This window comes from Paraburkholderia fungorum (assembly GCF_046027605.1).
Lineage (GTDB): Bacteria > Pseudomonadota > Gammaproteobacteria > Burkholderiales > Burkholderiaceae > Paraburkholderia > Paraburkholderia fungorum_F.
In genome coordinates this window covers 229,661-286,923 of the sequence record NZ_JAQQEF010000006.1, presented here as the reverse complement: position 1 = coordinate 286,923, position 57,263 = coordinate 229,661, and the positions used below count along the sequence as shown (strand labels likewise).

Here is a 57,263-nt window from a genome sequence, read left to right as displayed (position 1 = left end):
CAAAGACGGCTACATCTCCGTCAACGATTCGCAGCCGGTCATGCTAATGCATCCGATCAAGCAGGATATGGTCGGCAAGAACCTGGCGCAGTTCACCGACCCGGCCGGCAACCATCTGTTCGTCGACATAGTCAACGCAGGCAATCACGACGGCGGCGGCTTCGTCGACTATCTGTGGGCCAAGCCGGACAGCGACACACCCGTCGCAAAAACGAGCTTCGCGGTCCACTTCGCGCCGTGGGACTGGTATATCGTCACCGGCATGTACATGGACGACGTGCAGCACGCGTTCTACGCCAATCTGCTGCGCTGGCTCGTCATCACCGTGACGCTCGGCACAATCGCCACTATCGTCATGCTGCTGGTATTGCGCAGCATCCGTCGCACGCTCGGCGGCGATCTCGAAGTCGCGGTCGAAGCAGCCCAACTGATGGCGCGCGGCAACCTCGCCACGCGCGTGCCGGTGCAAGCTAACGACACCGGCAGTCTGCTGCACGCGCTCCACACCATGCAGGCCGGTCTGGTCGATACGGTTTCGCGCGTGCGTCTCGGCACCGAAAACATCAATATCGGTGCAACCGAAATCGCCGCCGGCAACACGGATCTCTCACAGCGCACCGAAGAACAGGCCGCGGCGCTCGTCGAAACGGCATCGAGCATGGATCAGATGACGGTCAACGTGAAGCAGAACGCGGACAGCGCACTGCAAGCGGCACAACTCGCCGGTCAGGCCGCGGATGTGGCCACCCGCGGCAGCCGCGTCGTCGACGACGTGGTCCGCACGATGGGCGAAATCACCAGCAGCTCGCGGCAGATCGGCGACATCATCGGCGTGATCGACGGCATCGCGTTCCAGACCAACATCCTCGCGCTCAACGCCGCCGTCGAAGCGGCGCGCGCGGGCGAACAGGGACGCGGCTTCGCGGTGGTCGCCTCGGAAGTGCGCAGCCTCGCGCAGCGCTCCGCCACGGCCGCGAAGGAAATCAAGGCGTTGATCGAGACCTCGACCCATACCGTCGACGCCGGCGCGTCGCTGGTCGCCAATGCCGGCTCGACCATGGGCGAGATCGTGCAGTCGGTACGTCGCGTCAACGAAATTCTCGAGGAGATCAGCCACGCGTCGCGCGAACAGAGCGCGGGCATCGAACAGGTCAATCGCGCAGTCGGCGAAATGGATCAGGTCACGCAGCAGAATGCCGCGCTCGTCGAACAAGCCGCCGCCGCGGCCCATTCGCTGAAGGACCAGGTGGGCGTGCTGCGCGAGGCGATCTCGAGCTTCGCTCTGCCGGCCTGAGGCCGCTAGCGGCAAAAAAAGAAGGCGCTCTACAGGCAGAGAGCGCCTCTTTAACACGCCGCGTCGGAGTCGACGCATTAATCGAACGAAACAGCCGCACGGATTTTTCAAGTCCGCGCGGCTTTTTTGTGATCAGCGAACGCTTACCACGCGCAATCCCGCAACCAGATTAAGCCGAATTTGGCATCGCCGAATTCGGCTTAAGGCATTTTCATCAGCACGCGCCGCTTCCGATAATGGCCGCTTTCAAACGCGTGCCTCGCGGCAAGCGCGAGGCAAAGCCCTTCCTTTCGCGAGCGCCGCCATCGAGAACCCGCTGCCATGTTGCTCCACCTCATCTACCTGCTTGCGATCGTCGCCGAAGCCATGTCCGGCGCGCTGATGGGCATGCGCCGCGGCATGGACCGCTTCGGCCTGTGCCTCGTCGGCACCGTCACCGCGCTCGGCGGCGGCACGGTGCGCGACGTATTGCTGGGCCACTATCCCCTTGCATGGATCTCGCATCCAGATTGCGTTCTGATTACAATCGGGGCGGCGTCGATTGCCGCGGCCAGCGCGAAATGGCTGCGCAACTGGCAACGGATGTTCGTCACGGTCGACGCACTCGGCCTGATCGCGTTCACGATCATCGGTTGCGATGTCGCCGCGACGCTCGACGTGAGTCCGATGATTGTCGTGCTGGCCGGCGCAATCACCGGCGTGTGCGGCGGCATGCTGCGCGACCTGCTGTGCAACCAGATGCCGCTCGTGCTGCGTGAGGAGCTGTACGCGAGCATCGCGCTCGGCGCGGGCGCGCTGTACGTCGCGCTGCAAGCCTGGGACGTGGCGCCGGGGCCGGCCTCCATCGTGGTATTGGCCGGCGGCTTCGCGATACGCATGCTGGCCGTGCGGTTTGGTTGGCAATTCAAGGTGTTCACCGCCGCCGATTCGGGCGGCGCAAACTAATCCCGCCGCACGCCACGCGCGTGTGGCCTTCACTCGAGGAGCACGCTCGACAGTCACGCGCAACCAGCCGCCGGCATCGCCGGTTCGAGCTCGCCACGCAACGCTGTTCGCTCATCGCACTCATGATCCAAAAGAAGAAGTCGCAGTCGCACGATCCGTACGCGCCCGTCGCGAAGAACCAGCTGCTGGCCGCGCGCCTGCCCATGTGGCGCTCGAAACTCGTCGTCCTGCTGGTGTTCGGCGCGTTCGCGTCGCTGGCGGGGCGCGCGTTCTGGGTGCAGGTGGTCAATCAGGACTTCTACGTCGATCAGGGGCAAAAACGCTATCAGCGCACCATCGAACTCGATGCGACGCGCGGGCGCATCGTCGATCGCAATGGTTCGATGCTCGCCGTCAGCCTTGCCACCTATGAGATCTGGGCCTCGCCCAGGCTGCTCGACGAAGCCGCGTTCGCGCCGCTTGCCAGGCTGCTCGACCTGCCGCGGGCGGAACTGCGCCGGCGTCTGAACGGCGACAAGACCTTCGTGCTGCTCAAGCGCCAGGTGGATGCCGACACCGCCGCTCACCTCAACAAACTGGGCCTCGCCGGCATCACGCAGATCGCGGATTCGAAGCGCTTTTACCCGGAGGGCGAATCGGCGGCGCACGTGGTCGGCTTCACGGATATCGAGGACAACGGCCAGGAAGGCGTTGAGCTCGCCGCCAACGAGCAGCTGCTCGGCGTGCCGGGCCAGCGCGAAGTGATCCGCGACCGGCTGGGCCGGGTCGTGTCCGAGACCCGGCCGCTCGTGCCCGCGCAAAACGGCGACACGATCCACCTGACGATCGACCGGCGCATTCAGCAGCTCGCCTACGCACAACTGAAGGACGCGATTGCCAAACATCACGCCGAAGCAGGCAGCGTGGTCGTGCTCGATGCGCGCAACGGCGAGATTCTCGCGCTCGCCAACTATCCGAGCTTCGATCCCAACGACCGCGCCCGTCTCACCGGACGGCAGCTGCGCAATCGCGCGGTGGTCGATACCTTCGAGCCGGGCTCGACGATCAAGCCGGTCGTCGTCGCCCTCTCGATCGACGAAGGCAAGGTCCGGCCGCAAAGCGTCATCGATACCGCGCCGGGCTGGTACAAGATCGGCCCGGCCGTGATTCACGACACATCGAATCATGGCGCAATGACCGTCGCCGAAGCCGTGCAGAAGTCGAGCAATATCGCGCTCGCCAAACTCGCACTGAACCTGCCCGCCGAAACGATCTGGAACAAGTATCAGGAATATGGACTTGGGTTGAGGCCCGAGCTGACCTTTCCGGGTGTCGCGTCGGGCAAGGTGCGCCCATACAAACGCTGGCGCCCGATCGAACAGGCGACCATGGCGTATGGCTATGGCCTGTCCACTTCGTTGCTGCAGATCGCGCAGGTCTACACCGCCTATGCGGGAGACGGCACCTTGCATCAGGTCAGTCTGCTGCGAAAAAACACAAACGCGGACGGTAGCTCGGACACAGGCGCGGCTACGAACGGGGCCACAAGCGCGTCCACAAGCGCGGCCAAAGCCGCGGACATTGGCACTGCGGCGCAGGCCGGCGACAAGGGTCGCGCGGTCACCACACCCGCCACCGCGCGCGCGATCCGCTCGATGCTCGAAATGGCCACCGGACCTGGCGGCACGGGACGCGCCGCAGCGGTGGAAGGCTACCGGATCGGCGGCAAAACCGGCACGGCGCGCAAACAGGTCGGCGCGACTTACGCGAAAAACCGTTACCGCGCGCTGTTTGTCGGCATGGCGCCGATGAGCGATCCGCGGCTGATCGTCGCAGTGATGATCGACGACCCCGCCGGCAAGGCATTCTATGGCGGGACGGTGGCCGGACCCGTGTTTAGCGGGGTCACCGGCGGTGCTTTGCAACTGCTGGGCGTACCGCCGGATGCGTGAAATGAAAAGTCCGTAGCGACGCTCAGCACGCCGCATTATCGCGGTCCTTAATCACATCACGCCGCGATGCGATTGCGGCCACCGTGTTTGGCCCGATACATCGCCCGATTGGCTTCGTCCATCACCGTGCGGCCTTGCGCGACCGCGTCGGCCGGCGCGCGGCCACGCCACTCGACACGGTCAATGCGATGCGTCCACCGTGATCATCCTGCAAGAGAATCAGGCGAAAGAATCAAGCGCGGGGATTTTGAGCGCGATCTTAAGTTTGGCTTAATTCTTACCTGTAACTATGACGCACAACATCCCCTGTTGAGCCGCCAGAACATCGGCGGCGCTTTTTTATCGAAGGGGTGTCGCCGACGCGCCGATAGATGGTTAGCATGCCTGCGAAGAAGGAGTCAAACGATGGTGGAAGACACGGTATTCGAGCATTTGCGCACGATGCCCGGTAACGAATGGGTGCGCCAGATCCACTCGTGCAAGGTCTCGGATCCTTTGCAGCCTCCATGGGGACGCTCGTACAGACTCGTCGAATGGACCATGAAGCACACCCCTGAACCGAGCCGTCGCGTGGTACCCGCGGAAAGCACACCACTCGAAATCGCCCAGGCAGTCGTGTCCCACATTCCGGGGCGCCGCTTCTGCCAGCACGGCGACGACTAATCGCACAGCCGGCAACCTGTCCTCAACTTTTCGCGCGCGTCGCCACTTCTTCCTCAAACAGGGCGATTTCTTCCGCAGCGGCTTTGGCGACGCTCGGGCGCCGCATCAATCGCTTGTAGTACTCAGCAACTGCGGGCCATTGCGACAGATCGATGCCGCCATACGACGCCCAGTTCAGCACGGTGACCAGATAAGCGTCGCCCACGCTGAACGCGTCGAGCAGATACTCGCTTTGCGCCAGATGCTCTTGCAGAACGCCCAGCCGCAACGAGGCCTTGTCGCGCGCGTAGCGCTTCACGTCTTCAGGCGCCAGCGCATCGAGTAGCGGCACGAACACCGTCTTGTGCAACTCCGTGCTGATAAAACCCAACCATTGTTGCAGCCGCGCGCGCTGCGCCGTGCCCGCGGCGGGCGCGAGCCGTGCGGCCGGATAACGATCGGCCACATAAGGCAGGATCGCGGTGTTTTCGCTCAGCAGCCAACCTTCGTCCGTACGCAACACCGGCACCTGCCCGAGCGGACTGATGGGATAAAAGTCCGAGCCGTCCGACAACTGTTTTGACTTCGTGTCGACCTGAATGAACCCAGCTTGCGCTCCCGCTTCGTACAACGCGATTCGGGTGGCCAGCGAGCACGCGAGCGGCGAGAAGTACAGATCCATGAGGCATCCCCTATCGTTGATGTTTTTGTACTATATTGCATAGAAATCTCTTCCGCCATATTTTTATGCAGACCAGTACAAAAAAAGAAACCCGCCCACGTGGCCGCCCGCGTGCCTATGATTCCGACCAGGCGCTCGCCGATGCAAGAGACGTGTTCTGGCGTAGCGGCTATGCGGGCACCTCGCTGGATCAGTTGAGCGCCGCGACCGGCATGAACCGCCCGAGCCTGTACGGCGCATTCGGCGACAAACATGCGTTGTATCTGGCCACGCTCGAACGTTATATCGAGGCGGGCCGGCTCGCGATGGTTCATGCGCTCGGTGAGGACCTGCCGTTGCCGCAGGCACTGCTGCGCGTTTATGACGGCGCACTCGCGTGGTACCTGCCTGCCGACGGCGATCCGCTCGGCTGCTTCATGATCGGCACCGCCGTGGTCGAAGCGGTGGAAGACGCCGAGGTCCGCGCGGCGCTTGCCGAGGGACTGCGCACCTACGACAAGACCTTCGAGAAACGCTTCAAGCTGGCGCAGGCCGCCGGCGAACTGGCGGCCGATGCGCAACCGCCCCTCCTCGCGAGGATCGCGTCGGCGATTTTGCACAGCCTCGCGTTGCGCGCCCGTGCGGGCGATTCGCGTGCGTCGTTACGGGCGACAGCGGTCGCGGGGGTGGCATTGATATGCGGCAGTGCGAGCGCGTCACCCGGACCGGCAACGGGCAAAGCCACAGCGAAAGCACGTGGGCGCTAGCCAGGCGGTTCCGCAAAAAGACGGGATATACTGTACGCATATACAGTACTTTTCGTCTGAGCAATGCGTCTTCCTCCCTTCGAACCTCCCACGCTTGCCGAACTGCGCGCCTGGTGGCGCACGCGCGACGAACAGGCCATCCAGCGGCTCATTCTCGAGATCCAGCGCCAGCGGCTCACGTTGCTGGAGCTGCGCAACCTGATTGACAGCGGCGTCCAGCAAGCGCGCGCCGCCGATCGCACGCTGGTCGAGCGGGGCGAGCCCTTGATGACGTTACGCATACGGATCGCGCAGGAAGTGCTGCGGGTCGGCGACATCGACGATACGCGGCAGATGAGCCGGGCCGAACAGGAACGGCTCGCCGTGCGTACCGAGGGCCAGATGGAATACGCGCGCGAAGGCCGCCTGAGACGGCAGCGCCGGAATATCTAGCTCTCAGGCGCGAGCGTGACAGCGTACTTCCGCGCGCCGAACCAGAAAAAGCGCGCAGCGGCCTTCGGACTCGTCAGCGCGTTTGCGTGGCGACGCGCAGGCCGAGCGAAATGAACAGCACGCCGATGATCTTGTTTTGCCAGCGGCTAAGCCATGTCAGGCGTTTGACGAGTTTGCCCAGCGGACGAATGGTCAGCACGATTAGCGTTGTATAAAGCGCGCTCATGCCGACGAAGATAAGTCCCAGCGTCGTGAACTGCAGGAAGGTGGAGCCGTGTTCAGGACGAACGAACTGCGGCAGGAACGCGAGGAAAAACAGCGCGGTCTTGGGGTTCAGCACTTCGGCGGGAATCGCCTGAAAGAAGGCTTTGGAAGCGGATACCGGCGCCACCGCCGGCAAATGCGCGCTCGCCTGCTTCTCGCGCAAGGCGCGAACGCCCAGATAGACGAGATAGGCGGCACCGACGAATTTCACGGCATTGAAAGCAAGCGCCGACGTCATCAGCAGCGCCGACAGCCCGACCGCCGCACCCAGGGTGTGAATGAAATCGCCAACCGCGATGCCGAGACCGGTGAGTATGCCCGCCTTGCGTCCCCCATGCACCGTACGCGTCAAAACCAGCAGCACGGCCGGACCGGGAATCAGAAAGAGCCCTAATACAACGGCGACGAACGTTCCTAGCGTGGAAAAATCAAGCATGTTGTCTCCTTGGTGGCGCGCCCGGTGCGGCCGGGAGCGCGTTCAACGCACGATTGTAGACGAATGCTGATCACCGATTCACGATCCGTTACCATGGCGGGCACCGGGCCGCATGAGATCCACGCATGAGATCCACGCATGTGATCCGCATGTGGCCATGCATGAGGCCCGCATTTTTTCATCCAATGAAGTCTTTGCCTTGCCCACTTATACCTTGCCCGCGCCGCTCTCCGCCGAACTGGAGATTCGTAAGAGCCGTTTCATCGCGCATGCGATTCCCGTCGCCGACCGCGACGCCGCGATGGTCGAGTTGCGGCGTCTGCGCGACGCGCATCCGGGCGCGACGCACGTGTGCTGGGCGCTGCTGGCGGGCGGCCAGTCAGGCATGTCGGACGACGGCGAGCCGTCCGGAACCGCCGGCCGGCCCATTCTCGAAGTGCTGCGGCATCACGATCTGGACGGCGTGCTGGCGGCCGTCGTGCGCTATTACGGCGGCGTGAAGCTGGGCGCCGGCGGACTGGTGCGCGCCTATACCGACGCGATTGCTTCGGCGCTATTGGACGCACCGCGCGTGGAGAGGATTGCTCAGGTGACGCTGATCGTCGAAGTGAGCTATGCCGATGAAGCGAAGGTGCGCAGATGGATCGAGGCCGAAGCTTACGGACTCGTGGACAGCGTCTACGGGATGCTGGTGAGGATGACCGTCCGGCTGCCGGTCAACGCGGTGGACGATGCCCGGCTGGCCCTCGTGGATATGACGCAAGGGAAAGCCGGGTTTTTCTGATCGTTATCATGAGCGTGGCGGTTTCAAACGTTCGAGCAGCGCGGCCCTGATCCAGTTAAGAGGATCACGGGAACGGCGCGCTGTTACCATGCTGCTCTGTACCGGGATGATTCAACCTAAAAGGCAACTCCTCTGACCTCGACTGCCGCTTTTTCCAGCACAGCGTCCGAGTCGCCGCAACAGAGTCAGACTCTGCGGCAATCGCTCGGCCCTCCGCGCCCGGCCCTGAGATCCGCTGTGCTCAAGGGTTGCGGCGTCGTCGCACTGCCGTTGATGCTGTCCGCCTGCTCCTGGTCATGGTTCGGCCTGAATAGTCCACCGCGCCCACCGCGCGCGGCCACGCATGCAACCGGCTGGCTCAGCGTCGCTCCCGCCCGCGATTTTGCCTACATGCCGGCTCGCAACGGCCAGGTGTCGCCGAACCGGATCGAAAACACGGCGATGACCGGCATCGTGTTAAAAAACGATATCAACGAAAACGTGCGCAACAGCGTTGCCAGCAGCTTGCAGGTTGCCGGCTTTCATCTCACCGAGGGTAGAAAGGTTCTGAGCGGCAGCATCGAAAAGTTCACCGTAGACGATGAGCGCTCTCCCGCCTTCTGGACACTGAAAATGCGTTACGTCGTGACTGACGCCACGACCCAGAAAGTCGTGTTCTCCACCATCAAGACGGTCCGTCAGAAGTCGCCTAAATTCACCAGCAACATCATCGCCATTGAAGACACGGTCAAGCTGAGCGTCGATGCGTTGATCAACGACCCAGGCTTCGTCAAATCGGTGAATTGAAACGGACGGACTGAATCGGTGCGTTCGCCGATTCGCTACAATTGGCACCTATCGGGAAACGCGGAATCAGGTCGTCACTGGTGCTCACTTCACCATTTCGCGCGCCCGATTCATTGCACTCACGCATTGCACTCACGCATTGCACTCACGTTTACTTCTCCGTGCGAGCTGTCATGTCCCTCACCGCCTGGCTGTTTTTCCTGCCCACCTGCTTCGCGATCAACCTCGCGCCCGGCCCGAACAATCTTCTATCGATCAACGTCGCCGCGCGTCACGGCTTCATGACGGCGTTCGTCGGTGGCACCGGCCGGCTGGTCGCGTTCGCGTTGATGCTGGTACTGGCCGCGACCGGACTCGCCGTCGTGCTGCACGCATCCGAGTGGTTCTTTCTGGCGATCAAACTGGCCGGCGCCGGCTATCTGATCTGGCTTGCGATCCAGTTGTGGCGCAGTGACGCTCCGGCCATCGATACGACCCGGCAGGACGACGGGTCGCTCTGGCGAATCGCGCGGCAAGAATGCCTCGTGGCTGCTGGCAACCCGAAAGCGATTCTGGTTTTCACCGCATTTTTGCCGCAGTTCGTCGATATCGCCAAACCGATGCTGCCGCAATTCGCGGTGCTCGGCGCGAGCTTTCTGGTACTCGAATGGGTGGCGATCGCGCTTTATTCGTGGGCGGGCATGCATCTTGGCAAGTGGCTGGTTCGCGCCAGGGTTCGCCGCTGGTTCAACCGGTGCTGCGGGGCATTTTTGGCTGTAATCGGCGCGAGCTTTCTGCTGGTTCGGCGAACGTAAACGTCATTGCCGGAAACGCAATACCAGGCTTACCGAACCATCCCGCTGCCGACGCTTCAGCCACACACAGCCTTCTCTCTCGAGACGATTTAAACCGGCACGGCAACGGGTCCGTCCGCGTATATATAAACGATAGCTAATGCAATAGCGCAGAAACTTTAACTAGCAGTAATCGTCCTGCGCCCGTATGCTCAAAGAGTGACCCGCCGCCGCGGCAAGGCTAATATGCGGCATCGGGCAAGCGACTTCTCATAGTCACAGGGGCGGCATCATGAAGATCTGTATCTTCGGAGCAGGAGCGATTGGCGGTTTGATGGGCGTGCAATTGGCGCGTGCCGGCGCCGACGTGAGTTTCATCGCGCGCGGCGCGCATCTCGCGGCGATGCGCGAACACGGCGCGCGCCTGATCATGGACGGCGAGACGTTCAGCGCGCCGGTACGCTGCACGTCCGACCCAGCCGAACTCGGCGTGCAGGATGTCGTGATCGTCACGCTAAAGGCGCACTCCTTGCCCGGCGTGGTCGACGCCATGCAGCCGCTCCTCGGCAAGCACACGTCGATCGTCACTGGCGTCAATGGGATTCCCTATTGGTACTTTTACCAGCACGGCGGAAAGTTCGCCGGTACGCGCCTCGCCAGCATCGACCCGGACGGCAGCCAATGGACCAAGCTCGGTCCCGAACGCGCGATCGGCTGTGTGCTTTTTCCCGCCGCGGAGATTGTCGAACCGGGTGTGATCAAGCACGTGTACGGCAAGAAATTCCCGATCGGCGAGCCGAATGGCGAACGCACGCCGCGCATTCAGCAATTGCACGAGATCATGCAGGCGGCCGGTTTCGATGCACCGATCCGCGACAATATCCGCGACGAAATCTGGCTCAAGCTGTGGGGCAACCTGTGCTTCAATCCGATCAGCGCATTGACGCACGCCACGCTCGACATCCTCACCAGCGACCCCGGCACACGTGCGGTATCGCGCACCATGATGCTGGAAGCCAAGCGCATTGCTGACCAGTTCGGCGTGCATTTTCGTGTCGATGTGGAAAAACGTATCGACGGCGCGGGCGCGGTCGGCGCACATAAGACCTCGACGCTGGTCGATCTGGAGAACCGCCGTCCTATGGAGATCGATCCGCTCCTGACGGTGGTGCAGGAAATGGGCCGTCTCGTTGCCGAGCCCACGCCGACTATCGACGTCGTGCTCGCCCTGATCAAACTGCGTGAGCGGATGGCCTTGCAAGGCGATTGAACGCTCATTCACGCAGCGATCAACGCTTTATAAGCTTCAGAAAAGGATCGAACGCCACGCGCGTTCGATCCTTTTTTTACATCGCTACTGATCGATCGCCAGCCACACCGACTTCGGTTCGGTGAAGTTTTCAATCGCCACGTCACCATGCTCGCGGCCAAAGCCGGAATCGCCGGAACCGCCCCAAGGCAAACGCACGTCGGTGTAGCCGTAGGTATTGATCCATACGGTGCCCGCTCTCAGGTCACGCGCAACCCGATGCACGCGGCCAATATCCGCGCTCCATACGCCGGCCGCGAGGCTATACAACGTGCCATTGGCGATACGGATCGCATCGGCTTCGTCGTTGAAACGAATCACAGTCGCCACCGGCCCGAAGATCTCCTCCTGCGAAATGCGCATTTCATGCTCGACGTTGGCGAATACCGTCGGCTCGACGAAAAAGCCGCGCTCGCCCACGCGCGCGCCGCCGGTCACAAGCGACGCGCCTTCGGCACGCCCTGTCTCGACATAACCAAGCACAGTCTTCATCTGCGCCGCGGAGATGAGCGGCCCCATCGACGTTTCGCGCGCCGCCGGATCGCCAACCTTGATCGCCTTCGCTCGCGCCGCGAGACGCTCGACCACTTCGTCGTAGACGTCGCGATGAGCAAGAATGCGCGAGCCCGCCGAACAGACCTGGCCGGAGTTGAAGAAAATGCCCGACGCCGCGGCGCGCACCGCATTGTCGAGGTTTGCATCCGGGAAGATCAGATTGGCCGACTTGCCGCCGAGCTCAAGCGTGACGCGCTTGAAGTTGCTGGCCGCGCCCTGCAGAATGCCACGTCCCACGGAAGGCGAGCCCGTGAAAGTCACTTTGTCGATGCCCGGATGCGCCACCAGCGCATCGCCTACCACCCGCCCCTTGCCGGTGACGATATTCAGGACTCCCGGCGGCACGCCCGCTTCGAGCGCGAGTTCGCCGATGCGCAACGCGGACAGCGGCGTGATCTCCGCGGGCTTGACGATCACGGTGCAACCACAGGCCAGCGCGGGCGCGATTTTCCACATGCCGATCATCAGCGGGAAATTCCACGGCACGATTGCGGCGACCACGCCGACCGGCTCACGCAGCGTGTACGTCAACGCATCGGGGCGCACCGGCACCACCTGCCCGTTGATCTTGTCACACCAGCCTGCGTAGTATTCGAGCGTATCGATCGCTGCCGGAATATCCTGGCGCATCACCGCCGAGATCGGCTTGCCGGCATCGAGGCTTTCGAGCGCGGCGAGCTCTTCCAGATTCGCGCGCATCAGACCGGCGAGACGCGCCAGGATGCGGCCCCGCTCGGCCGCCCGTATCGCGTTCCACACTTTCAATGCGGCCCGCGCCGCGTGGACGGCGGTATCGACATCGGCGGCGCTGCCTTGTGCGACCAGCGCAATCGGCTCTTCGCTCGCCGGGTTGATGTCGACGGAATATTCGCCGGTGCCGGGCGGCAAACGCTTGCCGTCAATCAGCAGATCATGGCGTCTGAGGTCGGTTTCAGTTTCCATCATGAAGCTCCTTGTGTGGAATGTTGGATGAACCGACTGGCAGCGGATTGGCCGAGGCCAGTGGCTAGAGAGGAGCCTTAGGGTTCGTGCAGGACCGCTCCGCCGGGCGCCGCTGCCTGAGACGTGAAGGTATGCGAAGGGAACGATGCCGTGCCTGCTGCAGCCGCAGCCGAAGGCGTACCGGCAAGCGAGGCGAGCTGCGCCCATGCCGCCGCGGCGTTGGGTCTGAGGGAACGATTGCGACGATGCACGAGCAGTGTCGTCAGATACATTTCGGGAACCAGCGGCCGGCTCACGAGTGACGCGCCTGGTGCGGGCCAATGTGCATCGACAGGTAAAACGCCGACACCGAGGCCCAATTCGACCATGCGCAGGACCGCTGCAATATGTCCCAGTTCCTGCACCGGCCGCCGTTTCAGGCCATGTGCGTTGAACGCGAGTTCGAGCGCGGCGCGCACGCCGGCGTCGGCATTCAACGTGACGAGCGCCCAGTCCTGCAACGCAGGCCATGCAACGCTCGCTTGCCGCGCCAGCGGATGCGCGGGCGGCATCACGACATGCAGCGGCGTCGTGAAAACCACTTGCGCATGCAACTGATCTCCGCCAAGGGGCTCGGCCACCGAGACCACGCCGAAGTCCACTTCCCCCTGCTCGACACTCGCGATCACACCGCTTTGCGGTTGATCCTTGACGGACACGATCAGCTCGGGAAATGCCGACGCACAATGAGCAAGCCCCTGCGCCACCCAGCTCGACGAGAGCACAGGATTGCTTGCCAGCACAACTACACCGGTGTGTCCGTCATAAGCGGCGCGTTCTTCGCGCAGCGTCAGCTCGATTTCATCGAGCAGGCGGCCGATTCTGCGCTCCAGACTCGCGCCCGCATTCGTCAGTTCTACCTGACGCGTCGTACGGTCGAACAGTTTCAATTCGACCGCGTCTTCAAGTTCGCGCACACAGCGGCTCACCGCCGACTGCGTCAAATCGAACTCGCGCGCCGCGCGCGTAAAACTCCTTTCACGCGCGACGGCGACAAACACCTTGAGCTGCTGCAACGAAACATTCATAACGTCACTGCCGGGCGTAGACCGGTCACCCTATTCCCCTGTCTGCTCAGGCCAGTGGCTCATCCGCGAGGACTTGCTGCCGGCAACCGCCAGCACGCCCTGGGGCTCGTTGTGCGATTCGATCCAGCGTGAACGCATTGGCGCAAGAATGAACTTCGCGGAGATGCCCGCGGCGATCGTGACCACGGCGGAGACGACAAACACCAGGCTCCAGCCGCCTGTGGCCGACAGCACCGAAGCGATCGGCACGATCAGTGAGGCCGTGCCCTTCGCGGTATAGAGCGTACCCGCATTGGCCGCCGCATATTTGCTGCCGAAGGTGTCGGCGCAAATCGCGGGGAAGATCGAGAAGATTTCCCCCCAGAACAGGAAGATCAACGCGGCGAACGTCATGAACGCATACGGGTTGCTGCCGTACTGCATGAGGCCGAGCAACGCAAGGCCCTCGCCGATGAAGATCACGAACATCGTGTTTTCACGGCCGAGTTTGTCGGAGATGAAACCGCACAGCGGACGAGTAAAACCGTTGCAGATGTTGTCGATGGAAAGCGTGGCGGTGAGCAGCGGCAAGGTCATGCCAAACATCGTCATGGGGATGCGCGCGAGGCCCCAGTCTTTCGCGATCGGGCCGATTTGCGCGGTCGCCATCAAGCCGCCCGCGGCCACCGCGACGAACGACACATACATCACCCAGAACACCGGCGTCTTGATCATCTGGCCTGGCGTGTAATCGACCTTGGTCACCGCGAACTTCTTCCTGGGTGCAGCTTGCAGACGCAGGTTCGGCTTCTTCAACAATAACGCGAGCAAAAGTATGGATACGCCCTGCAGAATGCCGAAGAAAAAGAAGGTGTGCTCGTAGCCCGAGCGCGTGATCATGTTGGCAATCGGAATGACGGTCACGGCCGCGCCGGCGCCAAAACCCGCCGCGGTCAACCCGGCTGCGAGACCGCGGCGATCCGGAAACCACTTCAACGCATTGCCCACACAGGTCCCGTACACGCCGCCCGCGCCGATCCCGGCAATCACCGCCGACACATACAACATCGGCAAGGTGGTCGCATATGAATTCATGACCCACGCGATACCGGCGCATACCGCGCCGCCGGCGACCACCGGGCGCGGCCCGAACTTGTCGACCAGCCAGCCCTCCACCGGCACGAGCCATGTTTCAGTGAGGATGAAGATAGCGAAGGCGAGTTGAATGGATGCTTCGCCCCAGTGATGCCGCGCATTCATCGGTGTGACGAACAACGTCCATGCGTATTGCAGATTGGCCACCAACGCCATGCACATCATGCCGATGACGAGCTGCCACCAACGGTTCGCCCAGAATACGCGAGCAGTGGTCTGCTGAGTAATATCGTCCATGCGCCTTGTCTCCGCTATTTATTCAGTACGACAGACTGTCTCGCCGTACTGTGTGCGTTTCATCTTTTCGTTATGACCCGAACAGCCTTGCCATCCGGGAATATTTAATATTTTCGTCTTCCTTCAATTCTCATTATTTAAAAGCCGTTTTGCCAGAGCGATTGCTTTAACAGGTCAGTTCTTTATTCCGATCAATCAGGCAATGGCAGTGCATGAACTTTCGCTGCCGCCCCCGCCACGCCTCAATCCAAGCGTTAACCCGAGTACTGCGCCGAGTACTGCTCCGACAATTCCGCTTGTTAGCTTCTTTACAGACCCATGCTAGGGTCATTGCTGAATTACTAATAATTAAAGTTTGTTATTATGTTGATTCACGTTTGTTTATACATCGGTCATGACGATGCGCAATGCGACTCTGCGGCAACTAAAGGTCTTTGAAACGGTAGCGCGCCACCTGAGCTTCTCGCGTGCCGCGGAAGAATTGCATCTGACGCAGCCCGCCGTCTCCACCCAGGTCCGGCAACTCGAGGAACACGCAGGGCTGCCGCTGTTCGAGCAACTCGGCAAAAAAATCTATCTGACACCGGCCGGCACCGAGATGCTGCACTACAGTCGCGCGATCATTCAGCAGTTCCACGAAGTCGACGAGGCGATGAGTCAACTCAAGGGCGTCTCCGGCGGCAAGCTGAATGTCGCGGTGATCAGTGCCGGCGACTACTTCTTTCCGCGCGTGCTGGCCGAGTTCACGCGGCGCTACTCGGGCGTCGTGCTCAATCTCTCCGTGCACAATCGCGAGGAGCTGTTGCATCAGCTCGCAACCAATCAGACCGATCTCGCGGTAATGGTGCGCCCGCCGCACGAAACCGACGCCACCAACGAACCATTCGCGCCGCACCCTTATGTGATCGTGGCGGCGCCCACGCACCCGCTCGCGAACAAACGCAACATCAAGATGAGCCAGTTGGCGAGCGAGGCCTTTATCGTCCGCGAGCGCGGCTCGGACACATGGAATTCGATGGAAGAAGGCTTCGCCGGCCGTCTCGCCAATCTCAAGATCGCGATGGAGATCAAGAGCACCGAGACGATCAAGCAGGCCGTCATTGCCGGCATGGGCATTGCGTTCCTGTCCGCGCATACGATCAGTCTCGAGTTGCAGCTTGGCCATCTGGTCGTGCTCGACGTCGAGAGCTTTCCCGTCATGCTCAACTGGTACGTCGTGCATCGGAAGAACAAACGCCTGCCGCCGGTTGCCGTCGCCTTCAAACGTTTCCTGATGGAGGAAGGCGCGAGTCTCATCGAGAAAATCACGCGCGTCAGGGAATTGAGCGTCTATAAGCAGTAGGCTATGCAAAGCCAATAAAACTTTAATTATTGCAAATTGATCAGCATCCCTATGCTGCAAGTGAGCTCTCGCTTGGGTTCTTCCCGCTTGAGTTCTTCCACTTGTCAGCCCAGGAGGGCGATCATGAACCACGCTTCGGTTGAGTCCCATGCCAGCACGCGTACAACGAGCGTCAGCCTGGCTAGTCCTGATGACGCCCATCTGAGTGCATTCAACGCAGCCTTTAGCGATCTTGGCCTGCGGTTCCGCTGGGACCAGGCCACACTCGACGTGTTGAAGGAATTCACCAGTGAAGCGGCGCGCATCACTGCCTACATCGAGCGGTTTCACGCCCATCTTCACAGTGCATACGACGCCGAGTTTCTTGCCCAGATGATCCTGAGCAAGAAGGCCCGCTACTACAACGAATTCGCGGCGACCGGCGATTGAGCGTTGCGGCGGGACGACCCCGCCATGCGCTCCGTTTGCCGCTCGACGCGTTGGTGTATTCATTCTTGACGGTACATCGCACGGTGACTGATGCGTTGGCGGACAGACCCGCGCTTTTGCGCGCGCATGTTCCCGGTGCGCATGTTCCCCGTGTTATGCCAGCTGTGGCGATGCCGGTATGCGGCCGCGCGCACTCTTTCTGGCGTTATCTCGCGCAGTGCCCAAGCTTGCTCTTCGCCACCGTGCCATTCGATGCGCGCCAATAATCCATGCCGCTCGAGCGCCAATCCCTCGCAATGTCCGGCGAACGCATGAGTGCGTGAACCGCGATCTTTCGAGTACTCGCGGCTGAGCATCAGATGCGTGCCCAGGGCGGCGGCCAGCACACTCATTGCAAGCAGCGCCGCGAGCCCGAACGGCTGCGCCTGTTCAGTGACAAAGCCGTAGCCCAGCCATCCACACAGCAGCAGCGCTGACACATTGACAATGCCATGGCCCGGAAGCGCCGCCGCGCTCAGGTCCAACGTACCGCGCATCTTGCAGAATGCGATAGCTGACGTGGCGAAGACCAGCGCACCGATGAAGACCGCGGCGTACAGCTCGATACGTTCGAGATTCGCCTGCGACGCCGCCGACAGATAGCGCGCAAATCCGCCCAACATGACAGCGAGCCCTGCGGCGCTGCCGAGTAACGCGACGAGCCGCGGCCGTCGCGTCATAGCGCGACCTCGCGCACAGCAGCCAAGGTATTGCTCAAGGTACCGATTCCGTCGATCGAGACCGTCACCGTCGCGCCGTCCTTGATCGAGCCGACACCCACCGACGTGCCGCACGCGATCACATCGCCGGGCTCGAGCGTCAGGTCCTGCGAAATCAGACGCACTTGCTCGGCCGGAGAAAACACCATGTCGTCGAGCGGATAGTTCTGCCGCTCCACACCGTCGACCATCGTGACGAGTCGCGCTGAGCGCCAGTCGAAACCGGACACGATCGAGGGGCCGATACAGCAGAACGTATCAAAACCTTTTGCCCGGCACCATTGCGGGAAGTGCGGATTCTCGTTCAGCAGATCGGCGGCGGTCACGTCGTTGATGAGCGTATAGCCGAAGATCGATTCAGCAGCCTCCTCAGCACTCGCATCGCGGCAGCGCCGCCCGATCACAATGCCGAGTTCGCCTTCGTAGACAATCTTGCCCGCGTAGCTGGGCGGCCGCCGGATCGGTTCACCCGAGCCGATCACCGATCCCGCCGGCTTCAGCAGAAATAGCGGATGTGACGGCACGGGCTTGTCGAGCTTCGCGGCGAGCGCGTGATAGTTATTCCACAGCGCGACGACCTTGCCGGGCGCACAAGGCGCGAGCGGCGTGAGTGCGCGAGTCGACAATACAGCGCCGGTCGGCACCGGTTGATCGAGACTTTCGTACTCGTGCAGATAACCGCCTTCCACCCGGCCGAACACGACGCCACCGCCGCTCGACATGAAACGCATCCACGTATCCATTCGTCACTCCTTGAGCAAACCGGCGCAATACTCCTCGCTCTTCCAGATCGCGTACTGCGAGGAAGACCGCGCCGTCATCACCAATGCATTGGATCAGCCCCGCGCCAGGCGCGTGCCGACACGTCTACGCGTTCAAATCGCGCCGGCAGTGCGCAAGGCGCTGATCTGCTCGGGCGAATAGCCGAGTTCCGCCATGACCTCGTCGGTGTGCTCACCCAGCAGCGGCGAGCGTTTGACTTCGGTCGGGCTGTCCGACAGTTTGATAGGATTACCAACGGTCAGATACTTGCCGCGGGTCGGATGATCCACTTCGACAATCGTGCCGGTTTTGCGCAGCGACGGCTCTTCGGCGATTTCCTTCATCGACAGAATCGGCCCGCAAGGAATGTCGTATTTATTGAGGATCTGCATGGCCTCGAACTTGGTCTTGGTCATGGTCCAGCGCTCGATCTCGGCGAAGATGTCCTTCAGATGCGGCAGGCGCGCGGCAGGCGTCGCGTAGTCCGGATGGGTGGCCCACTCTTCTTTCCCGATCACGTTGCAGATCTTCGCCCACACCGGCGCCTGCGTGATGAAGTAGATATAGGCATTCGGATCGGTCTCCCAGCCCTTGCACTTCAGAATCCAGCCTGGCTGGCCACCGCCCGAAGCATTGCCCGCGCGCGGCACCGCTTCACCGAACGTCCCGTTCGGATATTGCGGATACTCTTTCATCGTGCCGGTGCGTTCGAGCCGCTGCTGGTCACGCAACTTTACGCGGCACAGGTTGAGCACGCCGTCCTGCATCGCGGCGAGCACCTTCTGGCCACGGCCGGTTTGCGTGCGCTGATACAGCGCCGTGACAATCCCGAGCGCCAGATGCAGGCCCGTGCCGCTGTCGCCGATCTGCGCGCCGCTCACTACCGGCGGACCATCGTCGAAACCGGTGGTCGACGCCGCGCCGCCCGCGCATTGCGCGACGTTCTCATAGACCTTGCAGTCCTCGTAGGGGCCAGGGCCGAAACCCTTCACCGAGGCGACGATCATGCGCGGATTCAATTCCTGAATCCGCTCCCATGTGAAGCCCATCCGGTCCAGCGCGCCGGGCGCGAAATTCTCCACCAGTACGTCGCACTGCTGGATCAGCGTCTCGAGAACCTGCTTGCCTTCCGGGTTCTTCGTATCGATCGTGATCGAACGCTTGTTGTGATTGAGCATGGTGAAGTACAAACTGTCTACGTCGGGGATGTCGCGCAGTTGCTCACGCGTGATGTCGCCGGCACCGGCCCGCTCCACCTTGATCACGTCCGCACCAAACCACGCGAGCAATTGCGTGCAGGTCGGGCCCGATTGCACATGGGTGAAATCGAGAATGCGCACACCGTCGAGTGCTTTGCTCATGTCCAAGTCTCCTGATCAGTCAGTATTGTGTGCAACGGTTATCGACCGGTGCGCCCGCTTCGATAACGCCCGCTCGCGCGGATGGATGGTGTCCGAACTCGTTTGATATATCACATACCATATTTTAGAGATCGTCAAGCGAGGCTTAACCCTGCCACCCGTCCACGCCCTGGATTGAACACGTAAAAAAGCCTGCAGTGACAACGTCACTGCAGGCTTTTTTCGATCCGTAGCGTGGCGCCAACCCGGCGCTCAGGTCCTCAATCCAGAAAATCGCAATTCGCTTCGACAAACGCCGCCAGGTCAAGCGAATGCTGGCGTGTAAGCCGCTCGGCAAGCTCGGTATCGCGCTGCTCCAACGCCTCGATGATGCGCAGGTGATCGACGATCGAACGCGACGCGCGGTCGCTTTGCGAAATGGTCATGCGGCGAATCGCCCGCACGTGGATAAAGATGTTTTTGATCGTGTCGAGAATGATCTGCGACTTCGACAACTCGACGATCGCCTGGTGAAACGCGATGTTGGCGTCCGAATACTCGGCGATATGCTCGGCCGGCGTGGCGTCGCGAAAATGGTCGAACATGTGGCGCAAGCCGGCGATTTCCCCGTCCGTGGCATGCAGCGTGGCAAGACGCGCCGCCATGCTTTCGAGCGCGGCCCACATCTGGATCATTTCGACGATCTCGCGCTTGCTCTTACGGACGATATAGATACCGCGCCGCGGCACCATGCGCAGAAAACCCTCCTGTTCGAGGAGCGTCATTGCCTCGCGAACCGGCGTGCGGCTCACGCCCAGCGATTCGCTCAGCACGCGTTCGTCGAGACGGATTTCCTCGCGCGTCTGGTAAATATCCGCGTCGGCAATGGCCTGGCGGAGCATGACATACGCCTGGTCGCGCAAGCTCGCGCTCGCGCCGATGGGTTGCAGCGACAACGTTAAAGGTGTGGCCACTGCTTCAGTTTGAAGTTCTGACGACATTCATCGCCTCTTGTTGAACACGCGCACGGTAGGGCGCCGCCGCAGTCACGCCGCCAGCTTCGCCCAGACCGACGAATCGGCCATGTTGCGCAGCGAGCTGTGCAATCGGCTGCGAAATCCAGCCGGTCAGGATGACTGTGGCGGCAGAGCCTAAACCCACGACAGCAACGGCAAGCAGCGAGAGAGGAACAAATTCCATTTTGCAACTCCGGATGATCGAGTAAGGGAAGACCCCAATCATATGCTGCAACGCCACAGAAATCAATATTCCGTATGTAGTATATCAGTCAAACCTGTTTTCAGGATGATCAACCGAAGGTAGCACGCGCAGGCTGCGGGCGGTTTTTCTGCTGCTCCACACGTGCAGCGCTCCGTGTAAACGCGCAAAACGCGCGCTAAGCGCGCAGTTGCGTTCGATGATCGCGCAATTTCGCCCTAATGCGGATTGTGGGAACCGCTACGCATCATTAACCTTCGGGGAATCCTGTCCTGAACCAGCCGCGGCCGCTAGCCGCCTCTGCCGTGCGCGTCCGGACAGCCCTAGCGAATACGAAGGAGACACCGTCATGAGTACCACCATCCCGAGCGCCATTGCCGACAACCGCACGGCGCGCAGCCGGGCACGCAAAGCGGCGCTTGGCAGCTTTGTCGGCGCCGTGGTCGACTGGTACGACTTCTTGCTGTACGGCATCGTCGCCGCGCTCGTCTTCAACGCCGAGTTCTTCCCGAAGGTCAGTCCGGCGATGGGCACGCTCGCCGCCTTCGCAACCTTCGGCGTCGGTTTTCTGTTCCGGCCGCTCGGCGGCTTCGTATTCGGCCACTACGGCGACCGGCTAGGACGCAAACGCATGCTCGTCCTCACGGTGATGATGATGGGCCTCTCCACCGCCGCGATCGGCCTGCTGCCGGCCTTCTCCAGCATCGGCTGGTGGGCGCCCGTGCTGCTCGTGACGTTGCGCGCGATCCAGGGCTTCGCGGTGGGCGGCGAATGGGGCGGCGCGGCCTTGATGGCGGTCGAAAGCGCGCCGGAGAAGAAGAAGGCGTTCTATAGCAGCGGCGTGCAGGTCGGCTATGGCGTGGGTCTCGTGCTCTCGACCGGGTTGGTCGCGATCATCAGCCGTTCGATGGACAACGCGTCGTTCCTGAGCTGGGGTTGGCGCCTGCCCTTCCTGTTCAGTGTGGTGCTGGTGCTGATCGCGCTGTGGATCCGCTCGAGCATGGAAGAATCGAAGGAGTTCGTCGAGAAAGTCGGCGAACACGGTGAACGCAGCGTGCGGCTGCCGATCGTCGAGGCATTGCTGAAGCATCCCAAGGCGTTCCTCCTGATCATCGCGCTGCGGCTGGCCGAGTTGTTCACGATGTATATCGTGACCGCGTTCGCCCTGAACTACTCGACCGCGAATCTGCACATGCCGCGCGAGTTCTTTCTGACGATCGGTCTGCTGGTCGGTGCGGTGAGCTGCGTGACGATTCCCTGCTTTGCGGCACTCGCTGACCGATTCGGCCGCCGGCGCGTGTATATCGTCGGCGCGCTGGTCGGCATGTTTAGCGCGGTGCCGTTCTTTCTTGCGCTCGAAGCACGCTCGACCGTGTGGATCGTGATCTTCGCGGTCATGCTCGCCAATGTGGCCCACGACATGGTGGTGAGCGTGCAGCAGCCGATGTTCACCGAACTGTTCGGCACCGAGTACCGCTACAGCGGCGCGGGCGTCGGTTATCAGGTGGCGAGCGTGGTCGGCGGCGGCTTCACACCGTTTATCGCGGTGGCGCTGGTCAGTTTTGCCGGCGGCTCGTGGCATCCGGTGGCGGCTTATCTGGCGATCGGCTGTCTGATCTCGGTGGTGGTCGCGGCGAAGATGAAGACCGGACGAACCGTTGCCTGATAGGGCGAATCGTCATTGCGGGTGGGTCGGCGTGGCGAATCGCTACTGCCGGCATTCCCCTCAGCTTCTCCCATGGTTTCGCATTCCCAACCTTCGGGGCACGCCTTCTTACCGAGGCGGGTCCTTTCTTGCGTCTGACTCCGGTAGTTCATTCCCGACAGCCACGCTGCATCGCCGCAATTCGGCAAATTACGGTCGTATTTCACCAGGCTAATACCTTATGTATTTGCATCTCATATTGCAAAGGCCAAGTTCGCACCCTATCGTTTGTCGCAGCGAGTTTTATATCGAATTCGCACACGCCATATGAAACATGAATGCATATATCAACGGCACACGCAGCGACATTCTTTACGCCGCGACATTAAAGCCTTGTGCATAAGGCGCCGATAACAAAAGCATTCGTCACGGAGACCGACCATGAGCAGTATCACCGAGCCGAACGAAAATTCAGGCTCTGCCCCATTCTTTTCCAAACAGGCCACCTTTGCGAAGCCGGGTTTTTCCCGCTGGATGGTCCCGCCCGCAGCCCTGGCCGTTCACCTCTGTATCGGCCAGGCGTACGCCTTCTCCGTGTTCAACGGTCCGCTGACCAAAGTCATCGGCATTACGCAATCCGCCGCTGACGACTGGTCGTTGACCTCACTCGGCTGGATCTTTTCGCTGGCGATCGTGTTCCTCGGTTTGTCGGCGGCATTTGCCGGCAAGTGGCTCGAGCATGTCGGCCCGCGCCGCACGATGTTCACTGCGGCATGCTGCTTCGGCGGCGGCTTCCTGGTCTCAGCGCTCGGCGTGTACCTGCATCAGATCGCGCTGCTCTATCTCGGCTATGGCGTCATCGGCGGGATCGGACTCGGCCTGGGGTATGTGTCGCCGGTGTCGACCTTGATCCGCTGGTTCCCGGACCGCCGCGGCATGGCAACCGGCATGGCGATCATGGGCTTCGGCGGCGGCGCGATGATTGCCGCGCCTTTGTCGGTGGCGCTGATGAACCACTTCCGCAGCGCGACCAGCATCGGCGTGGCCGAGACCTTCATCGTGCTCGGCATTGCGTACTTCATCTCGATGTCGATCGGCGCACTCGCGATCCGCGTGCCGCCGGCAGACTGGAAGCCGGCCGGCTGGACGCCGCCCGCGACCAACCAGAAGAAAATGATTTCGCGCAACCACGTGCATATCGACCAGGCGTTGAAGACACCGCAGTTCTATCTGATCTGGCTGGTGCTGTTCCTGAACGTGACGGCCGGCATCGGCATTCTCGGCCAGGCTTCGGTGATGATTCAGGAGAGCTTCAAGGACACCGTGACGGCTGCCGCGGCGGCCGGTTTCGTCGGTCTGCTGTCGCTGTTCAACATGGGTGGCCGTTTTGTGTGGGCCTCGGCTTCGGACTGGGTCGGCCGCAAGAACACCTACTTCATCTTCTTCGCGCTCGGCGCCGTGCTGTACTACCTCGTGCCCGGCTTCGCCGCATCCGGCCAGATCGCCCTGTTCGTGCTCGCGTACTGCGTGATCCTGTCGATGTACGGCGGCGGCTTCGCGACGGTGCCCGCGTATCTCGCGGACATGTTCGGTACAGCGTTCGTCGGCGGCATTCACGGCCGCTTGCTGACTGCCTGGGCCGCCGCGGGTGTCGCGGGTCCCGTGCTGGTGAATTACATCCGTGCCTATCAAGTGGCGCACGGCGTTGCCAAGGCAGATGCCTACACGATGACGATCCACATCATGGTGGTGCTGCTGGTGATCGGCTTTGTCTGCAACCTGCTCGTCAAGCGTGTCGACGACAAGCACCACATGAACGACGCACAACTCGCCAAAGGCGCCTAAGGAGACCCGTATGCCGACGATTCAAGCCGTTCATCCGACCAACAAGGTCAAACTCGCCGTCTTCTGGCTGTATGTGACGCTGCCGCTGGCATGGGGTGTAGTCAATACGCTCTCGCAGGCGATGAAGCTGTTCAAATAAGCGTTGCACCGCACCCCGCACGATCGAACGTGCGGGGTGTGAGAAAAGCTTGGCGACGCGCGCACAAACCGCGCGCGTTCTCTCACCCTTCTTTGCCGGCTACCACTGGTACGCCGCACCGGCGCCGACTGTCGTCGTGGCAGAACTGATGCCCGCGCCGAGCTTCACCTTGAGGCTCTGTGTAACGCGCGCCGACAAGCCCACCGCCACCGCCTGATAGCCCTTATAGCCGGCTGTTCCGACACCGATCGCGAGGTTCTTGCCGGTATCGACCTCCGGAACCATGGTCAGCGCGATAGCTGACGCCGTGCCCGAATAGGCGTTGCGCGCCATCTCGCTCATGCCGCCCTGGAACTGCTGCATGTTGACGGCGTCGCTGGGCGCCTGTCCCGCTGCGACGTTAGTGATGCGGCGTTCGTTGCCCGCCGAACCGACCGATACCGTGTTCGACAGATCGGCAACCGAGCCCTCGCCGATCGCCACCGAGTTCGGCGCACTCGCCTTGGCGCCGCCGCCGATCGCCACCGACCCGTTGCCGATTGCCTGCGCCGCGTTGCCCGTGCTGTTGACGGCGACGAAGGCGTTGCCGGTGACTGCGTTGTTCTGGACCACCTGATTGATATTGACAAGCTGCTGACCGAGGCTGCCGAGCTGCTGATTGGTGTTCCAGAGTTGCGCGCCGGTGACGGCGTCGGTGCTGGTGGCCGATAGGTCACCGTCCTGCAGGTTGGTGAGCGTGACCTTCGGCGCATTGGCTGCCGTGCCGCCGAGCGTGACCTTGTCGTGCGCGGAATTGTCGTACTGGACCGCATTCGCCACCGAACCGCTGATGTTGTTGATCGTGGTTTGCAGTCCGGCAATATCGCTGCTGTTCTGCGTCACGCGGCCATCAAGATTGGTGATTGCGCTGCCGACGTTGTTCACGACCGTGCCGCCCACGCTGTACGACGGCGCGCTCACCGAGCCGTCCGGATTGACCGTCGAGCCGCCGCCGAGCGCCACCGCCGTGCTCGCCGCGTGCGTATAGAGTTGCGCACCGTTGATCGCATCGGTGCTCGCGGCGTTGACCGCGCCGGACGCGACGCCGGTCACCACCCGATTGCCCGCCAGACCCGCCATGTTGATGAGAGCCCCGTCCGTCGTCGCGCCGACGTTGATGATGCGTGACACAGGATCTTGCGTGACGATGCCGATGCCGCCGGTCTCCATGTTCTGCTGCAAGGTGGTAAGCCCACTGTCGAGCGAACCGAGCGCATCGCCGACCGTAGTTTGCGTGCCGCCTTGCACGTGATACGTGGGACCGCTGACCGAACCGTCGGCGTTGATCTGCGCGCCGCCGCCGAGCGCGGCCACCATCGGCTTGAGCTGGCCGACGTTGGCTGCGGACGTATCCGCGGTGCCCGCCGCTACACCCATCAGCTCGCGTGCGCCTGCGGTGCCGGTGAAATCGACGCTGGTGCCGTCGGTGTCTTTCGCTACAGTGAGATTGCGCGAGGTCTGATCCTGCTGGACGAGGCCGAGCTCGCCGTTCGTGATCTGATTGGTGATATTGCTTACGTCTCCTTCTATCGTCGTGGTGCGCGCGTCGAGGTTGGTGATGGTGGTGGTGTTGTCGGTAACACGCTGATCGAGGTTGGTGATGCTGGTGGTGTTGGCGGCAATGTCGCTGGTGTTCTGCGTCACGGTCGCGTTCGTTGCGAACAGTTGCGAACCGTTCACGGCGTCCAGGCTGTCGGCGGAGAGTGCGCCGGCGCGCACGTTGGTGATCCTCACCGGCGTGCCGGTGTTGCCCAATGTCACCGTGTCATGCGAAGTGGAGTCGTACTGAACCGAGTCGGCGCTCGCGGCCTCGCCGGTGACGGCCAGAGCGGACAACGCCGCGCCGACGTCGTTATAGGTCCCGCCGCCGATCTTGTACGTTGGCTTCGTGACCGTACCGTCCGCGGCAACGGCCGCTCCGCCACCCACCGTAGCCAGCGCACCTTTCAGCTGCGAGATATTGACGACATCATTGTTCTGGGTACCGGCCGCGACATTGATGATCTGGCGCTGCGCGGTGGTGCTCCCGACGGAAACCACATCAGCGCGGTCGGCTGCGGAATCGGCGCCCAGCGCCACGGAACCAGCGGCGCTGGCGCTCGCGCCGGAGCCGAACGCAATCGCCTTTGTGGCGGCCGTTGCAATAAACGCATTGCTACCCGCGGCAATGGAATCTTCCGCGTTCGTCTGAACGTTTGTGCCGAGGGCCAACGCGTTGGCATTCTGTACCTTCGCGAGATAGCCGATCGCCACGCCGTTTTCCGCAAAGGAACTGGTCGTGGCGCCGGCGCCCACGACCGTTGAATTCAACGCGAGCGCTCCTGCCCCTGAGCCCACTGCGGTGGCACCATTCAGCGCCGCCCCCGAACTCGCACCAACCGCCAGTGAGCCATCACCTAAGGCAGTCGCTCCCACACCGACCGCCATGGCGTTCTCTCCATATAGCGCTGTGGTTGTCAAAGCCGGTGTAATCACGGGACTGACAGCGATATACTGGGTGACCGGTACGTCGTCTGCTGCAGTCACGGCGTTCGCTCCCAGCATTCTGGAACTGTTCGCCGTAGTCGCAGATAACTGGGAGACTTTCACCAGGAGACCAGCAGCCGTCCCCGTAGGAGCGTTCATCATCGCATTGAGGGGCTGCGTAGACGCGCTGCCATTCAGATCCGATGATCTCTCCACCGCAGCACAATCCGCACTGCTCTCCCCGCACTCCGCCGCACTCGCCGGCAGCACAAACGCCAATCCGCCGAGCAACCCCGCCCCCGCTGCCAGCAGCACGCCACTGGCCGATGCACTTTTGGCGCCACGGCGCTTCGCCACCTCCGATGCCGCGACGTACGTGCGGGTCGTTCTATTCCAAACAGTCTTGTAAGTCTTATTCAACATTCCTCCCAATCTTTTATCGAACCGATTTACCAAGATTTTTCTTACGACATCCTAAATATCTAGCTCAAACGCAGAGAAACTTAAGAACGCAGCGCTTTCGGTCAACCGACAAACGCGACGCCGCCAGTGTGCCGCCAACCGACGAGAGGGCTGCCATACATATGTAACTCAGGCCGACAAACTTAAGGATGCATCGCGCCTTCACCTGGTCGACAGACGCGACGTCCATAGTTTGCCGCTCGCTCACTGGATGGCGAAATACGAAAACTCCTAAAAGTTATTTTTTAGCTTGAATAAGTACAAACGACATACTCCGTTTAGGACGCAAAGTGCCAAACGTCTTAAATCAACCGAGATATTTTTAGGCGATATTAGGAAGCACTCTTAATGCTTCTTAAACCAGGAGAGTCGACATTGAGCGAACAACGTGACACCGCCCGTCGAAGGGGAGATCGAGCGGGAAAGATCAGCGGGCGGCTTGATGCCGCTCGCCGGAATAGACAGGACTAACTGTCGAGGCGCACCGGAAACGTAATCTCGAAGATCGTCCCCTCGCCCTCCTGCGAGTCGAAGCGGATCTCTCCGCCCAACACCCGGCACAGTTCCTTGACGATGGCCAGACCGAGACCCGCGCCGGGAATGTCGTCCGCGGTGGCGCGCTCGAATTCCTTGAACACACGCTCACGATCCGACGCGCGAATCCCCACGCCCGTATCCGACACCCGCAAACGCCAGTGGTCGTGCTCCGCGGCGGAGATGGCCAGTTCGACCTGGCCCGCCCTGGTATATTTCGCGGCGTTGGTCAGCAGGTTGAGCGCGACCTGCTTGAGCTTCAGCCGGTTGGAAACCACGGTGTCCGGTTCGCCGCCGAAGGTGGTCTCGAGGCGCAAGCCCTTTGCTTCGATCGCCGGTCCGCACGAGGCCACCAGTTCATCGAATAGTTCGCGCAACACAACGCGCTCGGTCGTCACCGGGTTGGTATCGCCAAGCACCACCGAGTATTCGACCAGCTCGTCGACCAGCGTTTTCATGTCAGCCGCCTGGCGGTTCGCCAGTGCGAGCGCGGTGTCGATCTTCGCCGGCGCGCGACCGATCAGTTGCAGCGCCATCGAAAACACATTGAGGAAGTTGCGCAGATCGTGCACGACACTGCGCGTGATCTGCATACGCGATTCGTACAGATCGCCGACCAGCTTTTGTTTGAGCGTCAGTTCGTGATTGGCGCGCTCGATGTGCCCGGTGTAATCGTCGATCTTCCTGTCACGCTCGTTGACAACCTCCCGGATCGACGTCAGCGTGACAAAACTCACGGCTTCATCGATGAAATGCCGGGCCCGCTCCTCATGACGCCGCGTGAACGACGGCCGCGCCTCGCTGAACTCGACGATCGCGCCGGTCAGCATCTGCCGGAACAGATCGAGTTCGCGCACCAGTTCGTCGATCTGGTAACCCTGCTTCCAGCGAAGTTTGCCGTGCAGGCGCGCGTCGCGCTTGATCGCGGGCTCCAGTTCGTCGAGATCCTGGTGCTCCAGCACGCTGCAGATTTCGTCGAGAATGTTCGGGATGTGATCGGCGAGTTGTTCGTAGGTCAGCCGGCCGGATTCGGTCAACTCGACGTCGTTGAACACCGCCTTCATCCAGCGCTCGGTCAAATCGACCTGTTGCTGGCGCAAATGCGCGGCAAAAGCAGCCAACGGAAGTACGCGCGAATCCGTCATGTAGGGAACCTGGCGCCGTCTGGCGGCGAAGTAAATGTTTCGTGCCCTACCGAACGCGACTGGAGTAGACCGCGAATCGCGCCCAGGAGGCAGATCGTGGGACTTGGGCAAGCCGCCACGGCGCCTCCAGTATGCTCGATTTGAGCAACAAAAATTAACCAGGGTTTGAGCCGCTTCAGATCTTCTCGAACAGCACCTCTTGTGCGCCTTCCCACAGCACCTTGGTGCCGAGTTCGCGCAGCTTTTCGCGACCTTCGACGATGGTCAGAAAGTGATTGCCGGCCAACTGGCCCAGCTTGCTCGCGAAGCAGCACGAACCGTAGGCGAGGATGATCTCCGTTTCGCTGTAACCGCCCGGATAGAACAGGATGTCGCCAACCGACGGGTGGCTCGTATGATTTTCGAAGCCGACCGCGGCGCCGTCGTTTTCCAGTTTGAAGTCGCCAAGCGGCACCCAGCAGCCCTCGCCGCTCCAACGCACGTGGATGATCTTTTGACGGTACGGCAACAGCTTCAGGAAGGCGGCCACTGTTTGCGGCGCGTCGGGATGGGTTTCGGCGGTAAAAACGTGGCCGCAGGAGGTGATTCGAAGTCGGGTCATCGCTAGATATCCGGTGTGACGGGTTGAGTGGAATGGTCGGTCGGACGCCGGCTGGGGCCAAGCCGTAGGCGAAACATTCTGTCGGCCGGTGCAATGCTTCGACAGATACAATTGCCGCGCATCTGGTCAGGCCAGTTAAACCAGTGGCAGTAGGGAGCGCGCGTTGCACAGACTGCCGCCTGCCTCATGCGATCTGCTGTCAAATACCGCAACCCAGCAGGCGCAACGGGTACACGCATTCATACTGCACCATATATTGAACACGACGGTCAGAAAAGCGGTCGGAACAGCAGCAGGCCTGTGCATGCCAGGTCCATCACAAACTGCGCCACGAAAGTTCGTAGTTTGCAAGCCGCGCAATGCACAGCAAACTGCGAAAAGTGCATGATCCCGTTTCGGCGATTCATTAAGCTTTGCGCTCGATAACCCACCGCGGCCGGCCTCAATATTTCTGTGCCACGCGGCTGCCAGGCATCCCCGCGCTGCACAGCATGGATGTCGGCGAATGATCGCGTGCCCGCATGTGGCCCACTGCCCACCAAGCCACTTGGACCTTGCAAGCCGGTAGCCCGTATGCCGGTAGCCCGTATGCCGGCAGCCCGTACGCCGGCAGCCCGTACGCCGGCAAACCGGCCGCCCGACCCAGCCGCGCAACCCGGCTCTCAGCCGCGCAGCCGGTAGGCAAGCGGCGTCACGCCGTAGTCCCGCTTGAACTGCACGGAGAAATGACTGGCAGTCTCGAACCCAACTTCAATGGCGATTTGCAACACGGGCTGATCGGTGGCCCGCAGCAGCCTCGCGGCTTCCTCGAGCCGCAAGCGCGTGACGAACTGATGAGGCGTTTCACCGGTCTCGCGGCGGAACACCCGAGCAAAATGAAAACTGCTTAACCCGGCCAGCGCGGCCAGTTCGCCGATGGCGAGATCGGGGGCAAGATTGGCGCGAATGTAATCGGTTACACGGCGGATGCGACGTGGCACCAGGCGCTCGGGTTGTGGCGGCAGGCCGGCCTCAGCGTGACGGCCGCGCGAATAATGTTGCAACAGATGAGCGGCGAGCGCGTGAACCAGCGCGTCGACATAGAGCCGCGAGTCTGCAGGATCGCCCGCGGCGCGATGCAAGGCGCCAAGCGTCGCGGCGATCAATGGATCGTGGAACTGCATCGCATCGCCCAGCGACAGTTCGCGTGAGGCGCCCAGCTCCATCTGGTCGGCGACGCTGTCGAGCAGGCTGTGTTGCAGGTGCAAATGGACGGTCGACAGCGGCTCGTCGCCGATCGACCGCCAGCGCCACGAGATCGGCACAGGCGGTACGAACCAGAGGTCGCCCGCGCGCAGGTCGGCGCTCTCCCAGCGCCCATTCAGATTGCGCTCGAGGTGTTCGGCGCCGCTGCCGAGCGTCATCAGCGTGACGTCCTGCAGCCCGGGCGCCTCCAGCAGTTCCTGCTCGGCCGGTTCGAGGTACGAGCGCAGCACCAGGTGCCGCCACGGGCGATCCACGCTCGAGACCAGTTTCTGGCCCGCCATATAGCGGTCGTAGGCTAGCGTCGTTGTCAGCTTTGGAATTCTTGCCATCACGTCACTTCCTGGGAGGTTCCCGTATGCACATGAGCAAACCCTGCCGCACCCGCGTCGCCGGTTAAGAGGTCAAAGGCCGAGGTCAGAGCAAGATCTCAAAAATGATAGCAAGGAACCGGCTACCGTAATTTTTGGAAATAGCTAATCATTCAGGTTGTCGTCTTTCACGCGTTTCGAACGCCGGAGCTACCGTTTCATGGAACACGAATGCGATACGCTGCCGCATTGGCTGACCGGTTCGCCGCAAGGCGAAGCCAGCCACGTGTCGGCGGCTTACAACTCCGCGGTTACCGCATCACCGGCTTACCCGGCCGGCACGCGGCAAACCGGGAATTCAGCCCACGCGGCTGAAGCATCCAGGGCATCCACCCGTCCCGCATCAGGCATCGCGCCCGCAGGTTTCCTCACACTGTTTACCGAGGAGGAGATCGGCACGCCCTCGCCCGCCGCGCGCCGCGCCATGCCGGTGATCAGTCCGCTGGTGCGATTTGGCAGTGCGCAAGACCGCATCGAGTTCGTGCGGCAGCGCATCAAACAACTCGGCTTCGACTCGTTCAGCTATTCAGCCACGCGCACCACGGCGCATCACAAGACGATGTTCGTGCTGACCAGCTACGAGTCGCAGACATGGCTCACGCGCTATTTCCGCGAGCGTTATTTCGAGCTCGACCCGCGCGTCGCGCTGGCCTCGCCGACCGGCATGCCGTTCCTCTGGAACATCGCCGACATGCGCGCCGACCTGCCACGCGCGCAGATGCGCAGCGAGCGGCTCGGCGGCCTGATCGACATGCTCGAGGCCACCGGCCGCAAGAGCGGGATTCTCACGCAGATGCCGCTGCCCGAGCCGGAGTTGAGCGCGAGCCTGTGCTTCAACTCGGAGATCGGCAACCCGCGCTGGATGACCGAATCGATCGTGGCCGAAACGCTGATGTTCGCGCACACGATCCACGAATTCATCTGGACCCACGCGAAGAGCGTGATCGGCATTGCCCCCGCGCAGCAGCAGCGCGTCACGCTGAGCGAACTGCAGCATGCGGTGTTGAAGGCGGTCGTGCAGGGACAGCGCGACAAGGAGATCGCTTACTTCCTCGGGCTGTCGCCGCATAACGTCGACTATCATTTGCGGCGTTTGCGGCAATTGTTCAACGTGCGCAATCGCGTGCAGTTGATCAACGTGGCGCAGGGGTATGTGACGTAGGCGCGGGATGAAAGCGTGTCCGCGACCGGCTCGACGCATGCGCCGGCCGCGGACACGCCGACCCTCGAATTCAGCTCAGGTATCGCGTCTTGAATGATCGCGCCGTGCCAGACGATAGCCGAGACGGCGAGCGCCAACGGGTTTGCGCAAAACCATTAGCTCTTGAGCCGATACCCGGTCTTGAAGATCCACGCGACGATCACCAGAAACACCGCCAGAAACAGCGCGGTCATTCCGAGGCTGACGCCGACGTCGACGTCGGCCAGGCCATAAAAACTCCAGCGAAATCCGCTCACCAGATAAACGATCGGATTGAACAGCGTGACGACCTTCCAGAACGGCGGCAGCATATTGACCGCATAGAAACTGCCGCCGAGGAACGTAAGCGGCGTGATGATCAGGAGCGGCACGAGTTGCAGTTTCTCGAAGCTATCCGCCCAGATGCCGATAATGAAACCGAGCAGACTGAACGTGACCGCGGTCAGCACCAGAAACAGAATCATCCAGAACGGGTGCTGCACTTGCAGCGGCACGAACAGGCCGGCGGTAGCCAGAATGATCAGGCCGAGCAGAATCGACTTGGTGGCCGCTGCGCCCACATAGCTCACGACGATCTCGAGATACGACACCGGGGCCGACAGCAGCTCGTAGATCGTGCCGGTAAAACGCGGAAAGTAAATCCCGAACGATGCATTCGAAATGCTTTGCGACAGCAGTGACAGCATGATCAAGCCCGGTACGATGAACGCGCCATAACTGATGCCGTCCACTTCCTTGATACGCGAACCGATGGCCGCGCCGAACACGACAAAGTAAAGCGATGTCGAGATGACCGGCGCGATGATGCTCTGCATCAGCGTGCGCCAGGTGCGCGCCATCTCGAACTTGTAGATCGCGCGAATTGCGTAGATATTCATTGGTTACCCCGGAGCAGACTGACGAAGATGTCTTCGAGCGAACTTTGCGTCGTATGCAGATCCTTGAAGCGGATGCCGGCGTCGTCGAGCGCCTTGAGCAGCGCGATGATGTCGGTGCGCCCGCCGTCGCCCTCATACGTATAGATCAACTCGTTGCCGCCCTTGGCGACATCCAGCCCATAAGCACCCAGCGCGGGCGGCACCTGGGCGAGCGGACTCTCCAGTTGCAGCGTCAACTGCTTCTTGCCGAGTTTGCGCATCAACTCCGTCTTCTCTTCCACTAGCATGATCTCGCCCGCATTGATCACGCCGATGCGGTCCGCCATCTCCTCGGCTTCGTCGATGTAGTGCGTGGTGAGGATGATCGTCACGCCGCTCGCGGCGAGCGAGCGCACCAGCTTCCACATGTCGCGACGCAATTCGACGTCCACACCCGCCGTGGGTTCGTCGAGAAACAGCACGCGCGGTTCGTGCGAGAGCGCCTTGGCAATCAACACGCGGCGCTTCATGCCGCCCGACAGCGTAATGATCTTGCTATCGCGCTTCTCCCACAACGACAGATCCCGCAGCACCTTTTCGACGTAAGCAGGGTTTTTCGGTTTGCCGAACAGCCCGCGGCTGAACGAGACGGTTGCCCAGACGGTTTCGAACGAATCGGTGGTGAGTTCCTGCGGCACGAGGCCGATCAGCGAGCGAGCACCACGATAGTCCACCGCGATGTCGCGGCCGTCCACCATCACGCTGCCCGCGCTCGCCTTGACGATGCCGCAGATGATGCTGATAAGGGTGGTCTTGCCGGCGCCGTTGGGGCCAAGCAAGGCGAAGATTTCTCCGCGGTTGATTGCCAGATTGATGTTTTTGAGTGCATGAAAACCCGTGGCATAGGTTTTCGACAGATTCGTAACCGAGACGATTGGCTGCATGGATTCGACGATGGCAGACACCGTTATTTGATTGGGAGGAAGCAGCGCGAATGCGCGACCGCACCCGCAATGTAAAGGAAAGTGCGAAAGCGTGCAGCACGGCTTCGAATTACGGCGAACAGGGACGCCCGACAGGGTCCTTGGCTGAATCCCACGCGCAGCGCAGAAACGGTAAGCCGGCTATTTCGCTGCAGTGCAAAATAGTTCGGCTTCCGTATTGATTCAGTGAAGGCCGGCTCCCTGCCGCGAACCTGTTCATGCCGGGCGCCGTGCGACTACGGCTTAACTACGCCCGCCGGGGAAACGGCTGGAAATCACGCGCTGAATTTCATCGGACGACACCGGCTTCACCAGATGATGATCGAAGCCCGCTTCATGCGAACGCTGACGGTCGGCCGCCTGTCCATAACCGGTGACCGCAATCAGCAGCGCATTGGCCGTTGCCGCGCGCCTGCGCATTTCCTGCGCGAGTTGAAACCCGTCCATGCCGGGCAGGCCGAGATCGAGCAGGACGATCTCAGGTTCGAATTGTGCGGCGATCTCGAGCGCATGCACGGCTTCGTGCGCGATGCGCACGTCATAGCCGTCCGATTCGAGCAGGAGCGACATGGCTGTCGCGGCATCGACGCTATCGTCCACCAGCAGCAGGCGCAGCGCCGGACCCGCGCCTTGCGGCACGGTCACAGGCGCCGTGACGAGCGGATGGTCGGTTTGCGCGAGGCGCGTCAACGGCAGGCACACGATGAATTCACTGCCCTTTCCCGGGCCCGCAGAAAATGCCTCGATCGTGCCGCCATGCAGCTCGACCAGCGTGCGCGCCAACGGCAAGCCGATGCCGAGGCCGCCCTCGGAACGTTCGAGCGAACTCTCGGACTGCACGAACAGGTCGAAGATATGCGGAAGGGTGTCGGCCGCAATGCCGACGCCGTTGTCGCGCACGGTGATCTGCACGTTGTCGCTCGACTCGCGAACGTCGATCAGAATCTCGCCGTCTTGCGGCGTGTACTTGGCCGCGTTCGAGAGGATATTGCCGAGCACCTGCGCGATCCGCACGCCGTCGCCGACGATAAAAAGCGGCTCGTCAGGCATCTCGGTCCTGAGCGTGTGGCCCTTCCTCGTGAGCGTGGGCGCGGCCGTTTCAATCGCCGCCTCGATGGCGGCGGCAAGGCCGACGATCTCCTGGCGCAGCGTGATCTTGCCTTGCGTAATCCGCGCCACGTCGAGCAGATCGTCGACGAGGCGGCTCAAATGCTTGACCTGGCGGCCGATCACCGCGCGCATCGCATCGAAGTTCTGCGGCGAAGGCAAGCGGTTCGGATCGAGCAATTCGATGGCATTGCGGATCGGCGCCAACGGGTTGCGCAGTTCGTGCGCGAGCATCGCAAGGAACTCGTCCTTGCGGCGATCGGCGTCGCGCAGCACCATTTCATTGGCCTTGCGCTCCGAGATATCGTTGACGATACCGGCCAGACGGTAGATACGGTCGCGCCCATCGCGCACCGGAAAACCGCGCTCGGCGACCCAACGGATTTCGCCATCGGCGCGCACGATGCGGTATTCGATCTCATACGGAACGCCGGTTGCCAGCGCGCAATACGCGCTGCCGACCGCGGCTTCGTCGTGCGGATGAATCCGGCCCGCCCAGTGGCCCGCGCCAGGACGCGGCGCGAACGCCTCGTCGCCCCATAGCCGCCGATACGCGGGGCTCACGTACAGCAACTGGTCGGTTGACGGGTCGAGCATCCAGAACACGTCGTCGATATTTTCTGCCATCTGCCGAAAGCGCTCTTCGCTTTCACGCAACGCGCCTTCCGCGCGACGCACCCGCAACAGCGCGCGCACATGCGCGATCAGCTCGGCCGGTTCGATTGGCTCGATGAGGTAGCTGTCGGCGCCCCCGTCGAGACCGCGAATCTTGTCGATGCTCTGCACGGCCGCCGCCGAGGTCTGCAGCACGAGAATGCCGGCCGTCTCTGGCGCCGCCTTGATCTGGCGACACACTTCGAAGCCGTTGATGTCCGGCAGTTTGACGTCGAGCAGCACGAGGTCGGGCAACGAGAGCCGCGCCCGTTCGATCGCCTCGGTGCCGTTGGCGGCCTCGATCACGACAAAGCCCGCACGCGACAGAATGCGACTCTTGGCGTACCGGGCACCGTCGTTGTCGTCGACGTTCAATATGAGGGTGTGGGTCGGGTCGCTCATGGGAGATCGTTTTCCGTCGGCACATACGCCTGGATGGTCGCGGTAAAAGTGGAGCCTTTGCCCAATTCGCTTTGCAGCCCGACCGAGCCGCCCAGCAACTTGCAGAGCTTGCTGCACAGCGGCAGTCCCAGCCCCGTGCCCTTCACATAGGTCTGCAGGCGGTTTTCCACCTGCTCGAATTCCTCGAATACGCTTTGCTGATGCTCGGGCGCAATGCCGATGCCGGTATCGCTCACCGAGAAGGTCAGGCGCTGTTGAGCGGCGTCATATTCGGCCCGCACCCGTACCTCACCCCGTTCGGTGAACTTTAGCGCATTGGATATGAAATTGCGGAGAATCTGCGAGACCTTGCCTTCGTCGGCGCAAACCGGCGGGATGTCGTCGCAAGGATCGAACAGCAATTCGACATCGCTCGCCGGCAAGAGCGGACGCAACATGCCGCGCAATGCCGAAAACAGATTGGCGACTTCGAATTCGACGGGCCGCAGTTCGATCTTGCCCGCCTCGATCTTCGCGATATCGAGCAGGTCGTCGACGGTTTCGGACAGTTCCTCGGCGGCTTTGCGGATGAAGCGCACCTGCTTGGCCTGCTCGTCGGTCAACTCGCCATCCGCACGGTCCATCAGCAGCTTCGACAACGCGCGAATCGAATACAGCGGCGAGCGGAATTCGTGGCTCATGTTCGACAGGAAGCGCGATTTCGCTTCGTCGGCCCGCCGCAGGTGGTCGGCGCGCTCGTCCAGTTCGGCATAAAGCGCGACTACGCCGCGATTGGTGTCCTCAAGCTCGCGCGTGAGCCGGACCAGCTCTTCCTGACGTTCCCGCAAATCGCTCAGCGCGTTGACCAGCTCGCGGTTTTGCCGCTGGACTTCATCGAACGAACCTTGCGCGCCCGACGCGGCCGCCCCTTCGGCAAGCGCGGCTGCGGTAGCCACGGCGGCGGCGGTGGGACGCGACGCCTGCTCCGGCAAGTGCTTGATCAAGGTCACGACGGCGTCGCCCGCGGCGTCTTCGAACAGGCACGCATCCATCAGACGCTGAGCCGCGAGCACGCCCATGACGCCGGCCGGCTCTTCAGCATCGGCGGGACGAGCGGCGCCGGCGGCCCCTCCGCGGAGGTGATCGAGCGTGGTTGCGGGCGCAACGAAACGGATCAGCAAGCCTTGCGGGCGGCTCGCTTCGTCGAGCAGAAATTCGGCGTGCCCGTGCGACGTGGCGCTCAGCACACTACGCGCGACTTCGAGCACCGAGGTGGCAATGCGGGTTTGATCGTGGGCGGTGAAGGCAAGCGCTTCGCCAAGTTCGCGCGCGCGCCGGCGCGCGGCAACCACGGCGAACTCGCTGTCGATCGGCATCGCATGGAGTGTTTCGGCCATCACAGAGACTCTGCTTGAAGGGCACGCGCGACGAACACCGTGACGTCGTCGCTGCCGCGCGTGAAGTCGCGATACAGTGTAGCGGCGACCAGGGTCGGGTGGCGCAGCGTGAGCCCCGGATAGCGGCTCAAATCCCAACGCGTGGCGAGACCGTCCGAGTGCAGGATCAGCAGAGCGTCTTGCGGCCAGTCGACCTGAAACTCCTGCGCCTTGCGCAATTGATGGCCGACGATACCGGCGTGCGACACCAGATGACGGTGACCGTAGGGCGTCCAGACGCTCGCGGCGATGTTGCCCACGCCGCAAAAGCGCGCGACGCTGGGCGCGCCATGCGCGGCGGCCTGCGTCGGGATACGCGCGACGCCGAGCGCCGCGCCGCGGGTGGGCCGCAGCGCTTCATGCGAGGCCACGACGATCTCCTCGACGCTCGACGGCCCGAGCCGGGCAAACGTGGCGGTCGCGGCCACGGCCGCGGTATTCGCCAATGCGCCGTGGCCAAGTCCGTCGGCGACCATCACCGTGAATTCGTCCTCCGTGTAGCCGCACGTCCATGCGTCGCCGCAAAACGTCTCGCCCTGCAACGGCAGATTGATCGCGCCGTATTCAATCGGCCCGCGAGGCTCCGCAGCCGCCGGGCCGGCCTCGGCCCAGACCACGAGGCGCAGCACCGTGCCCAGGCCCGGGGCGCTCCAGATGTCGAGCTCGTCGGCGAGGCGTTGAATCGCGCCCATGCCGTTGCCCGGACTGCCGGCGGTCGTATAGCCGTCGACGAAACACATATGCAGATCGTGAATCCCCGGACCGCTGTCGATCGCGAGCAGCTCGATGCCGTAACGCGACGGCGCCTCGCTGATCGGCCGCACCAGCAATTCGCCACGCTGCGCGTGCTTGAGCTGATTGGTCGCGCATTCGGTCACGATGATCGCCAGCCTGCCGATCACCGTTTCGCTGCAGCCGGTGCGATGCGCCAATTGACTGATACCGCGGCGCGCGTACGAAACCTGGCTCGGATCGCCGATTTCGAAACGCTGTTGGGTCGCGCTCAACCCGTTCAGAACGGCTTCCATTTGGTCACTGAAATATGAGTACCCTCGCCTGGCGCCGAGCGGATTTCAAACTCGTCGCACAGCCGTTTCGCGCCGCCGAGCCCGAGGCCCAGACCATTGCCGCTGGTATAGCCGTCGGTCAGCGCTTTTTGAATATCGGCGATGCCCGGCCCGTTGTCGACGAATTCGAGGCGCAAGCCGGTGCGCCCATTACGCTGAACGATATAAAAGTGTACGTCGCCGCCCCCGCCGTACGTGAGCGTGTTGCGGGCAAGTTCACTCGCCGCGGTGACGAATTTCGTCTGATCGATTAACGACATGCCTAGCGCAACGGCTTTTTCGCGTACGAGACGGCGTAAGCGCACGATCTGCTCGTCCGAGCGGATCGGCAGGATCTCCTCGGGAGGCTGGCCGTCAGGACCAGCCGGGCCACTCGGGGCGGACGCGTCGCCGTTACCCGTCATGGAGGAGAGAGGCACGCTGTCGCGCGGCCGGCCGGGAATGGCGCTCAAAGCGGTTCCGTACCGGTCAGCAACGCCATGCCCTTCTCGACGTTCAGCGCGGTGCGTACACCGGGCAGCGCCAGACCGAGTTCGACCAGCGTGATCGCGACGGACGGCTGCATGCCGACCACCACGGTTTCGGCGTCAAGCACGCGCGCCATCGCCGCCGTGTCGCCGATCATCCGGCCAATGAACGAATCCACCACGTCGAGCGATGAAATATCGATCAGCACGCCTTTGGCGCGGTCTTTGACGATGCGGCTGGTCAGATCGTCCTGCAAGGTCATCGCAAGCCCGTCGTGCATGTCTACCTGGATGGTGACAAGCAGCAGCTTGCCCATCCGCAAAATTGGAATGCGTTCCATCGCCGGGTCCGGTTGGTGGTCGCGTGAGCCGGCGTCAGTCGCCGGTGAACGGGTTGCCGCGCAATGCGCCTGGCGAACCGGAGATACTCGGGGCCGAGGCATGACGATCGCCGTTCGAGAGTGACCTGCCAGTGCGTTGCAGCGCGATGACGAACGCATCGGCAAGCGTGGCCTTGGTGATCACGTTCGACAGATTCACACCCAGATGAACGATGGTCTGCGCGATTTGCGGCCGGATCCCGCTGATGATGCAATCGGCGCCCATCAGCCGCGCGGCTGCGACGGTCTTGAGCAGATGTTGTGCGACGAGGGTATCGACAGTCGGCACGCCCGTGATGTCGATGATCGCGATCGCGGCGCCGGTCTCGACGATCTTCTGCAGCAGGCTTTCCATCACCACCTGAGTGCGTGCCGAGTCTAGCGTGCCGATCAGCGGCAGCGCGAGAATGCCTTCCCACAGCTGCACGACCGGCGTGGACAGTTCCAGCAGTTCCTGCTGCTGGCGCACGATGACCTGTTCACGGCTCGTCTGGAAAACTTCCGTGGTGTAGAGCCCGAGCGCGTCGAACAGGCTGCCGATGGTCCAGGTCAGTTCCGCCAGCGTGGCGGGATCGTTCGCCAACTCGCTGCGCAAGCGTGCAAAGAGCGGTTCCTTCAACGAAAACACGAACATGGCGGTTTCAACCGGCGTGAAACCCTGCCGCGCGCGTTGCGTGGAGACTTCCGCGAGCAGGCCGCGCACGTCGTCCCACGCCGGGGCCCTGAAGTCGACACGGTCGGACGCACCCAGCGCGGCGCAGGTCAACGCGACGAACTGCCCGAACTGGTTGCGCAATTGCGCTTCGGTGACACCGCCGCGGCGCGCAGCGATCGCGTATTGCTGGGCGACCCATTCGCCCAGTAACTCGCTTTGCCGATCATTGAATAGTTGGGCGAGACGCGTTCCGCCGAGTGTTTCCATACAAGTTTCCCCAGTCGTTTACCAGCAGGCGGCGCAGGCGCCGGGCCGTGTACTTTTACTCGTGTTCAAACGTGCTGCCGATTGAGCGCCTTGGACTCTAGCATGGGGTGGAACGCCTTAACAATGCTACCGCCCCGATTCGTATGCAAGCACTATCGGCCGCGTCGCGGAGGCGCTGGATGAGCGCTTTGAATCGGCTGCTTTTACATGATACGGTGATCGCGCGGCATGGAGTCAGGTAACTATTGCTTGTCGCTATGGACATTCCCGGCGTTCGATGTCGGCATCCTCATTGATGCGAGGCCGGCTGCCGCACTTGAGCCAAACGTTTGCCCGATTTTGATTTGCCTCCCGATTCCTTCCGCGGGATCGGTCGTCATTACTTCGGATAACTACCGTTACGCCCCGTCTTGCAGTGCGGTGGCGGGAACGCGTCATGCTCGATTTTCACCAACCTGCTGCGGAGTCCAGCGCTCGATTGGAACCCGGAATGGCGGTGCGTCCTGGAACACGTCGCTGCATTTCATCTCGATGCTCCGGCGCGCGCGAGGCACACCGCTTGCGGCAGTCTCTTCATGTGAGCGACATGCGCTTGCGTGACGTTAATCGAACTCTATGGAGGTGGATCATGAAACACATTACCAGGACGATTTTTGCTTCGGCTCTCGTGATGGCCCTGTCGGGCGGAGTTTATGCCCAGGCAGGCGGCGGAGCAGGCGGTGGCGGTGGTGCCGGCGGCGGCGCGGGTGGCGGGAATGGCATCGGCGCGGGCGGCGGCAATACCGGCGGCGCAGGCGGTGTCGCGACACCGGGAGCCGGCACGGGCACGATGAAGAGCCCGAGCGAGTCGGGCTACGGCTCGCCGGGTGTAACCGGCACCGGTGGGGGCATGGGCACGGGGACGGGTGCGTCGCCCAACAGCCCTTCGATGAACCGGTCGAATAGCGGCATGAGCAACGGTACGAGCAATGGCATGAGCAACGGTACGCGTAGCGGCACGGGCAACGGCATGAACAACGGCACGATGCAAAACGGTCAGTAGAAGCCTTGCAACTGTATTGAGAGAAGTCGCCTCAAACGGGGCGGCGGCGCTCGGATAATGCGCCGCCGCCCCCTTTCTTCTAGAAGATTTGGATGAAAACGCGCAGACGTCAGCATCAGGGTTCGGCGCACGCGAAACTGCTGGCGAGATTCACATTGCCCTTCCCGGTGTAGCGTGGAAACAGCGGGTAACGGCACAACGGACGCGAGCGGCCGTTGGTTGCTGCCGCGATATCCGTGGCAGTCAACGTTTCGGGCGATGTGCCACGCGTCACCCAGTTGTCGAGCACACCCAACAGATCCACCGATGGGATGAACGCCCCGCTGCCGTGCTGAAAACCCGGCACCATATAGAGTCGCATGAACGCATTGACCTGGTCGGCGCCGAAGCGATCGATCAGCGCCTCGTAGTAGGCGATCGTCTGGTTCGGGCTGATGACTTCGTCGGCGAGGCCTTGCAGCGTGATGAGCTTGCCGCCGTGCGCGATGTAACGCGAGAGGTCGGGGTTCATCGAACCGATCGTCTGTGAAAGCGTGACGAGTTGCGCGCGATATTGGCCCGGATGCTGTGGGTCGAACTTGAGCGAGTCGAACGCCGCGTCTCGCGTCACGAAATAGCGGACGTAACCGTCGCCCTGCGCGAACAGGTAACCGTTGGCGAAAAAGGTCGGCACCTGCAAGCGCCCGGCTTGATGCGCGAGCCCAAGCAGGCCCGTCAGACGCGTACCTTGAAAGACGTTGTAGCCGCGATAGCCGGTCACGTCCCACGCCAGCCTGTAGGGCAACGACAGGCCGTCACGCATTGCCAGCAAGGTGGCAAGTTGCGCGTCAGTGAGGCACTCGTCGTGCGAGGGCGTGCGTCCGGCGCAGCGCAACGAAGCGATGATGTCCGCTTCCTGCTCCCGGCAGCCGGCCACGTCGCTGACAATGCCGTCCGGCGCGCCGTCGAGCCGGTCGCACATCGCGAGCGTGCGTTGATACACGTGTTCGAGCAACAGAGGCGGAATGAAGCCCCCGGGCGTGGCGTATTCCGCCTGACCGAGCTTGACGCCCATCAGCCGCACGCCGGAAAAATTCAGCGCCGGCGAATTGGCGATCACGCCGTCGTAGTCGTCGGGATAGCGTTGGATCACCGTGTAGCCTTCGCGCCCGCCCGTCGAGCCGCCGGCAAAATACATCCGTTGCGGCGGCCGGCCGTAAGCGCGCGCAATGAGGGCGAGCGCGGCGTCGTGCGTTTTCTTCAGATGCGCGTAGCCGAAATTCGTCACCGCTTCATCGACGAGGCCGAACACCGCAAGCGATGAATCGCCCACATGCCCCGAGTCGTCGCCGAAAGTCGCATAGCCTTGCGCGAGCGGCGCGCGATCCGGAGAGAACGGCATCACGCCCGTGCCGCTCACCACCACGCCGTTATAGCCCCCGCCGCCGATCTGCAACGCACGACCGTTCCAGCGGCGCGGCAGATTCAGGTCGAAGCGGATATCGGGCGTGCTGGCCTTGAGCGCCTTGATACGGCCGGTGATGCGGCAATATTCGCCGCCTTGCTGATTGCCGGGTGCCGTGGCGGCCACCATCGCCGCGCTTTCAATCTGCACGCCGGCAGTGGGCAACGCGATCAGTTCGGGCGGCAGCACCGCCCCCGCGAATTCCGCGCAACGCATGGCGAGCGGCGCTTCGTTCGCTGCAGCAAACGCTTCTGGGGTGCTCATCAGCCATAGCACTGCGCCGGCAACCGCGACGAGCGTGCGTGAACCCAGCTTGAAACCCGCGCGACGCACCCGCGCCCTCATCCGAAACCCGCGCCCTTGGCAGCCGTGCGCGATTGCTGCCCTTTCCAGTCGTTCCAGCCGCGCGCGATCATCAGCAGCGCGCCGATCGCGACGAGGTCGCCGCCGAGTCCGATCAACGTGCCGCGAAAACCGTGAAAGGTATGCGGCGTCGCCGTATCGACGATCAATGACACCAGCGTGCCGCCGACGAAACACACGAGCCCGGTACGGCCCACCGTCACCACGGCCGGCAAGCGCTCCGCGAGCCACGCGATGCTGCCCCTGCGCACGAACTGCGCGGCGAGCCAGGCGATGACGATGAAGTTGATCACACGGTCCACGGAAAGGTTCTGTTTAAGCGTGCCGGGCAGCGGCTGCGTGAGCACGAAGAGTTTGACGATGGCAAACGCCAGCACCGCGACCACCGCGGCGCGCGTGAACCAGCGCGCCGTGCGGGTGGCGTGAAAGCGCTCGCTGATGGGCCGCACCCGGCACAGCATGCCGAGCACGAACATCAGCTGCCATGCAAACGGATTAAAAGCCCAGCTGGCCACGTCGTCAATGCTGAATAACGCGGCCAGTGGCCGGGCGAACACCCAGATCGTCACGCTCAAACCCAGCGCCGCGAGTGACGAGCGGCGCGCCAGCGGCACCATGAACGGTACGCATAGCGCAAAGATCACGTACATGGGGAGCACACTGGAGAGATACGGCTGGCGCCGCAGCACGGCAATATCGAACGCCTCGCGCAACGGCTGAACCACGAACGGCGGCCAGCCGGTCAGGTCCACCATCGGCTGGTTCAGGTGCAATAGTGCGAGCACGGCGCCGGACAACAGCGTCAGTACGGCCGTGAGCAGATAGGCGCGATAGATCTCCCAGCAGCGTCTGACGAAACGCAGCTTCGCGGCACTCTCGCCGCGGCCCGCGAGCACTGCCGTATACGCCGCCGCCGACGCATAGCCGCCGAGGAACACGAACACTTCGGCCGAGTCGCACAACGCATACGCGTGCAACATCAGATGCGACAGCGCGCTGCCCGGAATGTGATCCAGCACGATGACGATCAACACGACGCCGCGGAAAAAATCCACTTCGATCGAGCGTCCGCGGCGGGTGTCCATTCAGGTTCTCGCAAGATGGCGCATGCATCTGATGCGCCGTGACAAGCGGTTGTGTACCGCTGTTTCCGGTAGGAACTCCATCAGAATAAAACGTTCCCAGCGATGCCGTGCACCTCGTCGACACGCGCTGACAAGCACCCTCTAGATACATGCGCAGTGGCAGCAATCTGAAATTCAGTTGTCGGCGTGCGGTAATACTGAGTCGTCACGTCTGCTCCTGCGCGGCAAAATTTGCGGCAAGTTTTGCGGCTTTTAATGGATCAGGCACGGGCGCGTCGGTAAGGGTCACGGAAAAAAATCATCAATTGCCGTGCGCGATTTTTTTCGCTTTTTTTCATCGTAGGATGGCTTCATGCACGACCGTCGGGCATCCCGCGTTTTCGCGCGATGCCACCTGTCGACGGCGGCCACTCATGTGGACCGGACACGCTGCCCGGCTGATCTTCGCCCGGCCGGCCTGCCGAGCGTCCTGACGACGCTTTCTATTTGCGCGGCTGACGTTGCCGTCGCCAATGTGCTCCGGTCCTTCCACTATCGCCTTGAACGCGGCACCTTGCGCGCCGCCTTCGCATTGGAAGACGACCACATGAACAACAGGATTGCCGGCTTCGACGGATTGCGAGCGATTGCAGTCCTGATGGTCTTTTTTCAACACCGTCTATTCGGCGACATTGGCGAGATCGGCCACCTCGGCGTGTGGATCTTCTTCGCGCTGAGCGGCTTTCTGATCATCGGCATTCTGTCCGCGCAACGCGGGCGCATCGAAACGAACAGCAGCCGGTTCGGCGCTGAGCTGAAGCGCTTCCTCTTTCGGCGTACGTTGCGCATCTTTCCGATCTACTACCTGATGCTCGTGGTGATGTGCGTGCTGATGGCGTTCGGCATGGCGAGTCCCGAACTGGCGAGCGGCATGCCGTTTCATTTCGCTTATCTGTCGAACGTCTGGATCGGCTCCGTGCTGCATTACTGGCCGGGGCGTTATTCGCATCTCTGGAGTCTCGCGATCGAAGAGCAGTTCTATCTCGTGTTTGCGCCGTTACTGCTGGTGGTTGCGGTGCGGCGTCATCGCGCGGTCTGTCTGACGATCGTCGCCGTCGGACTGGTTTCGTTGCAGGCGATGCGTGCGGCACAGTGGCAGGACATCACGATCTATACGCATCCGCTAACCAACTTCTGGCTGCTGGCATTGGGCGGCCTTGGCGGCTTGATGATCGCTGGGAAAGAGAGCCGTTTGCGTGTCATGCTCGGACACGGCGTGACGCTGTTCGTTTTGAGTGTTTGCCTGGTGGGGTTTTGCGCCACTGAGCCGGTGTGGAGTCAGTTGAACAACTCATTCGCCTTCACGACGGTCAGCGCCTTGTATGGCGTCTCTATCGCGGCGCTGGTGTGTTCGATTGCGTGTTGCCGGAACGCGGCAGTGATCGGCCTGCTTGAAACCGGCTGGCTGGTGAACTTTGGCCGCATCAGTTACGGCTTTTATCTCTATCACAATCTGATTCCGGACCTGACCCGCAACCATCGCGCCACGGCATTCTTCGGCGGGACCGTGCCGATGTGGGCACATGTCACCGGGATTGTCGCGTCGTTCCTGATTTCGCTGACGATGGCCGTGCTGTCCTGGCGGTTGATCGAAGCACCGATCCTGCGCCTGAAGACACGGCGCACGCCGGCGGCGGTGGACCGCGCAAGTCCCGGGGCTGCGCAAACGCCGGCCATGTTCGCCGCCAGCACCAGGCGTGCGTCGAGAAATGAAGGCGCCGCTTCAGATGCCGCCGCTTCAGATCCCGTTTAAAGCAGCCGGGCCTTACGTTCCACTTTCATGTGATTTGAGTAAGGGCACGGTATCATGCTGCCTCACTTAGCCGGCTGCTCCACCCTTGCGCGACACGCGGGCACTGAACAGACCGAACGATAAAAACAAGCCACTGTCCGCGCGAAATCTGCTCCGTCCGATCAGCGCGCCCGGCTCGGGGACTTCAACCATGTTTCATTTCAGTTTTGCCAACGGGGTACTTGGGCCGAGCCTGCAGGCACTCAGCGTTGCCGCGCTGCTTGGCATCGTTGCGGCGCTGTTGCTGGGGGGGATGGTCAAGGGCGTGGTCAGTATCGGCGTGCCGCTGGTTGCCATGCCGATTCTCAGCCAGTTCCTGCCGATCAAGGAGGCTGTTCTACTTCTGTCGATGCCGATCATTCTCGGCAATATTCCCCAGGCATTGGAGGGCGGCGATATGCTGCCGACGCTCAAGCGGATTGGCGCGCCGTTGATCGGTACCGTGATCGGCAACATCGTCGGTGTGAGCGTGTTGATTTCGCTAGCGCCTCATCGCGCGCAGGCGGCCGCCGGCTTATTGCTGATTGTCGCGGCGCTGCTCCTGCTGCTTTCGCCGCGGCTGACGTTGTCGCCGGCGTGGGCGAAACCCGCAGGCTTCGTATTGGGATTCGGCGCGGCGGTGATGGAGAGCATCGCTTCGGTGCCGGGGCCGTTGCTGGCGATGTACCTGATCGCCACGGGCGCCACGGGCAAAGTCTTTACGAAGCAGATCGCGATTATTCTGGTGGTTTCGATTATCACGCTAGTTGCCACTTTTAGCGGCGGCGCGCATGCCAGCTGGAGCGATCTGGTTATTTCGGTCTGCGCGAGTGTGCCGGTGATCGCGGGAATACTCCTCGTGCGACCGCTCAGAGACCGGTTGCCGCCGGGCGCGTTTCGCGTGCTGGTGCTGGTGTTCGTTCTGGCAGCCGCCGCGCAGATGGTTTGGAAATCCGGGGTTCTATAGGGTCTGGTATCGCGCTTGCCGGTGAATTCGGGCCGTGGAACGCGCATTGCTGATCATGGCTGATAGCAACCCACCGGAAGCCATGGAGGCAAATATGCCCAATTCCCCAAACGAGCCCGAAAACAAGCCGGAAGAAGATCCTGGCAGCCAGCCCACCGAGGTCTCCAAGCCGATTGGCGACGCCATTCCCACGCCTGTCGAACCGGGTCTCGATCAGCCGTTGCCACACAAAGGTGAACCAGCGCTGCCCGCGAAGAAGGCCGACGATGAGCCTTTAGGCGAAACCGAGACGCCCCCCGGTGTGCCGTCGCCCGGACCGTCGGACTTCGCATAGGCGTCGGCGATCCGCTGATTCGCTACGCGCCCACCCAATGCGGATCAAGCCGCAGCGGGCTCGTGGACGATCTTCAGCGCGCTCGTGTGCTCTTTGATCAATCGGTAAACGGTTTCGCCAGGCACCGTTTCCCGTTCGAGCAGTTCATCGGCGATTGCACGCAGCACGGGCTCATATGCATGCAGCAGCCCGTAGCACAGTTCGTTGAGTTCCTTGAGCAGCACGTTGGCGTGCTCGATGGCGCTCTTCATTTGCAAGCCCGCATACTGCGAGGGCAGCGCAGCGAGGCTAAACAGATCGCCGTCGCGGTTGAAGCCGAACTTCGACACCATGTCGAGGCTGATGCGCGAGGCTTCCTGCAGATCCGACGCAGCGCCGCTCGATGCTTCGGAGAACATGAGAATTTCGGCGTTACGCCCGCCGAGCAAGACCTGAATTTCGTTGCGAATCTCGGTTTCGCGGTACAGGTGCTTGTCTTGCGCCTTGGTGATGAGCGCGACACCCAACGCGCCGCCACGCGGCAGAATGGTGACCTCTTCCAGCACGCCGGTGCCGAGCACCGCGGCCACGAGACCATGCCCCGCTTCGTGCACCGCGATGCGCGTGCGTTCGTCCTCGCTCAGTGCCCGCTCGGCGCCGCTCACGTCGCCGATGCGCGCGATCTTGATCGCCTCCATGAAATGCTTGGCGGCGATTTCCGTCTCGCCGGCCTTGCGCGCGACCAGCCCCGCCTGATTCACGACCATCGCGACCGTAGCCGGCGAAAGACCCGTGGTCAGGCGAGCGAGTTGGTCATAGTCGATGTCGGCGGCCTTCGACTTCAGCTTCTCCGCATAGAAGCGGAAAATTTTCGCGCGGTCTTCGCGGTCGGGCAAGCGGACCTGCACCGTGCGATCGAAACGGCCCGGGCGGCGCAACGCCTCGTCCAGATTGTCGGGATGGTTGGTGGCCGCGACGATGATGACGCCTTCATTGGACGCGAAACCATCCATTTCCGCGAGCAACTGGTTGATGATGCGATTGCTCTCGGCTTCGACGGGGCCGCCGCCGGTATCCGTGCGTTTGGCGAGGCCGTCGGCCTCGTCGATGAAGATGACCGTGGGCGCATTCTTGCGCGCGAGTTCGAACAGGTGCTTGACCTTCTGGATGCCGACGCCGTAGTACTTCGCACTGAAATAACTACCCGTGATCGAAATGAAGTTCGCGCCGCATTCGCCGGCGAGCGCCTGCGCGAGCCGTGTCTTGCCGACGCCTGGGCCGCCGACCATCAGGATGCCGCACGGTGCGCGCACGCCCATCGAGGAGAATTGCTTCGGATTGGACAGATAGCCGCGAATGTCCGCGAGTGCCGCCTTTGCTTCACCGGCGCCGATCACGTCGTCGAAACACAGCGTGGGTGCCTTGTTGAGCAACGACGCGCCACCTCTCATCTCGCGGCGCATGAACCACACCATGCCGCCGATCAGCAACAGGGGCAACAGCAGGCTGATCACGTCGCGCACCTGGCCGAACAGCGGAACCCAGCGCGACGCGCCAGTGCGGATGTCCGCATTGGGCAGCCATACGAGCTGATAGGGCGCGGCCTCTCCCGCTGTGGGCTCGCCGAGCAGCAACGCATGCGAGAACGTTGCGTTATGGTCGGTGACGAAGTATTTCGAGCCGTCGCGCTTCGACACCAGAATCGCGTTAGGGCTCACGCCGATCGCGGCCACCTTGGCATCGTGAATATCACGCAACATTTGCGACGCGTCTTTCTCCTCGCGGGTCCACGCCGAGGGATCGTGGCGCATCTGACTTGCAATGCCGGTAAGCGCTGGCGTTGTCGGCGCACCGCGCTGCTGGTACTGCCAGACGCCCAAAGCGAGCAATAGCGCGATAAATGCGGCGCCGACGCCAAAAGCAATCTTGCGTGCACGTCTTTTCCCAAGCGAGTTCTTTCCCGGCTTCATGAGTCACTTCCAAAAACGGGCCAAAGGGGGCCCTGAGTACTGGTCAAAATCAGGTGGCAGAGATTGCTGGGAGGGAATCGGCTGACGCGACACCATGCATGCATGGAAAGAAGGACACCCAACCATACGTCCCTTTTAGCCGCTCTGACACCAGCCAGTATGCTGGTCGGCCGCTCTTTCCAGATTGCAGAAAAGGCCCATTTCTACCGTCTATCCGGCGGTTTGCAACGTCGGATTTGAGGGAGCGATCCATGGCTTTTAAAACAATGGGCCGCTGCTCCGGGCACAGTTTATCAGCCCTATATTCAATGCGTATTCTGCGTGCGTGCAATTCACCGAGCCCTATTAAAAAGCGGTCAAAATTGCAGCAAAAATGCGGAATATGGTCGACGCGGATCCAGGCAGCCTGGTGACCATCAGTTGATATGAAGTATGACGGAGGGGATTCGCCGAGCGAGCGCCCGGCGAGGACCGCACTTGCGTGGCGATCCTCGGCCGGTCGCTCGGCCAAGTCCGGAGGCGCCTGCAACGACACCCCCAAAACGTCCGTTGGGCAAGGTACCCAACGGTTGCGCAACTGAACGGCGGGCCTCTGTGGACCCATTCGTATTTTGGCGCACTCTCAGGTTCTTCTTTTTTATTGCCGGCACCTGATGGCACCGGTCTACTGCTCCCGCACCTACCCCCGCTTCTCGGAGCCCTTCCCTTCGACAAATTCAGACTCAGGCGCCTGGGTGCCACCTCAAGCTTCGTCTGCACCGTCGATGAAAGCGGTTCGTCCCTAAACATCCGACAATATCGCAGTTTTTTTGATAGGCTTTACCCTCCGTCTCAATTCTGGACGACAGCGGGTTAAATATCTGGTTACCATCGCTGGCCCACCGGAACCGCATCCCTTGCCCGCAGTAACGGATTCATGAACCAGCGCACCTTGCCGCAACACCTGGCTACTGCAGCCGCAGCCGAATCGCGCGCCGCCATTTTCACGAGCCGCTTCAGCACGCAGGCGCTCGCCGCCGGCGAACAATTTCTGGCCTGGCGCCAGCGCGTGGGCCATGTGGTCGACGCACCGCCCTCCAACGATCAGATCGTCCACGGATTTCGCGGCGAGATCGATTTATATGCGGTCGGCGGAATCGTGTTTACCGACTGCAGCACGGATTCGATGCGCCTGGAACGGTCGGTCGCGCGCGTGTCCACGGACTCGCGGCGCGATTACGTCTTTCAACTGTTCGTGGAAGGTGAAATCGGCCACGTGAGCGGCATGCGTAAGAAACGCAGTGCGCCGAGCTCGGCGCGGGGCATCGTCGCGTTCGACCTGAACCAGCCGTTTCGGGCCGAACGGCCCACCTGCAGGCTTCTGAGTCTGTTCATACCGTCCGCGATCGTAGACGAGGAACTGCGCGACGGCGCGGCGATTCACGGTCGCATTGTCCAGCAGGGTTCGCCGCTGACCGGCCTCGTGCTGGACCACCTGTCGGCAGTCGCCCGGGAAATTCCCACGCTCGACCCCGGCGCCGCGGCGCAAGCATTACATGCCGGCGCCCAATTGCTGGTCGCCGCCTTCCAGAAGGAAGCGCGCCTGACAGGCGCGAGCCGGGCGGCGCTCCAGTCTGCCGTGATGGGCCAGGTGCGGCGCTACGTCGAAGCCAATCTGCACGAGGCTGACCTCACGCCGACCAGCGTGGTCCAGGCATTACAACTGAAACGCGCCACCGTCTATCGCTGGTTCGAGCACGACGGCGGGCTCGGTGCGTATATCCGCAATCGCCGGTTACGGGAGGCGGCGGACGAGCTGGTTCGGTTCCCGCATCTGCAGGTGGCGGAAATCGCCTTCGGACTCGGTTTCCGGAGCGCGTCCGATTTCACCCGTGCGTTTCGCCGCGCCTTCGACATGAGCCCGCAGGATATGCGGGCGCGCGCGTTGAACCTGCAGCAGTACGGGCTAGCGCCAGGGAGCGCCGGGTAATTCCTGATAACGCCTGGTAATGCGGGCTTGGTAACACAGGTCTGTTAGGTCTGGCCTGGTAACGTTGGCCTGGTAACGTTGGCCTGGTAACGCCTGGCCGAGCAGCGTTCAGGCCGGCGGCGGCGAAGCGCAGGCAACGCACGCACCCTTCGCTTCCGGCTCGGGAAATGCCTTCAACGCGGCCAGCGTGACCAGGGTCGCGGCCATCAGATACCACGCCGGCATCATCGGATCACCTGTGCGTCTGATCAGCCACGTCACGAGGAACGGCGAAAATCCGCCGAACAGGACAACGCCGAAACTGTAGATCATCCCAAGTCCGGCCGCTCGCCGATGGGCCGGAAACGCTTCCATCATCAGCACGGAACTCGGCCCGGCATTGTTGACCGCCAGCGCCACGTAGGCCGTAATGATGACGAGCGCGGCGACATCGCCCGCGCCATGCGTCAGCGCCCGGAATGCCGGCCACGCGGCCGCCAGCGACGCCACGAGCGCCGCGTACTGCAGCGTCTTGCGGCTCGCGAAGCGGTCGGCCGCGCGCGCCACGAGCGGCGTCACCACGAGGATCACGAGGCCCGACAGGCAGGCCGTCAGCAGGCTGATCGCTGCCGGCCGATGCAGCGTACGAACCAGATAGGCCGGCATATAAAAGACCGTGAGGTAGATGCCCACCGAAGGCGCCGCCATCATCAACAGGCCGCAGACGATGGCACGCGGGTGCGCCGCGAACATGCGCGTCGGGCTGAGCCGCGCTCGATGCTGCGGCGCGGCGGCCGGCATCCGGCGCCGCAGGTACCAGCCGACCGGTCCGATCAGCCCACCCAGCACGAATGGAATGCGCCATCCCCAGTCGTGCATGGCGGCGGGCGACAGCAGCGCCGTGGCGCTGGCCCCGATCAGCGCGGCGGCGAAGGCGGCTGCACCCTGGCTCGCGCCGCGCCAGCTCACCATGAAACAACGATTCCGGTACGGGACCGTCTCCATCAGTGAAGCCGACGCCGGCCCGATTTCACCGCCTGCCGCGAGCCCTTGCATCAGGCGCGCGAGCACCATCAACACCGGCGCGGCAGGGCCGATCGAAGCATAGCCCGGCAAACACGCAATCAGCCATGTGCCGAGCGTCATGAGTGCGAGCGATACCGTGAGGCCCGCTTTGCGGCCGCGGCTGTCGGCAATGTGGCCGATCATCAGCGCGCCGAGCGGGCGCATCACGAAGCCCGCGCCGAAGGTGGCGAGCGAGAGCAGCAGCGATGACGCAGGATTACTCGATGGAAAGAACAGATCACCGATGATGACCGCGGAAAAGCTGTAGACGGTGAAGTCGTACGCTACAAAGCCGTTACCGATAATAATCGCCGTGACGATACGCATGAGTTCGGCGCGGGACGGTTGAGCCGCTTTGTGCACAGCAGTTTGCATGGATTGCGATCGACGAATTCTCGCCGGCGTATTCTTGCCGGCGGATTCAGAAGGATGACAAAAGACGCATTGTATTTCCTTCTTCAACATCGCGGGCAGGCGCAACCTGGAACCCACGCCGACCGCGCTGCTACACTTGCGCCACACCAACCCCGCCGAAGCATTCGCACCGCCCGGCATCACGCCGATCGCGATCACCCTCCGCGTCACGGCACGTTCTTCCGCCGACACACTCCGTACTCCATGCTTCGATTCGACAACCTCAGCAAGCGCTATAGCGAACGCCTCATCTTTCAGGGACTGCATTACAACAGCATTGCAGGATGTGTCGCGCTCAATGATGAATCCGGCAGTGGCAAGTCGACCTTGCTCGGCATCCTCGCCGGCACGATCGAGCTCGACGCCGGCGAGGTGTGGCTTGGCGGCCATGCGCTGCGCAGCGCGCGGCAGGAAGCGCAATCGGCGCTCACGTATGTGCCCGAAGACTGCATGACGTATCCCGACCAGACCGGCCGTGAGTACCTGGAGCGCGTAGCGGCGCACAGAGACACAACAGTCGACACCCACACGCTCGAGCTTGCCGGGCGCTTTGGACTCGAACCGCATCTCGACAAGCGCTTCGAGCAGATGTCGTTTGGCACGCGCAAGAAAATCTTCCTGACCGGGGCCGTGCTTGGCGAGACGAAAGTCGTGATCGCGGACGAACCGGTCGGCGGACTCGACGCCTCGGCGCGCGGCGTGCTGATCGATCTATTCAGAACGCTGGCGCAAAACCGCACGGTGTTTTTCTCAAGCTACGACGCGGCCTTCGCGCAAGCTTGCGAGGCGAAAACCATCAGTTTTGCGGACCTGGGCACGCAAGACTAGGCGCCTTCGCTCCGCCGGGACGTGCGAACGGCGGCAACACCGCGCGCGTGGCGAGTCAACCCGCCGTGTCCTGAGCCTTCACTGATAGCTCATCGTAAAGGTGGCGAGCCCCTTCACCGTACCTGGCCCTACCGTACCCGTCGAGATGTACTGCGCGGTCAACGGGATGCGGGTCGTGCTCGCCGATGCACCGACCAGCCACTGATTGGGATTGCCCGCTACAGCCGAGTCCGGCCCGTAGCTGACCGGCGATCCGCCGCTGTTCAACATTCGCAGCTTGACGCCCGTCGCGGTCGACCCGCTCGCGAGCGTCAGATTGCTGGTCGTGTTGCCTGGATTCGTGGCGTCGGTCAGAGTCACGTAAACATTCGCACCCGCCTGGCAAGACAGCCCGATGCTGAGATTCGTGTTGCCGACTGTCGTGCCAACGGGGCTCAAGGCACTGGCATTGACGGTTGGCAGCGTGACGTTGACTGACGGCGTGGTCACTGTGCACGTGGTCGCGACGATCGACGTGTTGTTGACCGAAATCGTCACGAGAGCCGGCGACGTAACGTTGGCCGGAACGTTGTGGCTGACCAGCGTGAACATCTGCGCAATGTTGAGCGCGCCACCCGCGGTCACTTGCGCGGCAGTTTTCACCAACTGGTAGGTCAACGTGAAGCTACCCTGGAAGGCAGCCGTCGTTGTGATCGGCGCGCCGAAATCATCCCACTTGGGGACGGGCAGGCTGGACATCGTCTTGTTGCCGTAGGTCACGTCCACGACCTTGATGCCGATCCCCGCGATGCCGGTATTCCACACGCCTGCTACCGGGCTGCTCGTCAACTGCGGAAAGTACTGCATATACCAGCCGTTGTTGAACGGCGCCACCGTGCCGGGATTCGACGGACAGTTCACGGATACGGTCGACGACTGCAGCGGACCGATCGCCGCGCCGACCGGCGCATCGCGCGGCACGGTGAGCGTGCCAAAGCTGATCGCCGCCGAGCCGGTAATCGTGCATTGCAATGCCGCGTGAGCGGGCGCGCTGGCAATCAGTCCGGCACAACCCGCCGCGCCTAGCATCAGGATGCCGAAGCATTTCCGCACGGCCCGGCATGAGAGAAACATCTTCATTGCGCATTTCCTCCAGCGGACGAACCCGCCGCGGTCTGGTTCGCCGCACTACCTGGCACACTAGCCGCCGCGCCGGCCGTCGCACCGCACACAGCATCGATATGGGCATACGCGCCGCGGTCTTCGCCCTTCGGCGGCAGGTGATAGCCGAATGCACACTGCTCATCGGCGGCGTCGCCCCACTTCACCGTAAGCGCGCCCTCGTCAGCCACACCCCGCACGAAGATCCGGCTGTTCTGGCCGATCGCGCCGACACCCTGCCCCTTCGTGTCGAACACCGTCGCACCGAATGGCAGCGGTGCGCCGTTCGGCAAGCGAGCCGAAATCACCGCCGCCCTGCCGGTCACCGTGCCGAAATGAATCATCACCACCGAGTTGGCACGCGGCGCCACCTGCTGGCTGGTCGACTTGAATTCGACGTCGAGCGGGATTCCCTTCGGATCGATTTCGACTGTGTTCAGGCTATACGGCGTCAGATACGGAATCACCGCGTAGCCGAAGTTGTCGATCCGCACGCCGGACGAATTGGTGATGCGAGCCCCCTTCGCGTCTTTCGCCTCGACCACACCGATCGTGTCGCCCAGATCGTTGGCGAAAGTCACGCCGCCCGGATGCGCGACGATCGCGCCGGTCACGCCTGCCGACACCTGCGAGTAGCCGGAACCGCCGCTCGCGCTCGCTGCGAGCGTTGCGTACGGGCTGCGGTACTGGCCATTCACGCCGCCCGAGCTCGAGCCCGGCGCATGGTTCGCGGTCACGCCGTAGGTGAATTCGTTGTCCACACCGGCCGAGCCGTTCAGCATCGCCTGCTCTGACGAACCGCTCTGACTGTTGTGCGTGAAACTGGTCGACAGGGTCGGTGCATGCTGACCGGCGCCGAGCGGAATCGAGACGCTCGCGAAGAGCTGGTTATTCATCTGTCCGGTCAGGCCGTCGCGCTGCCTCGACAGGGACACGTTGTAGCTGAAGTTGGTGCTGAGCGCGCGCAACACGTTGTTGTAACCGACCTGGAATTGCGTGGTGGTGCCACCGCGATTCCAGTAATCGAGCGTCGAGCCAACCACGTACGCGTTCCCCCAGCCGTTGCCGAAACTCTGATTCATCGTCAGCTGGATCTGATTGCGCTGGCGATCCACCGAACTCGGGTCCTCCCCCGTGGCGACCGCGCTGCGCGCCAGCATGGCGTCGCGCAACGCCCAGAAGCCGCTCGACGAATAGCGATAAGCGGCGACGGTGAAGTTGGTGTCGGTAGCCGGCACCAGCTTGCTGTAGCTGATTCGCACGCTCTGCCCGGTGGTATTGGTCACACCGCGAATGTTGGCGCGCGCTTCGGTTACGTCGAGCGCGAGCGCGCCCAACGGCGTATTGACCGCCGCACCGAGCAGGCCGGCGAGATAGCCTTCTGCAACGATCGTCCCCGCGTAGCCGGTGATGACGTTGTTGAAACCGTGCTGCACCGTCGCCTGAAGAAGGCTGTCGTGCTGATCGACCTGCGCATCGCGAAGCTGCCCCGCGGCGACATTGAAACGCGTGATGCCCGGACGCAGCAACTGCGCGACCGATGCATAGGGCACCGAGAAACTATGCTGACTGCCGTCGGCTTCCGTGACCGTGACGAGCAGGTTGCCACCGTAACCGGTGGCGTAAAGGTCGTTGATCTCGAATGCGCCCGGCGCGACCGTGGTTTCGTACAGCTTGTTGCCGTTCTGCGTGACGCTCACGCGCGCATTGGTCATCGCCACGCCGCGAATCAGCGGCGCATAGCCGCGCAGCGAATCGGGCAGCATGCGGTCGTCGCTCGCGAGCTCGGCGCCGCGAATGCCGATGCTGTCGAACACGGCGCCATCGGTAAAGGCATCGCCGAGCGTCAACTGGCTGCGAATCGACGGCAGATCGTGCTGCACGTAGGTCGCGATATTCTGATACGTGCGTGGCCCGTTCGATTGCCACGTCAGCGCGGAATTCTGCCGGAAGTGCCAACTGCCGACGTTGACGCCGCTATTCAGGCCGAGATACGTCTGCGTGTTCGAGGACCCCGCCGCTCCCGACCCGCTCACGCGAAACGAATTCAGGCTATAGCCCAGGGTGGCCGAGCTCACGCCTTCGTCCCAGAACTCGGGGCTCACGTAACCTTGCGGATTGC

At 62.3% G+C, this 57,263-nt stretch carries 50 protein-coding genes and 1 pseudogene (2 of these 51 running past the window's edge); 22 read left to right on the top strand and 29 right to left on the bottom strand.

What is annotated here, in order from left to right; translation table 11 throughout:
- From PQR53_RS13430 to PQR53_RS13420, 3 genes are all read left to right on the top strand, one after another.
- A protein-coding gene (locus PQR53_RS13430; protein WP_408454198.1) for a methyl-accepting chemotaxis protein crosses the window boundary here: on the top strand, positions 1–1,294 show its 3' portion. It extends 248 nt beyond the left edge of the window; 1,294 of the gene's 1,542 nt are visible here — the last part of the coding sequence; its start codon lies off the left edge, out of view; its stop codon occupies positions 1,292–1,294.
- 321 nt (positions 1,295–1,615) lie between these two features.
- Positions 1,616–2,239 (top strand): trimeric intracellular cation channel family protein, encoded by a 624-nt coding sequence (locus PQR53_RS13425; protein ID WP_408454196.1) that lies wholly within the window; start codon positions 1,616–1,618, stop codon positions 2,237–2,239.
- 122 nt (positions 2,240–2,361) lie between these two features.
- Entirely contained in the window at positions 2,362–4,170 is a 1,809-nt protein-coding gene (locus PQR53_RS13420; protein WP_408454194.1) for a peptidoglycan D,D-transpeptidase FtsI family protein, read from the top strand.
- A 56-nt stretch (positions 4,171–4,226) separates the two neighbouring features.
- On the opposite strand, the pseudogene PQR53_RS13415 reads toward PQR53_RS13420, so the two are convergent.
- Positions 4,227–4,384: pseudogene (locus tag PQR53_RS13415) on the bottom strand (diguanylate cyclase domain-containing protein); the annotation flags it as partial.
- Positions 4,385–4,575: 191 nt separating this feature from the next.
- On the opposite strand from PQR53_RS13415, the gene PQR53_RS13410 reads away from it, so the two are divergent.
- The gene (locus PQR53_RS13410; RefSeq protein WP_408454191.1) at positions 4,576–4,833 is read left to right on the top strand and encodes a DUF2866 domain-containing protein; all 258 of its coding nucleotides are present in this window, start codon (positions 4,576–4,578) and stop codon (positions 4,831–4,833) included.
- Positions 4,834–4,855: 22 nt separating this feature from the next.
- On the opposite strand, the gene PQR53_RS13405 is transcribed toward PQR53_RS13410, so the two are convergent.
- Positions 4,856–5,494 carry a glutathione binding-like protein gene (locus PQR53_RS13405; RefSeq protein ID WP_408454189.1) on the bottom strand — a complete coding sequence of 213 codons (639 nt, stop codon included), beginning with the start codon at positions 5,492–5,494 and terminating at the stop codon, positions 4,856–4,858.
- A gap of 65 nt (positions 5,495–5,559) precedes the next feature.
- Here PQR53_RS13405 and PQR53_RS13400 point away from each other — a divergent pair, with 65 nt between their 5' ends.
- Entirely contained in the window at positions 5,560–6,240 is a 681-nt protein-coding gene (locus PQR53_RS13400; protein ID WP_408454187.1) for a TetR/AcrR family transcriptional regulator, read from the top strand.
- Positions 6,241–6,303: 63 nt separating this feature from the next.
- A complete protein-coding gene (locus PQR53_RS13395; protein ID WP_408454185.1) occupies positions 6,304–6,672 on the top strand; it encodes a hypothetical protein in 369 nt (122 codons plus the stop codon).
- 73 nt (positions 6,673–6,745) lie between these two features.
- Here PQR53_RS13395 and PQR53_RS13390 read toward each other — a convergent pair whose 3' ends face one another.
- The gene (locus tag PQR53_RS13390; RefSeq protein WP_323047270.1) at positions 6,746–7,372 is read right to left on the bottom strand and encodes a LysE family translocator; all 627 of its coding nucleotides are present in this window, start codon (positions 7,370–7,372) and stop codon (positions 6,746–6,748) included.
- Between the two features lie 157 nt (positions 7,373–7,529).
- On the opposite strand from PQR53_RS13390, the gene PQR53_RS13385 reads away from it, so the two are divergent.
- The 4 genes from PQR53_RS13385 to PQR53_RS13370 all read left to right on the top strand — a co-directional run bounded on the left by PQR53_RS13385 (position 7,530) and on the right by PQR53_RS13370 (position 10,985).
- On the top strand, positions 7,530–8,156 hold the full coding sequence (locus PQR53_RS13385; protein ID WP_408454324.1) for an IMPACT family protein: 627 nt from the start codon (positions 7,530–7,532) through the stop codon (positions 8,154–8,156).
- 237 nt (positions 8,157–8,393) lie between these two features.
- Positions 8,394–8,942 carry a hypothetical protein gene (locus PQR53_RS13380; protein ID WP_408454183.1) on the top strand — a complete coding sequence of 183 codons (549 nt, stop codon included), beginning with the start codon at positions 8,394–8,396 and terminating at the stop codon, positions 8,940–8,942.
- A gap of 173 nt (positions 8,943–9,115) precedes the next feature.
- On the top strand, positions 9,116–9,736 hold the full coding sequence (locus PQR53_RS13375; protein WP_408454181.1) for a LysE family translocator: 621 nt from the start codon (positions 9,116–9,118) through the stop codon (positions 9,734–9,736).
- A 271-nt stretch (positions 9,737–10,007) separates the two neighbouring features.
- Positions 10,008–10,985: a 2-dehydropantoate 2-reductase gene (locus PQR53_RS13370; RefSeq protein ID WP_408454178.1), complete on the top strand. Its 978-nt coding sequence runs from the start codon at positions 10,008–10,010 to the stop codon at positions 10,983–10,985.
- An 84-nt stretch (positions 10,986–11,069) separates the two neighbouring features.
- On the opposite strand, the gene PQR53_RS13365 is transcribed toward PQR53_RS13370, so the two are convergent.
- From PQR53_RS13365 to oxlT, 3 genes are all read right to left on the bottom strand, one after another.
- A complete protein-coding gene (locus tag PQR53_RS13365) occupies positions 11,070–12,521 on the bottom strand; it encodes an aldehyde dehydrogenase family protein (RefSeq protein ID WP_408454322.1) in 1,452 nt (483 codons plus the stop codon).
- Between the two features lie 77 nt (positions 12,522–12,598).
- Positions 12,599–13,588, bottom strand: a complete 990-nt coding sequence (locus tag PQR53_RS13360) for a LysR family transcriptional regulator (protein ID WP_408454175.1) — start codon at positions 13,586–13,588, stop codon at positions 12,599–12,601.
- 30 nt (positions 13,589–13,618) lie between these two features.
- Positions 13,619–14,959, bottom strand: a complete 1,341-nt coding sequence (gene oxlT, locus PQR53_RS13355) for an oxalate/formate MFS antiporter (RefSeq protein ID WP_408454172.1) — start codon at positions 14,957–14,959, stop codon at positions 13,619–13,621.
- A gap of 394 nt (positions 14,960–15,353) precedes the next feature.
- Between oxlT and PQR53_RS13350 the strand changes: the two genes are divergently transcribed.
- Together PQR53_RS13350 and PQR53_RS13345 are read left to right on the top strand one after the other, a co-directional pair.
- On the top strand, positions 15,354–16,301 hold the full coding sequence (locus PQR53_RS13350) for a LysR family transcriptional regulator (protein ID WP_179738303.1): 948 nt from the start codon (positions 15,354–15,356) through the stop codon (positions 16,299–16,301).
- Between the two features lie 123 nt (positions 16,302–16,424).
- Positions 16,425–16,730 (top strand): HAD family hydrolase, encoded by a 306-nt coding sequence (locus PQR53_RS13345; RefSeq protein WP_408454169.1) that lies wholly within the window; start codon positions 16,425–16,427, stop codon positions 16,728–16,730.
- A 59-nt stretch (positions 16,731–16,789) separates the two neighbouring features.
- Here the strand turns inward: PQR53_RS13345 and PQR53_RS13340 are convergent, their stop codons facing one another.
- The 5 genes from PQR53_RS13340 to PQR53_RS13320 all read right to left on the bottom strand — a co-directional run bounded on the left by PQR53_RS13340 (position 16,790) and on the right by PQR53_RS13320 (position 20,790).
- Entirely contained in the window at positions 16,790–17,449 is a 660-nt protein-coding gene (locus tag PQR53_RS13340) for an NAD(P)(+) transhydrogenase (Re/Si-specific) subunit beta (RefSeq protein ID WP_408454166.1), read from the bottom strand.
- Positions 17,446–18,231: a fumarylacetoacetate hydrolase family protein gene (locus tag PQR53_RS13335; RefSeq protein ID WP_408454163.1), complete on the bottom strand. Its 786-nt coding sequence runs from the start codon at positions 18,229–18,231 to the stop codon at positions 17,446–17,448. Before PQR53_RS13335 ends, PQR53_RS13340 begins: the two co-directional genes overlap by 4 nt.
- Positions 18,232–18,363: 132 nt before the next feature.
- A complete protein-coding gene (gene frc / locus PQR53_RS13330) occupies positions 18,364–19,611 on the bottom strand; it encodes a formyl-CoA transferase (protein ID WP_408454160.1) in 1,248 nt (415 codons plus the stop codon).
- A 260-nt stretch (positions 19,612–19,871) separates the two neighbouring features.
- Positions 19,872–20,591: a GntR family transcriptional regulator gene (locus tag PQR53_RS13325; protein ID WP_408454157.1), complete on the bottom strand. Its 720-nt coding sequence runs from the start codon at positions 20,589–20,591 to the stop codon at positions 19,872–19,874.
- The gene (locus PQR53_RS13320) at positions 20,569–20,790 is read right to left on the bottom strand and encodes a hypothetical protein (RefSeq protein WP_408454155.1); all 222 of its coding nucleotides are present in this window, start codon (positions 20,788–20,790) and stop codon (positions 20,569–20,571) included. Before PQR53_RS13320 ends, PQR53_RS13325 begins: the two co-directional genes overlap by 23 nt.
- A 367-nt stretch (positions 20,791–21,157) precedes the next feature.
- Here PQR53_RS13320 and shiA point away from each other — a divergent pair, with 367 nt between their 5' ends.
- From shiA to PQR53_RS13305, 3 genes are all read left to right on the top strand, one after another.
- Positions 21,158–22,474: a shikimate transporter gene (gene shiA, locus PQR53_RS13315; protein ID WP_408454153.1), complete on the top strand. Its 1,317-nt coding sequence runs from the start codon at positions 21,158–21,160 to the stop codon at positions 22,472–22,474.
- Positions 22,475–22,894: 420 nt separating this feature from the next.
- Positions 22,895–24,298 carry an L-lactate MFS transporter gene (locus PQR53_RS13310; protein WP_408454150.1) on the top strand — a complete coding sequence of 468 codons (1,404 nt, stop codon included), beginning with the start codon at positions 22,895–22,897 and terminating at the stop codon, positions 24,296–24,298.
- Between the two features lie 10 nt (positions 24,299–24,308).
- Positions 24,309–24,437, top strand: coding sequence for an MFS transporter small subunit (locus PQR53_RS13305; protein ID WP_408454147.1), 129 nt, complete (start codon positions 24,309–24,311; stop codon positions 24,435–24,437).
- Between the two features lie 99 nt (positions 24,438–24,536).
- On the opposite strand, the gene PQR53_RS13300 is transcribed toward PQR53_RS13305, so the two are convergent.
- The 4 genes from PQR53_RS13300 to PQR53_RS13285 all read right to left on the bottom strand — a co-directional run bounded on the left by PQR53_RS13300 (position 24,537) and on the right by PQR53_RS13285 (position 31,258).
- Complete coding sequence (locus tag PQR53_RS13300) at positions 24,537–27,365, bottom strand: YadA-like family protein (RefSeq protein ID WP_408454145.1); 2,829 nt, start codon at positions 27,363–27,365, stop codon at positions 24,537–24,539.
- 506 nt (positions 27,366–27,871) lie between these two features.
- Complete coding sequence (locus PQR53_RS13295; RefSeq protein WP_408454142.1) at positions 27,872–29,083, bottom strand: sensor histidine kinase; 1,212 nt, start codon at positions 29,081–29,083, stop codon at positions 27,872–27,874.
- A gap of 175 nt (positions 29,084–29,258) precedes the next feature.
- Positions 29,259–29,684, bottom strand: a complete 426-nt coding sequence (locus tag PQR53_RS13290) for a DUF3830 family protein (protein WP_179738326.1) — start codon at positions 29,682–29,684, stop codon at positions 29,259–29,261.
- Between the two features lie 662 nt (positions 29,685–30,346).
- The gene (locus PQR53_RS13285) at positions 30,347–31,258 is read right to left on the bottom strand and encodes a helix-turn-helix domain-containing protein (protein WP_408454140.1); all 912 of its coding nucleotides are present in this window, start codon (positions 31,256–31,258) and stop codon (positions 30,347–30,349) included.
- A gap of 199 nt (positions 31,259–31,457) precedes the next feature.
- On the opposite strand from PQR53_RS13285, the gene PQR53_RS13280 reads away from it, so the two are divergent.
- The gene (locus PQR53_RS13280) at positions 31,458–32,459 is read left to right on the top strand and encodes a helix-turn-helix transcriptional regulator (protein WP_408454137.1); all 1,002 of its coding nucleotides are present in this window, start codon (positions 31,458–31,460) and stop codon (positions 32,457–32,459) included.
- Between the two features lie 155 nt (positions 32,460–32,614).
- Here the strand turns inward: PQR53_RS13280 and PQR53_RS13275 are convergent, their stop codons facing one another.
- From PQR53_RS13275 to PQR53_RS13240, 8 genes are all read right to left on the bottom strand, one after another.
- The gene (locus PQR53_RS13275; RefSeq protein WP_093633049.1) at positions 32,615–33,376 is read right to left on the bottom strand and encodes an ABC transporter permease; all 762 of its coding nucleotides are present in this window, start codon (positions 33,374–33,376) and stop codon (positions 32,615–32,617) included.
- On the bottom strand, positions 33,373–34,299 hold the full coding sequence (locus PQR53_RS13270; RefSeq protein ID WP_408454320.1) for an ABC transporter ATP-binding protein: 927 nt from the start codon (positions 34,297–34,299) through the stop codon (positions 33,373–33,375). The genes PQR53_RS13275 and PQR53_RS13270 overlap by 4 nt, the downstream gene beginning before the upstream one ends.
- 282 nt (positions 34,300–34,581) lie before the next feature.
- Positions 34,582–36,501 (bottom strand): hybrid sensor histidine kinase/response regulator, encoded by a 1,920-nt coding sequence (locus tag PQR53_RS13265; RefSeq protein WP_408454134.1) that lies wholly within the window; start codon positions 36,499–36,501, stop codon positions 34,582–34,584.
- Positions 36,498–37,877 carry a sensor histidine kinase gene (locus PQR53_RS13260; protein WP_408454131.1) on the bottom strand — a complete coding sequence of 460 codons (1,380 nt, stop codon included), beginning with the start codon at positions 37,875–37,877 and terminating at the stop codon, positions 36,498–36,500. The genes PQR53_RS13265 and PQR53_RS13260 overlap by 4 nt, the downstream gene beginning before the upstream one ends.
- A complete protein-coding gene (locus PQR53_RS13255; protein ID WP_408454128.1) occupies positions 37,877–38,944 on the bottom strand; it encodes an anti-sigma regulatory factor in 1,068 nt (355 codons plus the stop codon). The genes PQR53_RS13260 and PQR53_RS13255 overlap by 1 nt, the downstream gene beginning before the upstream one ends.
- A complete protein-coding gene (locus PQR53_RS13250) occupies positions 38,929–39,435 on the bottom strand; it encodes an anti-sigma regulatory factor (protein ID WP_408454125.1) in 507 nt (168 codons plus the stop codon). The genes PQR53_RS13255 and PQR53_RS13250 overlap by 16 nt, the downstream gene beginning before the upstream one ends.
- A complete protein-coding gene (locus PQR53_RS13245) occupies positions 39,432–39,791 on the bottom strand; it encodes an STAS domain-containing protein (protein WP_408454122.1) in 360 nt (119 codons plus the stop codon). The genes PQR53_RS13250 and PQR53_RS13245 overlap by 4 nt, the downstream gene beginning before the upstream one ends.
- A 34-nt stretch (positions 39,792–39,825) precedes the next feature.
- Entirely contained in the window at positions 39,826–40,752 is a 927-nt protein-coding gene (locus PQR53_RS13240) for an STAS domain-containing protein (RefSeq protein WP_408454119.1), read from the bottom strand.
- Between the two features lie 628 nt (positions 40,753–41,380).
- Between PQR53_RS13240 and PQR53_RS13235 the strand changes: the two genes are divergently transcribed.
- The gene (locus PQR53_RS13235; RefSeq protein WP_408454116.1) at positions 41,381–41,794 is read left to right on the top strand and encodes a hypothetical protein; all 414 of its coding nucleotides are present in this window, start codon (positions 41,381–41,383) and stop codon (positions 41,792–41,794) included.
- 115 nt (positions 41,795–41,909) lie between these two features.
- Here the strand turns inward: PQR53_RS13235 and PQR53_RS13230 are convergent, their stop codons facing one another.
- Positions 41,910–43,502: a tannase/feruloyl esterase family alpha/beta hydrolase gene (locus PQR53_RS13230; RefSeq protein WP_408454113.1), complete on the bottom strand. Its 1,593-nt coding sequence runs from the start codon at positions 43,500–43,502 to the stop codon at positions 41,910–41,912.
- Between the two features lie 77 nt (positions 43,503–43,579).
- Entirely contained in the window at positions 43,580–44,686 is a 1,107-nt protein-coding gene (locus PQR53_RS13225; RefSeq protein ID WP_408454110.1) for an OpgC domain-containing protein, read from the bottom strand.
- Between the two features lie 586 nt (positions 44,687–45,272).
- Here PQR53_RS13225 and PQR53_RS13220 point away from each other — a divergent pair.
- The 3 genes from PQR53_RS13220 to PQR53_RS13210 all read left to right on the top strand — a co-directional run bounded on the left by PQR53_RS13220 (position 45,273) and on the right by PQR53_RS13210 (position 47,797).
- Positions 45,273–46,478: an acyltransferase family protein gene (locus PQR53_RS13220; protein ID WP_408454107.1), complete on the top strand. Its 1,206-nt coding sequence runs from the start codon at positions 45,273–45,275 to the stop codon at positions 46,476–46,478.
- 190 nt (positions 46,479–46,668) lie between these two features.
- Positions 46,669–47,463, top strand: coding sequence for a TSUP family transporter (locus tag PQR53_RS13215; protein WP_408454104.1), 795 nt, complete (start codon positions 46,669–46,671; stop codon positions 47,461–47,463).
- Between the two features lie 94 nt (positions 47,464–47,557).
- Positions 47,558–47,797: a hypothetical protein gene (locus PQR53_RS13210; RefSeq protein WP_408454101.1), complete on the top strand. Its 240-nt coding sequence runs from the start codon at positions 47,558–47,560 to the stop codon at positions 47,795–47,797.
- Between the two features lie 44 nt (positions 47,798–47,841).
- Here the strand turns inward: PQR53_RS13210 and PQR53_RS13205 are convergent, their stop codons facing one another.
- A complete protein-coding gene (locus tag PQR53_RS13205) occupies positions 47,842–49,746 on the bottom strand; it encodes an AAA family ATPase (RefSeq protein WP_408454099.1) in 1,905 nt (634 codons plus the stop codon).
- A gap of 916 nt (positions 49,747–50,662) precedes the next feature.
- On the opposite strand from PQR53_RS13205, the gene PQR53_RS13200 reads away from it, so the two are divergent.
- On the top strand, positions 50,663–51,715 hold the full coding sequence (locus PQR53_RS13200; RefSeq protein ID WP_408454096.1) for a helix-turn-helix transcriptional regulator: 1,053 nt from the start codon (positions 50,663–50,665) through the stop codon (positions 51,713–51,715).
- 108 nt (positions 51,716–51,823) lie between these two features.
- On the opposite strand, the gene PQR53_RS13195 is transcribed toward PQR53_RS13200, so the two are convergent.
- Positions 51,824–53,134: an MFS transporter gene (locus tag PQR53_RS13195; RefSeq protein ID WP_408454093.1), complete on the bottom strand. Its 1,311-nt coding sequence runs from the start codon at positions 53,132–53,134 to the stop codon at positions 51,824–51,826.
- A gap of 243 nt (positions 53,135–53,377) precedes the next feature.
- Here PQR53_RS13195 and PQR53_RS13190 point away from each other — a divergent pair, with 243 nt between their 5' ends.
- Complete coding sequence (locus PQR53_RS13190; protein ID WP_408454090.1) at positions 53,378–54,001, top strand: ABC transporter ATP-binding protein; 624 nt, start codon at positions 53,378–53,380, stop codon at positions 53,999–54,001.
- 78 nt (positions 54,002–54,079) lie between these two features.
- On the opposite strand, the gene PQR53_RS13185 is transcribed toward PQR53_RS13190, so the two are convergent.
- Both PQR53_RS13185 and PQR53_RS13180 read right to left on the bottom strand, forming a co-directional pair.
- Positions 54,080–55,120, bottom strand: coding sequence for a fimbrial protein (locus PQR53_RS13185; protein WP_408454087.1), 1,041 nt, complete (start codon positions 55,118–55,120; stop codon positions 54,080–54,082).
- On the bottom strand, positions 55,117–57,263 hold the 3' portion of the coding sequence (locus PQR53_RS13180) for a fimbria/pilus outer membrane usher protein (RefSeq protein WP_408454085.1). Its footprint extends 442 nt past the window's final position; only the last 2,147 of its 2,589 coding nucleotides appear in the window; the start codon falls outside the window, past its right edge — the gene reads right to left on this strand; the stop codon is at positions 55,117–55,119. The genes PQR53_RS13185 and PQR53_RS13180 overlap by 4 nt, the downstream gene beginning before the upstream one ends.

Bases quoted from the DNA above. Each gene is read 5' to 3' on its own strand.
- PQR53_RS13425 (WP_408454196.1), top strand. From the start codon at position 1,616: ATGTTGCTCCACCTCATCTACCTGCTTGCGATCGTCGCCGAAGCCATG.
- PQR53_RS13420 (WP_408454194.1), top strand. From the start codon at position 2,362: ATGATCCAAAAGAAGAAGTCGCAGTCGCACGATCCGTACGCGCCCGTC.
- PQR53_RS13410 (WP_408454191.1), top strand. From the start codon at position 4,576: ATGGTGGAAGACACGGTATTCGAGCATTTGCGCACGATGCCCGGTAAC.
- PQR53_RS13405 (WP_408454189.1), bottom strand. From the start codon at position 5,494: ATGGATCTGTACTTCTCGCCGCTCGCGTGCTCGCTGGCCACCCGAATC.
- PQR53_RS13400 (WP_408454187.1), top strand. From the start codon at position 5,560: ATGCAGACCAGTACAAAAAAAGAAACCCGCCCACGTGGCCGCCCGCGT.
- PQR53_RS13395 (WP_408454185.1), top strand. From the start codon at position 6,304: ATGCGTCTTCCTCCCTTCGAACCTCCCACGCTTGCCGAACTGCGCGCC.
- PQR53_RS13390 (WP_323047270.1), bottom strand. From the start codon at position 7,372: ATGCTTGATTTTTCCACGCTAGGAACGTTCGTCGCCGTTGTATTAGGG.
- PQR53_RS13385 (WP_408454324.1), top strand. From the start codon at position 7,530: ATGCATGAGGCCCGCATTTTTTCATCCAATGAAGTCTTTGCCTTGCCC.
- PQR53_RS13375 (WP_408454181.1), top strand. From the start codon at position 9,116: ATGTCCCTCACCGCCTGGCTGTTTTTCCTGCCCACCTGCTTCGCGATC.
- PQR53_RS13370 (WP_408454178.1), top strand. From the start codon at position 10,008: ATGAAGATCTGTATCTTCGGAGCAGGAGCGATTGGCGGTTTGATGGGC.
- PQR53_RS13365 (WP_408454322.1), bottom strand. From the start codon at position 12,521: ATGGAAACTGAAACCGACCTCAGACGCCATGATCTGCTGATTGACGGC.
- PQR53_RS13360 (WP_408454175.1), bottom strand. From the start codon at position 13,588: ATGAATGTTTCGTTGCAGCAGCTCAAGGTGTTTGTCGCCGTCGCGCGT.
- oxlT (WP_408454172.1), bottom strand. From the start codon at position 14,959: ATGGACGATATTACTCAGCAGACCACTGCTCGCGTATTCTGGGCGAAC.
- PQR53_RS13350 (WP_179738303.1), top strand. From the start codon at position 15,354: ATGACGATGCGCAATGCGACTCTGCGGCAACTAAAGGTCTTTGAAACG.
- PQR53_RS13345 (WP_408454169.1), top strand. From the start codon at position 16,425: ATGAACCACGCTTCGGTTGAGTCCCATGCCAGCACGCGTACAACGAGC.
- PQR53_RS13340 (WP_408454166.1), bottom strand. From the start codon at position 17,449: ATGACGCGACGGCCGCGGCTCGTCGCGTTACTCGGCAGCGCCGCAGGG.
- PQR53_RS13335 (WP_408454163.1), bottom strand. From the start codon at position 18,231: ATGGATACGTGGATGCGTTTCATGTCGAGCGGCGGTGGCGTCGTGTTC.
- frc (WP_408454160.1), bottom strand. From the start codon at position 19,611: ATGAGCAAAGCACTCGACGGTGTGCGCATTCTCGATTTCACCCATGTG.
- PQR53_RS13325 (WP_408454157.1), bottom strand. From the start codon at position 20,591: ATGTCGTCAGAACTTCAAACTGAAGCAGTGGCCACACCTTTAACGTTG.
- PQR53_RS13320 (WP_408454155.1), bottom strand. From the start codon at position 20,790: ATGGAATTTGTTCCTCTCTCGCTGCTTGCCGTTGCTGTCGTGGGTTTA.
- shiA (WP_408454153.1), top strand. From the start codon at position 21,158: ATGAGTACCACCATCCCGAGCGCCATTGCCGACAACCGCACGGCGCGC.
- PQR53_RS13310 (WP_408454150.1), top strand. From the start codon at position 22,895: ATGAGCAGTATCACCGAGCCGAACGAAAATTCAGGCTCTGCCCCATTC.
- PQR53_RS13305 (WP_408454147.1), top strand. From the start codon at position 24,309: ATGCCGACGATTCAAGCCGTTCATCCGACCAACAAGGTCAAACTCGCC.
- PQR53_RS13300 (WP_408454145.1), bottom strand. From the start codon at position 27,365: ATGTTGAATAAGACTTACAAGACTGTTTGGAATAGAACGACCCGCACG.
- PQR53_RS13295 (WP_408454142.1), bottom strand. From the start codon at position 29,083: ATGACGGATTCGCGCGTACTTCCGTTGGCTGCTTTTGCCGCGCATTTG.
- PQR53_RS13290 (WP_179738326.1), bottom strand. From the start codon at position 29,684: ATGACCCGACTTCGAATCACCTCCTGCGGCCACGTTTTTACCGCCGAA.
- PQR53_RS13285 (WP_408454140.1), bottom strand. From the start codon at position 31,258: ATGGCAAGAATTCCAAAGCTGACAACGACGCTAGCCTACGACCGCTAT.
- PQR53_RS13280 (WP_408454137.1), top strand. From the start codon at position 31,458: ATGGAACACGAATGCGATACGCTGCCGCATTGGCTGACCGGTTCGCCG.
- PQR53_RS13275 (WP_093633049.1), bottom strand. From the start codon at position 33,376: ATGAATATCTACGCAATTCGCGCGATCTACAAGTTCGAGATGGCGCGC.
- PQR53_RS13270 (WP_408454320.1), bottom strand. From the start codon at position 34,299: ATGCAGCCAATCGTCTCGGTTACGAATCTGTCGAAAACCTATGCCACG.
- PQR53_RS13265 (WP_408454134.1), bottom strand. From the start codon at position 36,501: ATGAGCGACCCGACCCACACCCTCATATTGAACGTCGACGACAACGAC.
- PQR53_RS13260 (WP_408454131.1), bottom strand. From the start codon at position 37,877: ATGGCCGAAACACTCCATGCGATGCCGATCGACAGCGAGTTCGCCGTG.
- PQR53_RS13255 (WP_408454128.1), bottom strand. From the start codon at position 38,944: ATGGAAGCCGTTCTGAACGGGTTGAGCGCGACCCAACAGCGTTTCGAA.
- PQR53_RS13245 (WP_408454122.1), bottom strand. From the start codon at position 39,791: ATGGAACGCATTCCAATTTTGCGGATGGGCAAGCTGCTGCTTGTCACC.
- PQR53_RS13240 (WP_408454119.1), bottom strand. From the start codon at position 40,752: ATGGAAACACTCGGCGGAACGCGTCTCGCCCAACTATTCAATGATCGG.
- PQR53_RS13235 (WP_408454116.1), top strand. From the start codon at position 41,381: ATGAAACACATTACCAGGACGATTTTTGCTTCGGCTCTCGTGATGGCC.
- PQR53_RS13230 (WP_408454113.1), bottom strand. From the start codon at position 43,502: ATGAGCACCCCAGAAGCGTTTGCTGCAGCGAACGAAGCGCCGCTCGCC.
- PQR53_RS13225 (WP_408454110.1), bottom strand. From the start codon at position 44,686: ATGGACACCCGCCGCGGACGCTCGATCGAAGTGGATTTTTTCCGCGGC.
- PQR53_RS13220 (WP_408454107.1), top strand. From the start codon at position 45,273: ATGAACAACAGGATTGCCGGCTTCGACGGATTGCGAGCGATTGCAGTC.
- PQR53_RS13215 (WP_408454104.1), top strand. From the start codon at position 46,669: ATGTTTCATTTCAGTTTTGCCAACGGGGTACTTGGGCCGAGCCTGCAG.
- PQR53_RS13210 (WP_408454101.1), top strand. From the start codon at position 47,558: ATGCCCAATTCCCCAAACGAGCCCGAAAACAAGCCGGAAGAAGATCCT.
- PQR53_RS13205 (WP_408454099.1), bottom strand. From the start codon at position 49,746: ATGAAGCCGGGAAAGAACTCGCTTGGGAAAAGACGTGCACGCAAGATT.
- PQR53_RS13200 (WP_408454096.1), top strand. From the start codon at position 50,663: ATGAACCAGCGCACCTTGCCGCAACACCTGGCTACTGCAGCCGCAGCC.
- PQR53_RS13195 (WP_408454093.1), bottom strand. From the start codon at position 53,134: ATGCAAACTGCTGTGCACAAAGCGGCTCAACCGTCCCGCGCCGAACTC.
- PQR53_RS13190 (WP_408454090.1), top strand. From the start codon at position 53,378: ATGCTTCGATTCGACAACCTCAGCAAGCGCTATAGCGAACGCCTCATC.
- PQR53_RS13185 (WP_408454087.1), bottom strand. From the start codon at position 55,120: ATGAAGATGTTTCTCTCATGCCGGGCCGTGCGGAAATGCTTCGGCATC.